At 70.8% G+C, this 56,424-nt stretch carries 50 protein-coding genes (1 of these 50 only partly in view); 28 read left to right on the plus strand and 22 right to left on the minus strand.

Annotated features, from left to right (window positions below):
• Positions 1–356: 356 nt before the first annotated feature.
• The 3 genes from FV234_RS06295 to FV234_RS06305 all read right to left on the minus strand — a co-directional run bounded on the left by FV234_RS06295 (position 357) and on the right by FV234_RS06305 (position 4,530).
• On the minus strand, positions 357–2,012 hold the full coding sequence (locus FV234_RS06295) for an ABC transporter substrate-binding protein (protein WP_147828424.1): 1,656 nt from the start codon (positions 2,010–2,012) through the stop codon (positions 357–359).
• A gap of 211 nt (positions 2,013–2,223) precedes the next feature.
• Positions 2,224–3,855, minus strand: a complete 1,632-nt coding sequence (locus tag FV234_RS06300) for an alpha-D-glucose phosphate-specific phosphoglucomutase (RefSeq protein ID WP_147828425.1) — start codon at positions 3,853–3,855, stop codon at positions 2,224–2,226.
• 60 nt (positions 3,856–3,915) lie between these two features.
• A complete protein-coding gene (locus FV234_RS06305) occupies positions 3,916–4,530 on the minus strand; it encodes a TetR-like C-terminal domain-containing protein (protein WP_147828426.1) in 615 nt (204 codons plus the stop codon).
• A gap of 223 nt (positions 4,531–4,753) precedes the next feature.
• Between FV234_RS06305 and FV234_RS06310 the strand changes: the two genes are divergently transcribed.
• Positions 4,754–8,173, plus strand: coding sequence for an acyl-[ACP]--phospholipid O-acyltransferase (locus FV234_RS06310; RefSeq protein ID WP_147828427.1), 3,420 nt, complete (start codon positions 4,754–4,756; stop codon positions 8,171–8,173).
• 160 nt (positions 8,174–8,333) lie between these two features.
• Positions 8,334–10,499, plus strand: a complete 2,166-nt coding sequence (gene scpA, locus FV234_RS06315) for a methylmalonyl-CoA mutase (protein ID WP_147828428.1) — start codon at positions 8,334–8,336, stop codon at positions 10,497–10,499.
• A 2-nt stretch (positions 10,500–10,501) separates the two neighbouring features.
• Here the strand turns inward: scpA and FV234_RS06320 are convergent, their stop codons facing one another.
• Together FV234_RS06320 and FV234_RS26105 are read right to left on the minus strand one after the other, a co-directional pair.
• Positions 10,502–10,720, minus strand: coding sequence for a hypothetical protein (locus tag FV234_RS06320; protein ID WP_210250856.1), 219 nt, complete (start codon positions 10,718–10,720; stop codon positions 10,502–10,504).
• An 80-nt stretch (positions 10,721–10,800) separates the two neighbouring features.
• Positions 10,801–10,938, minus strand: coding sequence for a hypothetical protein (locus FV234_RS26105; protein WP_187273601.1), 138 nt, complete (start codon positions 10,936–10,938; stop codon positions 10,801–10,803).
• Positions 10,939–11,242: 304 nt separating this feature from the next.
• Here FV234_RS26105 and FV234_RS06325 point away from each other — a divergent pair, with 304 nt between their 5' ends.
• The 4 genes from FV234_RS06325 to FV234_RS06340 all read left to right on the plus strand — a co-directional run bounded on the left by FV234_RS06325 (position 11,243) and on the right by FV234_RS06340 (position 13,619).
• Positions 11,243–11,857, plus strand: a complete 615-nt coding sequence (locus FV234_RS06325) for a hypothetical protein (protein WP_147762266.1) — start codon at positions 11,243–11,245, stop codon at positions 11,855–11,857.
• A complete protein-coding gene (locus FV234_RS06330; protein WP_147762265.1) occupies positions 11,844–12,218 on the plus strand; it encodes a transcriptional regulator in 375 nt (124 codons plus the stop codon). The genes FV234_RS06325 and FV234_RS06330 overlap by 14 nt, the downstream gene beginning before the upstream one ends.
• A gap of 63 nt (positions 12,219–12,281) precedes the next feature.
• Positions 12,282–13,007, plus strand: a complete 726-nt coding sequence (locus tag FV234_RS06335; RefSeq protein WP_147828429.1) for a di-trans,poly-cis-decaprenylcistransferase — start codon at positions 12,282–12,284, stop codon at positions 13,005–13,007.
• Positions 13,008–13,088: 81 nt separating this feature from the next.
• Positions 13,089–13,619, plus strand: coding sequence for an ankyrin repeat domain-containing protein (locus FV234_RS06340; protein ID WP_147828430.1), 531 nt, complete (start codon positions 13,089–13,091; stop codon positions 13,617–13,619).
• 4 nt (positions 13,620–13,623) lie between these two features.
• Here FV234_RS06340 and FV234_RS06345 read toward each other — a convergent pair whose 3' ends face one another.
• A complete protein-coding gene (locus FV234_RS06345) occupies positions 13,624–14,637 on the minus strand; it encodes a transglycosylase SLT domain-containing protein (protein WP_348643054.1) in 1,014 nt (337 codons plus the stop codon).
• A 466-nt stretch (positions 14,638–15,103) separates the two neighbouring features.
• Here FV234_RS06345 and FV234_RS06350 point away from each other — a divergent pair, with 466 nt between their 5' ends.
• The 11 genes from FV234_RS06350 to FV234_RS06400 all read left to right on the plus strand — a co-directional run bounded on the left by FV234_RS06350 (position 15,104) and on the right by FV234_RS06400 (position 27,138).
• On the plus strand, positions 15,104–16,297 hold the full coding sequence (locus tag FV234_RS06350; protein ID WP_147762261.1) for an inositol-3-phosphate synthase: 1,194 nt from the start codon (positions 15,104–15,106) through the stop codon (positions 16,295–16,297).
• Positions 16,297–17,229, plus strand: coding sequence for an HD domain-containing protein (locus FV234_RS06355; protein ID WP_147753964.1), 933 nt, complete (start codon positions 16,297–16,299; stop codon positions 17,227–17,229). Before FV234_RS06350 ends, FV234_RS06355 begins: the two co-directional genes overlap by 1 nt.
• An 84-nt stretch (positions 17,230–17,313) precedes the next feature.
• Positions 17,314–18,498, plus strand: coding sequence for a methyltransferase domain-containing protein (locus FV234_RS06360; protein WP_147828432.1), 1,185 nt, complete (start codon positions 17,314–17,316; stop codon positions 18,496–18,498).
• Positions 18,498–19,520 (plus strand): Gfo/Idh/MocA family oxidoreductase, encoded by a 1,023-nt coding sequence (locus tag FV234_RS06365; protein ID WP_147828433.1) that lies wholly within the window; start codon positions 18,498–18,500, stop codon positions 19,518–19,520. The genes FV234_RS06360 and FV234_RS06365 overlap by 1 nt, the downstream gene beginning before the upstream one ends.
• On the plus strand, positions 19,517–21,106 hold the full coding sequence (locus tag FV234_RS06370; RefSeq protein ID WP_147828434.1) for a YcaO-like family protein: 1,590 nt from the start codon (positions 19,517–19,519) through the stop codon (positions 21,104–21,106). Before FV234_RS06365 ends, FV234_RS06370 begins: the two co-directional genes overlap by 4 nt.
• On the plus strand, positions 21,103–21,969 hold the full coding sequence (locus FV234_RS06375) for a sugar phosphate isomerase/epimerase family protein (RefSeq protein WP_147828435.1): 867 nt from the start codon (positions 21,103–21,105) through the stop codon (positions 21,967–21,969). The genes FV234_RS06370 and FV234_RS06375 overlap by 4 nt, the downstream gene beginning before the upstream one ends.
• Positions 21,966–23,201, plus strand: coding sequence for a glycosyltransferase family 4 protein (locus FV234_RS06380; RefSeq protein WP_147828436.1), 1,236 nt, complete (start codon positions 21,966–21,968; stop codon positions 23,199–23,201). Before FV234_RS06375 ends, FV234_RS06380 begins: the two co-directional genes overlap by 4 nt.
• A gap of 4 nt (positions 23,202–23,205) precedes the next feature.
• Positions 23,206–23,964 (plus strand): PIG-L family deacetylase, encoded by a 759-nt coding sequence (locus FV234_RS06385; protein ID WP_147828437.1) that lies wholly within the window; start codon positions 23,206–23,208, stop codon positions 23,962–23,964.
• Positions 23,951–24,610: a uracil-DNA glycosylase gene (locus FV234_RS06390; protein ID WP_147828438.1), complete on the plus strand. Its 660-nt coding sequence runs from the start codon at positions 23,951–23,953 to the stop codon at positions 24,608–24,610. The genes FV234_RS06385 and FV234_RS06390 overlap by 14 nt, the downstream gene beginning before the upstream one ends.
• Before the next feature lie 248 nt (positions 24,611–24,858).
• Positions 24,859–25,845: a lysylphosphatidylglycerol synthase domain-containing protein gene (locus tag FV234_RS06395; protein ID WP_238272158.1), complete on the plus strand. Its 987-nt coding sequence runs from the start codon at positions 24,859–24,861 to the stop codon at positions 25,843–25,845.
• An 18-nt stretch (positions 25,846–25,863) separates the two neighbouring features.
• Positions 25,864–27,138, plus strand: a complete 1,275-nt coding sequence (locus FV234_RS06400; protein WP_147828439.1) for an ATP-binding protein — start codon at positions 25,864–25,866, stop codon at positions 27,136–27,138.
• Here FV234_RS06400 and FV234_RS06405 read toward each other — a convergent pair.
• From FV234_RS06405 to FV234_RS06440, 8 genes are all read right to left on the minus strand, one after another.
• Positions 27,129–28,493, minus strand: coding sequence for a sigma-54 dependent transcriptional regulator (locus tag FV234_RS06405; protein WP_147762252.1), 1,365 nt, complete (start codon positions 28,491–28,493; stop codon positions 27,129–27,131). The two genes, FV234_RS06400 and FV234_RS06405, sit on opposite strands and share 10 nt — an antisense overlap.
• Before the next feature lie 83 nt (positions 28,494–28,576).
• Positions 28,577–28,915: a flagellar motor switch protein FliN gene (gene fliN, locus FV234_RS06410; protein ID WP_147754029.1), complete on the minus strand. Its 339-nt coding sequence runs from the start codon at positions 28,913–28,915 to the stop codon at positions 28,577–28,579.
• 17 nt (positions 28,916–28,932) lie between these two features.
• Entirely contained in the window at positions 28,933–29,544 is a 612-nt protein-coding gene (locus tag FV234_RS06415) for a FliH/SctL family protein (RefSeq protein WP_147754028.1), read from the minus strand.
• A complete protein-coding gene (locus FV234_RS06420) occupies positions 29,541–30,593 on the minus strand; it encodes a flagellar motor switch protein FliG (RefSeq protein ID WP_147828440.1) in 1,053 nt (350 codons plus the stop codon). Before FV234_RS06420 ends, FV234_RS06415 begins: the two co-directional genes overlap by 4 nt.
• Positions 30,594–30,643: 50 nt before the next feature.
• Positions 30,644–32,254, minus strand: coding sequence for a flagellar basal-body MS-ring/collar protein FliF (gene fliF, locus FV234_RS06425; RefSeq protein WP_147828441.1), 1,611 nt, complete (start codon positions 32,252–32,254; stop codon positions 30,644–30,646).
• Between the two features lie 220 nt (positions 32,255–32,474).
• Positions 32,475–32,750: a DUF1153 domain-containing protein gene (locus tag FV234_RS06430; protein WP_147728884.1), complete on the minus strand. Its 276-nt coding sequence runs from the start codon at positions 32,748–32,750 to the stop codon at positions 32,475–32,477.
• Between the two features lie 92 nt (positions 32,751–32,842).
• Positions 32,843–33,523 carry a flagellar hook capping FlgD N-terminal domain-containing protein gene (locus tag FV234_RS06435; RefSeq protein WP_147828442.1) on the minus strand — a complete coding sequence of 227 codons (681 nt, stop codon included), beginning with the start codon at positions 33,521–33,523 and terminating at the stop codon, positions 32,843–32,845.
• A gap of 12 nt (positions 33,524–33,535) precedes the next feature.
• The gene (locus tag FV234_RS06440) at positions 33,536–34,873 is read right to left on the minus strand and encodes a flagellar hook-length control protein FliK (RefSeq protein WP_147828443.1); all 1,338 of its coding nucleotides are present in this window, start codon (positions 34,871–34,873) and stop codon (positions 33,536–33,538) included.
• Positions 34,874–35,137: 264 nt separating this feature from the next.
• Between FV234_RS06440 and mnmA the strand changes: the two genes are divergently transcribed.
• From mnmA to FV234_RS06460, 4 genes are all read left to right on the plus strand, one after another.
• Positions 35,138–36,295, plus strand: a complete 1,158-nt coding sequence (gene mnmA, locus FV234_RS06445; protein ID WP_147828444.1) for a tRNA 2-thiouridine(34) synthase MnmA — start codon at positions 35,138–35,140, stop codon at positions 36,293–36,295.
• Between the two features lie 81 nt (positions 36,296–36,376).
• Positions 36,377–37,027: a class I SAM-dependent methyltransferase gene (locus FV234_RS06450; RefSeq protein ID WP_147751834.1), complete on the plus strand. Its 651-nt coding sequence runs from the start codon at positions 36,377–36,379 to the stop codon at positions 37,025–37,027.
• Positions 37,024–37,821, plus strand: coding sequence for a VTT domain-containing protein (locus FV234_RS06455; protein WP_147828445.1), 798 nt, complete (start codon positions 37,024–37,026; stop codon positions 37,819–37,821). The genes FV234_RS06450 and FV234_RS06455 overlap by 4 nt, the downstream gene beginning before the upstream one ends.
• A 244-nt stretch (positions 37,822–38,065) precedes the next feature.
• Positions 38,066–39,508, plus strand: a complete 1,443-nt coding sequence (locus tag FV234_RS06460; RefSeq protein ID WP_147828477.1) for a HAMP domain-containing sensor histidine kinase — start codon at positions 38,066–38,068, stop codon at positions 39,506–39,508.
• 3 nt (positions 39,509–39,511) lie between these two features.
• On the opposite strand, the gene bioB is transcribed toward FV234_RS06460, so the two are convergent.
• The 3 genes from bioB to FV234_RS06475 form a co-directional block, all read right to left on the minus strand.
• A complete protein-coding gene (gene bioB / locus FV234_RS06465) occupies positions 39,512–40,513 on the minus strand; it encodes a biotin synthase BioB (protein WP_147751832.1) in 1,002 nt (333 codons plus the stop codon).
• Between the two features lie 38 nt (positions 40,514–40,551).
• A complete protein-coding gene (locus FV234_RS06470) occupies positions 40,552–41,550 on the minus strand; it encodes a DUF808 domain-containing protein (protein WP_147828446.1) in 999 nt (332 codons plus the stop codon).
• Positions 41,551–41,654: 104 nt separating this feature from the next.
• The gene (locus FV234_RS06475; RefSeq protein ID WP_147751830.1) at positions 41,655–42,539 is read right to left on the minus strand and encodes a fumarylacetoacetate hydrolase family protein; all 885 of its coding nucleotides are present in this window, start codon (positions 42,537–42,539) and stop codon (positions 41,655–41,657) included.
• A gap of 465 nt (positions 42,540–43,004) precedes the next feature.
• Between FV234_RS06475 and FV234_RS06480 the strand changes: the two genes are divergently transcribed.
• On the plus strand, positions 43,005–44,327 hold the full coding sequence (locus tag FV234_RS06480) for an outer membrane protein transport protein (RefSeq protein ID WP_147751829.1): 1,323 nt from the start codon (positions 43,005–43,007) through the stop codon (positions 44,325–44,327).
• A 76-nt stretch (positions 44,328–44,403) separates the two neighbouring features.
• Here FV234_RS06480 and phaC read toward each other — a convergent pair whose 3' ends face one another.
• The gene (phaC, locus tag FV234_RS06485; RefSeq protein WP_147828447.1) at positions 44,404–46,197 is read right to left on the minus strand and encodes a class I poly(R)-hydroxyalkanoic acid synthase; all 1,794 of its coding nucleotides are present in this window, start codon (positions 46,195–46,197) and stop codon (positions 44,404–44,406) included.
• Between the two features lie 151 nt (positions 46,198–46,348).
• Here phaC and FV234_RS06490 point away from each other — a divergent pair, with 151 nt between their 5' ends.
• From FV234_RS06490 to FV234_RS06505, 4 genes are all read left to right on the plus strand, one after another.
• The gene (locus FV234_RS06490) at positions 46,349–46,792 is read left to right on the plus strand and encodes a hypothetical protein (protein WP_238272160.1); all 444 of its coding nucleotides are present in this window, start codon (positions 46,349–46,351) and stop codon (positions 46,790–46,792) included.
• Positions 46,793–46,903: 111 nt separating this feature from the next.
• Positions 46,904–48,121, plus strand: a complete 1,218-nt coding sequence (locus tag FV234_RS06495) for an LL-diaminopimelate aminotransferase (RefSeq protein ID WP_147828448.1) — start codon at positions 46,904–46,906, stop codon at positions 48,119–48,121.
• A 153-nt stretch (positions 48,122–48,274) separates the two neighbouring features.
• A complete protein-coding gene (locus FV234_RS06500) occupies positions 48,275–48,487 on the plus strand; it encodes a hypothetical protein (protein ID WP_147751826.1) in 213 nt (70 codons plus the stop codon).
• A gap of 130 nt (positions 48,488–48,617) precedes the next feature.
• Positions 48,618–48,965 carry a hypothetical protein gene (locus FV234_RS06505; RefSeq protein ID WP_147828449.1) on the plus strand — a complete coding sequence of 116 codons (348 nt, stop codon included), beginning with the start codon at positions 48,618–48,620 and terminating at the stop codon, positions 48,963–48,965.
• A 48-nt stretch (positions 48,966–49,013) separates the two neighbouring features.
• Here FV234_RS06505 and FV234_RS06510 read toward each other — a convergent pair whose 3' ends face one another.
• On the minus strand, positions 49,014–49,412 hold the full coding sequence (locus FV234_RS06510) for a DUF3140 domain-containing protein (RefSeq protein ID WP_147828450.1): 399 nt from the start codon (positions 49,410–49,412) through the stop codon (positions 49,014–49,016).
• Between the two features lie 184 nt (positions 49,413–49,596).
• Between FV234_RS06510 and prfB the strand changes: the two genes are divergently transcribed.
• A protein-coding gene (gene prfB, locus FV234_RS06515; protein ID WP_147751823.1) for a peptide chain release factor 2 occupies positions 49,597–50,725 on the plus strand; the annotation gives its coding sequence in 2 pieces (ribosomal slippage) (positions 49,597–49,665 and positions 49,667–50,725; 1,128 coding nt in all).
• 42 nt (positions 50,726–50,767) lie between these two features.
• On the opposite strand, the gene FV234_RS06520 is transcribed toward prfB, so the two are convergent.
• Both FV234_RS06520 and FV234_RS06525 read right to left on the minus strand, forming a co-directional pair.
• Positions 50,768–51,904 (minus strand): peptidoglycan DD-metalloendopeptidase family protein, encoded by a 1,137-nt coding sequence (locus FV234_RS06520; RefSeq protein WP_147828451.1) that lies wholly within the window; start codon positions 51,902–51,904, stop codon positions 50,768–50,770.
• Positions 51,905–52,013: 109 nt separating this feature from the next.
• Complete coding sequence (locus FV234_RS06525; protein ID WP_147751821.1) at positions 52,014–52,481, minus strand: peroxiredoxin; 468 nt, start codon at positions 52,479–52,481, stop codon at positions 52,014–52,016.
• 170 nt (positions 52,482–52,651) lie between these two features.
• On the opposite strand from FV234_RS06525, the gene FV234_RS06530 reads away from it, so the two are divergent.
• Positions 52,652–56,119 carry a DUF3971 domain-containing protein gene (locus FV234_RS06530; protein WP_147828452.1) on the plus strand — a complete coding sequence of 1,156 codons (3,468 nt, stop codon included), beginning with the start codon at positions 52,652–52,654 and terminating at the stop codon, positions 56,117–56,119.
• A 51-nt stretch (positions 56,120–56,170) separates the two neighbouring features.
• On the opposite strand, the gene FV234_RS06535 is transcribed toward FV234_RS06530, so the two are convergent.
• Positions 56,171–56,424 carry the 3' portion of a helix-turn-helix domain-containing protein gene (locus FV234_RS06535; RefSeq protein ID WP_147828453.1) on the minus strand. 106 nt of this gene lie beyond the right edge of the window, so only the last 254 of its 360 coding nucleotides appear in the window; its start codon lies beyond the right edge, outside the window; the stop codon is at positions 56,171–56,173.

Raw genomic sequence — 56,424 nt, forward strand, 5'->3', positions numbered from 1 at the left:
GGCGGAGGCCGAGCGGCTTTGAGGGGGTGGAGGCGGGCCAGCGGCATTCGCATCGCGCGATCGTCGATCGACGCATATCCTGGGATATGCCGGGCCTCGCATTGAACCTCGGCAGAGAAAGCCGCGCATCCCCTCATCTCCGCACGCGGGGAAAGGGCTTTGCCGACCTCGTCGTCGGCAACACGAGGCGGCAGCCGAAGGCGGCAGCCGAAGGCGAGGGGGCGCGAACGGTCGAGACTTTTCCGGCCGCTCCCCCTCACCGCCGCTGCGGCTTCGCCTTCGCTACCCGGCTGCACGACGAGGTGCAGCCGGGCCTCTCCCCGCGTGCGGGGAGAGGGGAGACCCGCGCCGTCCGATCACGCCAACGTCGTCAGGTCCTGGAACCAGTGCTGGGCCTGGGTGTAGCCGTTCACCTTCTTCGAGAGCGCGTGCGGGTTGGTGTCGTGCACGACCCAGACCTGCACCGCCTCGTCGACCACGATCTCGTGGATGCGGGCCAGGAGCTTGTCCTGCTCGGCCGGGTCGAGGCTGGCCTTGACCTTGTCGCAGAGGGCGTCGACCTCGGCGTTCTTCCAGTGGCTCCAGTTCACCCCGTTCGGCGCGACCTGGCGCGAATCGTAGAAGCGCAGGATCGCGTAGAACGGGTCGGAGGTGACGTAGGCGATGTTTCCGGCCGAGATGCCCTTCTGGCTCGGGTCGGCCGCGCCCTGGCGCCAGCCGGTGTAGGCGACCTCCAGCTCGACGGTCTTGAACTCCACCTGGATGCCGATCTCGGCCCAGCTCTGCTGGATGAACTCGTTGATCGGCAAGGACAGCATCTGCCCGGTGCCGCCGGTGGGAATCAGGATCGTCGCCTTCATCGGGTTCTTCACCGAGAAGCCGGCCTCCTCGACGAGCTTCTTGGCCGCCGCGACGTCGGTCTTGATCTGGAAGGTCGGCTTGCCGAACCACGGGCTCGACGCCTGGACCTGCCCGACGGCCGGGGCGGCGAGGCCGCCCATCAGCTGGACCACGCCGTCGCGGTCGATGGCGAGGTTGGCGGCCTTGCGCAGGCGGATGTCGCGCCAGGGCGAGCCCTCGACCATCGACAGGTGGTAGTTCCACACGTGCGGCGTGTCGTTGCCGACGATCCGCATGCCGGCGGCCTTGAGGCGCGGCACGGCATCGGGCGCCGGCAGCTCGATCAGGTCCACGTTGCCCGAGAGCAGAGCGTTCACCCGGGCGAGGTCTTCCGGCACGCAGGCCAGCGTCAGCTTGGCGAGCTTCGGCGCGCGCTTGGGGTTCCAGTAGGCCTCGTTCGCCACCAGTTCGAGGCGGACGCGGGGCTGCAGCACGCCGATCTTGTAGGGGCCGGTGCCGGAGGGCTGGAACGCGAATTTCGACCAGTCGCGCCCGACCGCTTCGAACTGCGCCGGCGACGAGATCAGGAACCACAGCATCTGGTACGGGAACAGGCTGTCGGCCGTCTTGGTGGTGACCTGCACGGTCATCGCGTCGAGCTTCTTGTAGGACGCGACGCCGGGCAGGCGCGGGCGCACCTGGGCGGCCTGGCGCTGATCGAAGTGCGGCGCCTCCTTGTTGAGCACCTTGTCGAAGTTCCAGATCACCGCGTCGGCGTCGAAGGCCGAGCCGTCGTGGAACTTGACCCCGTCGCGCAGGCGGAACGTCCAGTTCCTGCGGTCGGCCGGGTCGCTCTCCCATGCGGTCGCGAGGCCGGGCACCATCTTGCCCGGACGGTCCGAGACGTCGAGCTCCCAGGCGATCAGCGGATCGTAGAGGGTCAGCCCGGTGAATTGGTAGCCGCCCGCGCCCTTGTCCGGCTGGCCGGTGGTGAGCGGCAGGTCCGACATCGAGATGCCGTAGGTCAGGCTGCCGGAGGGCGCACCTGCGGCCGGCGCCGGTGCGCCTTGCGCGAGGGCGCCGGCCGCCGCGAGCGGCCAGCCGGCGGCGAGCGCACCAAGGGCGGCGCTGCCGAGCATGAGGTGGCGGCGCGTGAGCGAAGTCTTGTCCATCGGGCACTTTTCGATCGCGGGGCGGGAACGGCCCGCGCATCGAAGGACCCGGCGACGCCGCCCGCCAAGCGGTCGGCCTACCGTGTCCGCGGCAAGGAGGAGCCTCCTTGCACCGTGCCGCGCAGGCATGCGCCGGGGAGAGGCACACAATATGCCAAGCGGCGGTTCCGCGCCTGACAACCAGTAGTTTGCGCCGTCGGGGGCGGTCCCCTCAGGTCACCACGCTCGGCTCGGCCCGGCCGGTGAGCGCCGCGATCTCGGCGAGTTCGCCGGCGACGGCGACCAGGGGGGCCAGCATCTCCGCCACCGGACGCTCGAGCCGGTCCGGCGCGGCCTCGTAGCGCTCGATGTAGACGCGCAGCGTCGCGCCCGCCGTGCCGGTGCCGGACAGGCGGTAGACGATGCGGGCATCCTCCGCGAAGGTCACGCGGACGCCCTGGCGCTCGCTCACCGAGCCGTCTACCGGGTCGACGTAGCGGAAGTCGTCCGCCGCCGAGACCGTGAAGTCGCCGATCCGCCGTCCCGGAAGGGCGGCGAGCTTTTCGCGCAGGCCGTCCATCAGACGGTTGGCGGCGTCGGAGGCGATCTCCTCGTAATCGTGGCGGGTGTAGTAGTCGCGCCCGAAGCGCGCCCAGTGCTCGCGCACGATGGCGTCGGCACGCTTACCCGTCACCGCCAGGATGTTGAGCCAGAGCAGCACCGCCCAGAGCCCGTCCTTCTCGCGGACGTGGTTCGAGCCCGTGCCGGCGCTCTCCTCGCCGCAGAGGGTGATCAGGCCGGCATCGAGCAGGGTGCCGAAGAACTTCCAGCCGGTGGGCGTCTCGTAGACGCCGATCCCCAGCGCCGCGGCGACCCGGTCGGCGGCGCGGCTGGTCGGCATCGAGCGGGCGATGCCGGCAAGCCCCCCGGCGTAGCCCGGTGCCGAGGTCGCGTGCGCGGAAAGGATCGCGAGGCTGTCGCTGGGCGTCACGAACAGGCCCGGCGCGACGATCATGTTGCGGTCGCCGTCGCCGTCCGAGGCGGCGCCGAAATCCGGCGCGTCGGCACCGAGCATCAGGTCGTAGAGGTCGTGGGCGTGGACCGGGTTCGGGTCCGGATGGTGCCCGCCGAAATCCTCCTTCGGCTCGCCGTTGACCACCGTGCCGGGGGCCGCGCCGAGCATGCCTTCGAGGATCGCGTGGGCGTAGGGGCCGGTCACCGCGCTCATCGCGTCGAAGCGCATGCGGAAGCCGGAGGCGAACAGGCGGCGGATCGCGTCGAAGTCGATCAGCGCGGCCATCAGCGCGGCGTAGTCGGCGACCGGGTCGATCACCTCCACGACCATGTCGCCGATCCGCGTCGTCCCGACCTGGTCGAGGTCGAGGTCGGGCACGTCGGCGATGCGGTATTCCGTCAGGGTCTTCGTGGCCTCGAAGATCGCCTCGGTGACGCCCTCGGGCGCCGGGCCGCCGTTGGCAGTGTTGAACTTGATGCCGAAATCGCCGTCCGGGCCGCCGGGATTGTGGCTCGCCGAGAGGATGATGCCGCCGATCGTCCCGTGCTTACGGATGACGCAGGAGGCGGCCGGCGTCGAGAGCAGGCCACCCCGGCCGACGAGCACCCGCCCGAACCCGTTGGCGGCGGCGATCTTCAGGGTGGTCTGCACCACAGCGCGGTTGAAGAAGCGGCCGTCGCCGCCGAGGACCAGGGTCGCGCCCTCGCGGCCGGGGACGGACTGGACGATCGCCTGGACGAAAGTCTCGACGTAATGGGCTTGCCGGAAGTGCGTGACCTTCTTGCGCAACCCCGACGTGCCGGGTTTCTGATCGGAGAACGGCGTCGTCGGCACGCGTTTCAGGACCATGGTTCGCTCGATCTCTCAGGGACTTTCCGCCCAACAACCCGGTTTCGCGGGAGCGGTCAATCAGGCGTCCGGCGCGAGGAAGCGGGCCACGAGCATCCGGGCGAGGTCGATGGGCGCCGCGTCCGTCAGCGCCCCGAGCTTGCCCGAGGTGGAGAGCGAGGCGAGCCCGTGGAGCGAGGCCCACAGGGCGGCGACCGCCCGGGCGCGCTCGTCGGCGGCGGGAAGCAGCGGCTTCAGCGTCGCGTCGACGAGATCGGTGGCGCCCGCCAGCGCCTCCCAGTACCAGTCCGGCACCGCGGCGCCGCGCGCGGGCGCATGGTCGGAGACGAGGCTCCAGACCGCCGGGTCCGCGGCGACGAAGCCGAGGTAGGCCTCGGCCAGGGCCGCCGCGTTCGCCCGCGGCGACGCCTCGGGATCGATGGCGGATTCGAGGGCGGCCTTCAGACGGCCGAAGGTGCGGGCGTTCACCCGAAGCAGCACCGCGTCGAGGTCGCCGACCGCGTTGTAGATCGAGTTCGGCGCGTAGCCGATGGCGGTCGCGAGCGGCCGCATCCCAAGGGCGCGCACGCCCTGGTCCCGGACGATGCCCTCGGCGGCCGCGCAGACCAGCGCGACGAAGCCGGCCCGGTCGAGGTCGCCGCGCGGCCCGGCGGCGCACTTCTTAACGGTCTTCACGCTATGGCCCCGGTAGTGTCTCGTGCGGTCGCGCACGGGATCGAGCGATAGATTGCACGGCGTGCAAGAACAAGCTTGCGCGCAGCCGCAGACTGCATAGTTTGCACGTTGTTCAAATTGCGGTGGTGGGGCGCGGCGGACTTGGGTCCCCAGCCCACGCAGGACCGGGATTTGACGCGACCGCACGGGTTGAGCCAGTCATGGCCCAGCCGGGGAGACCGCCATGTTCCGTTCGCTGATGACCGCCCGGCGTTTCGCGCCGCTGTTTTGGTGCCAGTTCTTTTCGGCGTTCAACGACAACTTCCTCAAGAACGCGCTCGCCTTCCTGATCCTATTCAAGGTCAACCAGGCAGGCGAGTCCGACGCCGGCATCCTGGTGACGTTGGCCAGCGCCGTGTTCATCGGCCCGTTCTTCATCCTGTCGGGCTTGGGCGGAGAGCTCGCCGACCGCTACGACAAGGCGGTCATCGCCAAGCGCCTGAAGTTCGCGGAGATCTTCGCCGCCGGCACCGCCGTGCTCGGCTTCTTCCTCGCCTCGGTGCCGATCCTGTTCATGGCGCTCGGGCTGTTCGGGACCATCGCGGCGCTGTTCGGGCCGATCAAGTACGGAATCCTCCCCGATCATCTGAAGCGTGAGGAGCTGCCGGCCGGCAACGCGCTCGTCGAGGCCGCGACCTTCCTCGCGATCCTGCTCGGCACGATCGCGGCGGGCTTCGCCAGCGCCATGGGCGGCTCGCACCTCGTCTTCGGTGGCCTGATCATGGCCTTCGCCGTGCTGTGCTGGCTCGCCGCCCGCGCCATCCCGGCGACCGGCGAGGGCGCCCCCGACCTGCACGTCGACCGCAACGTCGCCCGCTCGACCGCGGCGTTGCTGCGCGATCTGTGGGGCGACCGCCGCCTGTGGCGCGGCTCGGTGATCGTCAGCTGGTTCTGGCTCGTCGGCGTCGTCGTGCTGTCGCTGCTGCCGCTTCTGGTCCGCCACGACTTCAACGGCTCCGAGACGGTGGTGACGCTGCTGCTCGCCGTATTCTCGGTCGGCATCGCGCTCGGTTCCGGCGTCGCCTCGTGGCTGTGCAGCGGGCGGATCGTGCTGTTGCCGACCCCCGTCGGCGCGCTGCTGATGGGCCTGTTCGGCCTCGACCTCGCCTGGACGGTGGCCCACCACGCGCCGGAGACCGGCGCGATGGTCGGCGCCGCCGACTTCCTGCGCACCGGCTCGGGCCTGCGGGTCGCGGTCGACTTCCTCGGGCTGGCCATGGCCGGCGGCCTCTACATCGTGCCGTCGTTCGCCGCGGTGCAGGCCTGGACCGACAAGGACAAGCGCGCCCGCATCATCGGCGCCGTCAACGTGATGACGGCGGCCTTCATGGTCGGCGGCACGCTGGCGCTGGCAGCCCTCCAGGGCGCCGGGCTCTCCGGCGCGACGCTGCTGGCTCTCGTGGCCGTGCTCAACCTCGTCGTCGCAGTGATCGTCCTCGCCACCCTGGAGACGAGCCCGTTCCGCGACTTCCTCTCGATCCTGTTCCGGGCGTTCTACCGGCTCGAGGTCCGCGGCCTCGACAACGTCGAGAAGGCCGGGGCGAACTGCATCGTCGCCCTCAACCACGTCTCGTTCCTCGACGCGCCGCTCGCCCTGTCGCTGCTCGCCCAGGAGCCGGTCTTCGCCGTCGACCACGGCATCGCGCAGCGCTGGTGGGTGAAGCCGTTCCTGCGGGTCACCAAGGCGATGCCGCTCGACCCGACGCGCCCGCTCGCCACCCGCCAGCTGATCAACGCGGTGAAGGGCGGCGAGACGCTGATCATCTTCCCCGAGGGGCGTCTCACCGTCACCGGCAGCCTGATGAAGGTCTACGACGGCGCGGGGCTGATCGCCGACAAGTCCGGAGCGATGGTCGTCCCCGTCCGCATCGAGGGCTTGGAGCGGACCGTGTTCTCGCGGCTGTCACGCGACCAGGTTAGACGGCGCTGGTGGCCCAAGGTCGTCGTCACGGTGATGCCGCCGGTCAAGCTCGCCGTCGACGCAAGCCTCAAAGGCAAGGCCCGGCGACAGGCTGCGGGCGCGGGGCTCTACGGCATCATGTCCGAGTTGGTCTTCGACACCACCGACATCGACCGCAGCGTGATGACGGCACTGATCGCGGCCGGCGAGCGCTTCGGCTGGCGCCGGACGGCTTTGGAGGACCCGGTTTCGGGCAAGATGACCTATTCGCGCCTGGTGATGGGCGCCAACATCCTCGCCCGCAAGCTGATGCCGATGGTCTCGGAGGGCAAAGCCATCGGGCTGATGCTGCCGAACGCCAACGGCGCCGCGGTGACGTTCTTCGCGCTGGCCTCGGCCGGCCGGGTGCCGGCGATGATCAACTTCTCCGCCGGCGCCGCCAACATCCTGTCGGCGTGCAAGGCGGCGGAGGTGACGAAGATCCTCACCTCCCGTGCCTTCATCGAGAAGGGCCGCCTCGGCCCGCTCGTCGAGGCGATCAAGGACAAGGTCGAGCTGGTCTACCTGGAGGAGGTGCGCGCCACCGTTACGGCGGGCGACAAGATCCGCGGCCTTCTCGCGGCCCGAAAGCCGCTCGTCGCGCGCACCGGCGAGGATGCGGCCGCGATCCTGTTCACCTCGGGCTCGGAGGGAACGCCGAAGGGCGTGATGGTGGCCAACCGGGGCATGCTCGCGAACGTCGCCCAGGTCGCCGCCCGGATCGATTTCGGACCGTCCGACAAGGTGTTCAACGTGCTGCCGATCTTCCACGCCTTCGGGCTGACCTCGGCCCTGGTGCTGCCGCTGGTCTCGGGCGTGCCGGTCTACCTCTACCCGTCGCCGCTGCACTACCGGATCGTGCCGGAGCTGGTCTACGGCTCGAACGCGACGGTCCTGTTCGGCACCGACACCTTCCTCACTGGCTACGCCAAGGTGGCGCATGCCTACGACCTGCGTTCGCTGCGCTACGTCGTGGCCGGCGCCGAGCCGGTGAAGGATACGACCCGCCGCACCTACGCGGAGAAGTTCGGCCTGCGCATCCTCGAAGGCTACGGCGTCACCGAATGCGGCCCGGTGGTCGCGGTCAACACGCCGATGTTCAACCGCTTCGGCACCGTCGGCCGGCTGGTGCCGGGCATGGAGCACCGCCTCGACCCGGTCACCGGCATCGACGAGGGCGGCCGCCTCGTGGTGCGCGGTCGCAACATCATGCTCGGGTATCTCCGCGCCGAGAACCCCGGCGTGCTGGAGGCCCCAGTGGACGGCTGGCACGACACCGGCGACATCGTCGCGATCGACGCGCAGGGCTTCGTCGCGATCAAGGGCCGCGCCAAGCGCTTCGCGAAGATCGCCGGCGAGATGATCTCGCTCGCCGGCATCGAGGCCACCGCCGCCGACCTCTGGCCCGACAGCCCGAGCGCGGTGGCCGCGGTGCCCGACGCGCGCAAGGGTGAGCGGATGGTGTTGTTCACGCAAGCCAAGGACGCGACCCGGGCCGCCTACCAAGCCTTCGCCAAGGGCCGCGGCGCCCCCGACCTCGCGATCCCGGCGGAGGTGGTGGTGATCGACGCGATCCCGATGCTCGGCACCGGCAAGGTCGATCAGGTGGCGGTGACCAAGCTCGCGCGGGATCGCGCGGGCGGGCAGGAGGCGACCGCGGCTTGATCACCTGAGAGTTACCGCTTCTTTCCTTCCCCCTCTGTGGGGGAGGGAAGAAGCGCCCCAGACTCATATGGCTGAACCATAGCAACGAAGAGGGCTGTCGCCTCCGATCGCGTCTCGCCTATAATGGCGAAAAGCCCGGCCCCGATCGAGAAGACCGCCCATGACCTCCCGCATCCCGAACTTCGCCGAGATCGCCTGGGGCGCGGACGCCGTTGCCCTGCCGCCGCCGCCGTCGGGGGAGCCTTGGATGACCCCCGAGGGCATCCCGGTGAAGACCCATTACGGGCCGGAGGACCGGGCGGGGCTCGAGTTCGTCGACACCTATCCCGGCGTCGCGCCCTATCTGCGCGGGCCGTATCCGACGATGTACGTCACCCAGCCTTGGACGATCCGTCAGTATGCGGGGTTCTCTACGGCCGAGGATTCGAACGCGTTCTACCGGCGCAACCTCGCCGCCGGGCAGAAGGGCCTGTCGGTTGCCTTCGACCTCGCGACCCATCGCGGCTACGATTCCGACCACCCGCGGGTGTCTGGCGACGTCGGCATGGCGGGCGTCGCGATCGATTCGATCTACGACATGCGCACGCTGTTCTCCGGCATCCCGCTCGACGAGATGACCGTGTCGATGACGATGAACGGCGCGGTGCTGCCGATCCTCGCGCTCTACATCGTCGCCGCGGAAGAGCAGGGCGTGCCGCCGGAGAAGCTCGCCGGTACGATCCAGAACGACATCCTCAAGGAGTTCATGGTCCGCAACACCTACATCTATCCCCCGAAGGGATCGATGCGGATCATCTCGGACATCTTCGCCTACACCTCGAAGAACATGCCGAAATTCAACTCGATCTCGATCTCCGGCTACCACATGCAGGAAGCCGGCGCGACCAACGACCTCGAGCTCGCCTACACGCTGGCCGACGGCGTCGAGTACATCAAGGCGGGTCTGGCCGCCGGCCTGACGATCGACCAGTTCGCCCCGCGGCTGTCGTTCTTCTGGGCGATCTCGACGAACTACTTCATGGAGATCGCCAAGATGCGGGCCGCGCGCCTGATCTGGGCTAAGCTCGTCAAGGAGTTCGAGCCCAAGAGCGAGAAGTCGCTGCCGCTGCGCACCCACTCGCAGACCTCGGGCTGGTCGCTGACCGCGCAGGACGTGTTCAACAACGTCACCCGCACCTGCATCGAGGCGATGGCGGCGACGCAGGGCGGCACGCAATCGCTCCACACCAACGCGCTCGACGAGGCGCTGGCGCTGCCGACCGACTTCTCGGCCCGCATCGCCCGCAACACCCAGCTGTTCTTGCAGCAGGAGAGCGGCACCACGCGCATCGTCGATCCGTGGGGCGGCTCTTACTACGTCGAGAAGCTCACCGCCGACATCGTCGCGCGCGCCTGGGAGCACCTGCGCGAGGTCGAGGAGCTCGGCGGCATGGCCAAGGCGATCGAGGCCGGCATCCCGAAGCTCAGGATCGAGGAGGCGGCGGCGCGCGCCCAGGCGCGGATCGATTCGGGCCGCCAGACCATCGTCGGCATCAACAAGTTCAAGCCCGATGACGAGATGAAGATCGAGCTGATGCGCGTCGATAACGGCAACGTGCGCACGCTGCAGATCGACAAGCTCAAGCGCCTGCGCTCCGAGCGGAACCAGGCCGACGTCGACGCGCGGCTCGCGGCCCTCACCAAGGCGGCGGAAGGGGAGGGCAACCTGCTCGAGCTCGCCGTCGAGGCGGCGCGCGCCAAGGCGACGGTGGGCGAGATCTCCGATGCGCTGGAGAAAGCCTGGGGCCGGCACCGCGCCGAGATCCGGTCGATCTCGGGCGTATACAAGCGGGAGGTGGGTGGTATGTCGCCAGCGGTCGAGCAGGTGCGTGGGCTGGTCGAGGCCTTCGAGGAGAACGACGGGCGCCGCCCGCGCATCCTCGTCGCCAAAATGGGTCAGGACGGGCACGACCGCGGCCAGAAGGTGATCGCTTCGGCCTTCGCCGACCTCGGCTTCGACGTGGATATCGGGCCGCTCTTCGCCACGCCGGCCGAGGCCGCGCGGCAGGCGGTGGAGAACGACGTGCACATCGTCGGCGTGTCGTCGCTCGCCGCCGGCCACCTGACGCTGGTGCCGGAGCTGAAGGCGGCGCTCACCGAGCAGGGCCGCGGCGACGTGATGATCGTGATCGGCGGCGTGATCCCGCCCGGCGACTACGACGCGCTCTACGCGGCCGGCGCCTCGGCGATCTTCCCGCCGGGCACGGTGATCGCGGAAGCCGCGGTCAAGCTGATCGAGGAGCTGAACGGCCGGCTCGGCTACGTCGCGCAACAGGCCGCCGAGTAAGGCTACTCCGACGGCGTCCGCGTCGGCAGGGCCGGCGCGGCCGGGGTGATCGAGCCGGTGGCCTCGGGGCCGCCGGCGCGGAACAGGGCCTGGGCGGATTGCTCGGCCCGCTCACGGTCGAGCTTTTGCGCGGCCAGCAGCGCGCAGACCACGAGCAGGGCTACCCCGAATACCGCCTTGGCCGTCGTCCAGATGCGATCGAGCATGCCCCGTGGTGGCATGCCGTCGGTTAGCGGGATGACAACGCCGGCACCTTTTCCACCGGCGCTATCCCGGTGGCGGGTCTTGGGCCTGCGCCGCGCTACTTCGTCTTCTTGCCGGCGGTCTTGATCGCGGCGCTGACCATGTCCTTGGTCGAGGGCGCCGCAGCAATCGTCTTGGAAACCGCCTTCTTCGGCTTTTTCGTCTCGCGGTTTCCGCGCTTGTTCTCGGTCGCCATCACGTTCTCCCGTTTGCGTTCGCGGTGATGATGGCACGGTTTTGGGTGTGCGCGCCGACAAAAGACTTCTTGCGCGCTTTCGTGATGCACACGGATACATCGGGACGGTCGGAAATTCGCTGGCGAAGCACGTCGTTGGAGGGATGAAACGATCCGCAAAGTGATGCGCCCCGGCAATGCGTACCCGCGTCGGAGCACAGCCACCCGGCAGCGTATTAAACCGCAGGTTGCAACAAATCGCTTGCCGGATTCGCAGGCTCGGGTTACTTTGCATTGCAAAGCATGATCCGGTCCGGAGAGCCTCATGCACGACCTCGACAAGGCCCTGGCGGACATCGTCGCGATCCGCTCGCAGATCGCGCGGGACACCGCGTTTCGCGGCCTCGGCTCGGCGGCCCTGGCCGCCACCGGGGTGCTGGCGCTCGCCACCGCCTGCGGGCAGGCGCTCTGGCTCGGCGATCCGAGCGCGCGGCCGCTGCTGTTCTTCGGCCTGTGGATCGCCACTGCCTGCGCCGCGGGCGGGCTGATCGGCATCGAGACCGTGCGGCGCTCGCGCCGACTGCATTCGGGCCTGGCCGACGCCATGGTCTGGAACGCGATCGAAGGGTTCCTCCCGGCCGCGGGCGCGGGCGCCTGCCTCGCCGTGGTGATCGCGCGCTTCGCCCCCGACGAGATCTGGATGCTGCCCGGCCTGTGGCAGGTTCTGGTCGGGCTCGGCCTGTTCGCCTCGGCGCGGATCCTGCCCCGCGCCGTGCAGGGGGCCGGCGCGTGGTATCTCCTAGCCGGCCTGACGGTGCTGGCGATCGCCAGCGAAACACGGGCGCTCTCGCCCTGGCTGATGGGGCTGCCCTTCGCGGTCGGGCAGGGCTGGCTCGCCCTCGTCATGTCGAACGCGGGAGGCGGCGATGGCGACCTCTGACCGGGCCGACGGCCGCTTCTCCTACGAAGGGCTCGATCGGGTGATCCACGAGAAGGCGCGGCTGAGCGTGCTGACCTCGTTGGTCGGCCACCCGAAGGGCCTTCCGTTCCCCGACCTCAAGCGCCTGTGCGGGCTCACCGACGGCAACCTCAGCCGGCACCTCGCGGTGCTGCAGGAGGCCGACTTGGTCAGCCTGGAGAAGGGCCACGCCCACAACCGGCCGCAGACCCTGTGCCGGCTGACCCCGGCGGGGCGGACGCGCTTCCTCGATTATCTCGCGGTGCTGGAACAGGTGGTGCGCGACGCGGCCAAGGCCGCCCGCGCGCCGGATTCCGGCCGGCTCGATGCCAACCCGGCCTGACCGCCGAACGCCCCTTTTGCGCCTCCGCCTGCCACGCCGCTTCCCGTCCGGAGCCTTCACACGATGCAAAGCCCATCCGACCCCAGGCCGGGCCTCCACGCGGCGATCATCATGGACGGCAACGGCCGCTGGGCGACCCGTCGCGGGCTGCCGCGCGCCGCCGGCCACCGCACCGGCGTCGAGGCGATCCGGCGCACGGCCGAGGCCTGCCCAGGGCTCGGGATCGGCACGCTGACCCTCTACGCCTTCTCCAGCGATAACTGGCAGCGCCCGGCCGACGAGGTCGGCGGCTTGATGCGGCTGCTGCGCGTCTACCTGCGCAACGAGACGGCGCGGCTCGCCCGCACGGGCACCCGCCTCAGCGTCGTCGGCCGCCGCGACCGGCTGCCGGCCGGCCTGCCCGAGGCGATCGAGCGGGCCGAGGCCGCGACCGCCGAGGGTCGCAAGCTCCACCTGCGCATCGCCGTCGACTATTCCGCCCGCGACGCGATCCTCGCCGCCGCCGTGCGGCTCGCCGGAGAGCCGACGTCGCGCGCGGCGTTCGGGGCCGAGGTCGCCGGCGCGATGCACGGCTCGCCGGTCGACGTCGACCTGCTGATCCGCACCGGCGGCGAGAAGCGTCTGTCCGATTTCATGCTCTGGGAGGCGGCCTACGCCGAGCTCCACTTCACCGAGCGGATGTGGCCCGATTTCGGCGAGGACGACCTCGCCGCCGCGATGGCCGAGTTCACCCGCCGCGACCGCCGCTTCGGCGGCCTGACCAACCCGAAGGTCTCCGCCGCGGCCTGAGACCGGCCCGGATCGCACTGGACAGGCCGGGGGGTCGGCGCCAGATCGGCGGTGTCGCCACCCAGGCTCGAAGATCGTTGCATGTCCGCTGACGCACCCCCGCCCGCCCTCGACGACGAGACCGTCGCGTTCGCCGGCCGCCTGTTCCAGTACGCGCGGATGGGTCATGCCGCGGAGTTGGCGGAGCTGTTCGGGCAGGGCCTTCCGGCCAACATCCGCAACGACAAGGGCGACAGCCTGCTGATGCTGGCGGCCTATAACGGCCAGGCCGAGACCGCCCGCGTCATCCTGGAGGCGGGCGGCGACCCGGAACTCGCCAACGACCGCGGCCAGACGCCGCTCGCCGGCGCCGCCTTCAAGGGCGACATCGCGATCGCCACGCTGCTGCTGCTGCATGGCGCCGCCGTGGACGGCACCGGCGACGGCAGCCGCACGGCCCTGATGACCGCTGCGATGTTCGACCGTACCGAGATCGTCGCGCTTCTGCTCGCCCACGGCGCCGACCCAGGTCGGCGCGACGCCGCCGGCCAGTCGGCCGCCGACATGGCGCAGGCGATGGGCGCGCAGAACACCCCGGCGCAGCTCGCGAACGCGCGGCGGCCCGGCGTCTAAGGGATCATTCGCCGTCGGGCGGCAGCGCTTCGGTGACCTGGACGCGCTGGGCCGGCTTCTCCTGCACGGGCTCGGCCGTCTCGACCGTGGGCGCGATGGCGGTGACACCTTCGTAGCGAGACAGGCGCCGGTCGATCATGCCGTCGATCCGGTCGTAGACCTCGGCCACCGTGAGATGGCGGCGGGCCTTGCCGGCGGCCTTGTCGGCCTTCTGGGTGAACAGCGCCCGGTTGGCCCGGGCCGCGTTGCGGAACTCGCGCTCGGCGACCTCGTCCGGGCGATCGACGTTCATGGTGAGGAAGCGCCCGGCGCTCGACGTGCCGAGGAAATGCGCGAAGTACAGCTCCGAGGTGGTCAGCACCCGGCCGACGCGGGCCTCTATCCGCCCGCGGTCGCGCTTGATCAGCTCGGCCGCCATCAAGGCGGCGACATAGGGGTCCTTGCGGAGCGACAGCACCCGCTCGCGCATCGGCGCGGCCACGGTGATCGCGGAGCCGCGCCCCTTCACTGCGGCCGCCTCGGCGTCCAGCCCGTAGCGGGCGCCGAAGTCGCGGATCATTTCGAGCCAGGTGGCGGTGACGAACTGGAACAGGCCTTCGGCGGACGAGGTCTGCGCCTTCACGTCGGTCGAGAAGCTCGACTCCTTGTCGGCCAAAGCCATCAGGTAGACCGGGTCGACGCCGGAGGCCGAGGCGGCCTTCAGGATCGTGTCGACGATCCGGCGCGGCACGCCGACCTTGCCGAACCGGATCGTGTCGTCGGTCTCGGGCGAGGGCCGGGGCAGGGCAGCGAGATCGCCGGCGATCAGCGCGCTGGTGGCCGGCTCCTGCTCGACGACCGGAACGCCGCTCCACGCGGCAGGGTTGTCGGAGGGCTCGGCCCTCGCAAGTTCGGTCGCGGCACGCGGGCTCTGGTCGATCCGGTCGTGGGCCAAGGCGGCCGGGGCGAAGGCAGTCTGCGGCAGGGCGAAGCCGGCGAGCAGGGCGGCCAGCCCCATGGCCGCGGTGCGGCGGCGCAACGGCGAAGGGCGGCGGAATTTGGCGTCGTTCCGCTGCGTCCCGCAGGCGGACCGCGGCAGCCAAGCCACGGTATCATCTTCACAATTCGACCCGTTGGGCACGAGTCGGCTCACGTCGTCGGCGCAACGCGCCGGCTCCGGGAAAACCCCCATTGCTGGTCCTTTTCGTGCCGCGGCGTTCATGGGCCGGGCTTCGATCGAGCGGCGGCTCTATCGCCGGATGCCGTGACCAGAATGGGACGGCTCGGTGATCCAACCGTGGCGCGCTTAAGGAGCCGTTAACGCTGACGTTTCACGGTTTCTTAACCAGTCGTTCGGGTGCCATTCAGCCGTAGGTTGGCACCAAGATGTCGCATTCGGGCTTGGAACGTTGCCCCCGAGCGCCAGTTAGCTAGGGCCACGCAGGGCGGTCCGCCTCGGCCCGTTCGAAGCTCTGCGTCCGAAGCGTTTAAGGAATTTTCTCCCCATGAGCATGCAGACCGGTCGTCGCGTCGGCGTTGCGTTTGTCGGCATGGGTGGCGCAGTCGCCACCACCGCCATCGCCGGCATCGAGATGATCAAGTCCGGATCGAACCGCCTCGACGGGCTGCCTCTCGCCGGCGTCTCGGTGGCCGGGATGGCCGACTACAAGGATCTCGTCTTCGCTGGATGGGACCTCAACGGCGACGACCTCGCCTCCGCCGCGCAGGGGCACGGCGTGCTCACCAAGCAGGACATCGAGAACGGCGCCCAGGTTCTCAAAGGCATCCAGCCCTGGCCGGCGGTGGGCAGCGCGAAGTTCTGCAAGAACATCGACGGCGCCAACCGCATCGTCGCCGCCGACCACCGCGAGGCGGTGTCGATCATCGCCGCCGACCTGCGCCGCTTCAAGCAGGAGAGCAACCTCGACGAGGTGGTGGTCGTGAACCTCGCCTCCACCGAGCGCTGGCCCGACCTCACCGCCGCCGTGCTGAACTCGACCGAGGCGTTCGAGAAGGGCCTCGACGCCAGCGACGAGCACATCTCGCCGGCGATGCTCTACGCCTACGCGGCGATCAAGAGTGGCGTGCCCTACGCCAACTTCACCCCGAGCATCGCCGCCGACGTGCCGGCGCTGCTCTCGCTCGCCACCGAGATGAACGTGCCGGTGGCCGGCAAGGACGGCAAGACCGGCCAGACCATGATGAAGACGGTGCTGGCGCCGGCCTTCAAGGCCCGCGCCCTCCACGTCGACGGATGGTTCTCGACCAACATCCTCGGCAACCGCGACGGCCTCGCCCTCAATGACCCGGCCTCGCTCCAATCGAAGCTCAACACCAAGGGCACGGTGCTCGACTCCATCCTCGGCTACCCAGTCGAGGATCATCTGGTCCACATCCACTATTACCGCCCGCGCGGCGACGACAAGGAAGCCTGGGACAACATCGACATCACCGGCTTCATGGGCCAGCGCATGCAGGTGAAGGTCAACTTCCTGTGCAAGGACTCGATCCTGGCGGCGCCGCTCGTCATCGAGATCGCCCGCGTCCTCGACCTCGCCAAGAAGCGCGGCGATGGCGGCGTGCAGGAGCAGCTCTCGACCTTCTTCAAGGCGCCGATGGTCAAGAACGGGCACGGCCCGGAGCACGACTTCGGCAAGCAGGGCAAGATGCTGCTCGATTGGCTGGACGGCGACCGCTGATGTCGGACGGCGTTCCGGTGAACGGCGCGTCCGGGCCTGCCGCGCCGGCCGAGCTTCGCGACCTGTTCGTCGAAATGAACGATCTCAAGCGCGTCCGGTCCGCCGGGCGCGTCGGCTCCATCGCCGAGCGCTTGTTCGCGCAGGGCTGGAGTGCGCTGACCGGGGGTGCCTCCGCGGAAGACGTCGCCCTCGACATCACCGCCACGGCGCTCGCCGCCACCCGCCTGTGCGACCTCGACGCCGCATTCCTCGCCTCCGCCGGCCTGTCCGAAGAGGCGGTGTCCGGCGTGCTGGTGGACGGGTTCGACAGCGTCACGTCGAACCTAGATCCCGGCCTGCGCGAGACGCTGCGGGGCAGGCTCTCGCGCCGCGTCGCGCATCGGCCGGGCCCGGTGCCGGGCTTCGTCACGGCCCTGGCGCGGCAGCCGCGAGCGGGTGTCACCTGCCCTGGACGCGCCCGGATCCTGCTCGAGCCGCCGGAGAACCACGCCGAGCACTGCCTCCTCGTCGCGGTCTACGGCGTCGTGCTGAGCCCGTTCTACCGGGCGGACCCGGCGACCGTGTTCCTCGCGGCGATGGCGCATCACTTCCACAACGCCGCGATGCCCGACGCAGGCTTCACCGGCGAGATGCTGCTCGGCGACCATCTCGGGCCGATCATGGCGCGGACGACGCAGTGGGCGTTGGACGAGTTCGACGGCCCGCTTCGCGAGACGGTAGAGCGCGCCCGCGCCGTCTTGCCGGACGACGCGACGGCGGAAGGCCGCGCCTTCCACGCCGCCGACTGCGTCGATCGCGTCCTGCAGATCGCGCAGCACCTGCAGGCGGCCTCCCTCACCATGCAGACGGTGCTGGGCGACATGGAGCTTGTCCACGCCGGCCCGGTCAAAGGGTTCCACGACCGCGTGCTCGTGGATATGCGCATCCCGTAAGTCTCACGTCGTGTGGAAGTGCCCCGTCGTGAGGGCTCCGCATGACGTCCCCGCCATGACCGCGCAGGCGGCATCAGAGTTGCGATGATCCCCTTCGACCTGCGGTCGCCAACGACCGGCAACGCCTTGAAGCCCGACAGCGCGCATTCCCTGCGCGATGCCGAGGCGAACGAGCGCTGGCCGGTGATCGACGGCATCCCGTACCTTCGCATCGGCCGCGCCGACCTTGTCGCCCGCGCCCTCGTCCACCTCGACGCCAAGGAGGCAGACGCCGCGCTCGCGCTGCTGCTCGCCGACCAGGACGACTGGTGGACCGGCCCGCTGGCCGACCCGGCCGAGCTCGCCGAGCTGATCGCCGGCCGCGCGACGGCGACGTTGCGCGATGCCGTCCGCCTGCTCGGCTGGGGCCGCGTCGGCGACTACTTCCTGCATCGCTGGAGCGACCCGACCTATCTCGCCGGGCTCGCCCTGCTCGAAGCGCATTGGAACGATCCGATCTGCGTCTTCGAGTTCGCCTGCGGCATCGGTCACTACCTGCGGACCCTGAAGCAGCGCGGCTGCAAGGTGGCGGGGGCCGACGTGGTCTTCGCAAAACTCTGGGTCGCCCGGCATTGGGTGGTCGGGCCCGGTGCGCAGCTCGTCTGCTTCGACGCCGGCTCGGAGCATTGGCCGATCCCCGGCGCGCCGGTGGACCTCGTCGTCTGCAACGACGCGTTCTACTTCCTCGACGACAAGGCGACGCTGCTCGACAACCTGCGCCAGAACGCCGGCGACGACGGCTGGCTCGCGCTCAGCCATATCCACAACAGCGACAGGCCCGGCTTCTCGGCCGGCCGCGCGGTCTCGGCCGACGAGATCGCGGAGCTGTTCCCCGACGCCCTCGTCTACGACGACGACGAGCTGACCGCGGCGCTCGCCGCGGCGCGGGCGCCGAGCCCGCGGGCGCCGTCGGAGCTCCGCGGCTGCGAGGCCTTCTCCGTGGTCGCCGGCCCCGGCATGCGGCCGGCTCCGCGCTCGGTGATCGACGGGCTGACGCTGCCGAAGGCCGGCGCGGACCTCGTCCTCAACCCGCTCTATCGCCGCGACGCGGCGGGGGCATACCGCATCGTCTGGCCGTCGGAACGCTACGAGGCGGAATACGCCCGGTCCGTCACCTACCCGTTGCGGTCGGACGGTCCCGAAGGCCTGGTCTTCGCCGGCGGCGTCGCGGCGCCGGAGGTCGGACGGGTGCGCAGCCGCGAATTCGTCGATCTGCCGGAGCGCTGGTGATGGATGCGGTCCGCTGGGGCATCGTCGGCTACGGCTGGGTCGCCCGCGACTACATGGCGCCGGGCATCCGCGGGGCCGACCACCGGCTCGTCGCGGTGTGCGATCCGGGCGCAGCCTCGCGCGCCGCCGCCGAAGCGGAGGGCGCGCGCGCCTACGACAGCTTGGACCGCCTCATCGCCGACGCGGAGGTCGAAGCTGTGTACGTGGCGACGCCGAACCACCTCCACCGCCAGGCGGTCGAGGCGTTGTCGGCATCCGGCAAGGCGATCCTGTGCGAGAAGCCGATGGCGGCGACCTTGCGCGACGCCGAGGCGATGGCCGAGGCGGTCGGGCGTGGGGGCGCGTTCTACGGCACGGCGTTCGACCAGCGCCATCATCCCGGCCATCGCGCCATGCGCGACCGGATCGCGCGAGGCCAGCTCGGCACGGTGACGGCGATCCGCATCGTCTACGCCTGCTGGCTCGGGCGCGACTGGGCCGCCTGTCCCGGCCAGGACAACTGGCGGATCGACCCTGCCCAAGCCGGCGGCGGCGCGTTGATGGACCTGGCGCCGCACGGGATCGACCTCGTCGACTACCTCCTCGGCGAGTCCCTGGTGGACATCACGGCCCTCACGCAGATCCGTGCGCAGGATTACGCGGTCGACGACGGCGCGCTGCTGATCGGCCGGACGGCGGACGGCGTGCTGGCGAGCCTCAACGTCGCCTACAACTGCCCCGACGCGCTGCCGCGCCGCCGCCTGGAAGTGGTCGGCACCAAGGGCCTGCTCACCGCGATCGACACGATGGGGCAGACCGCCGGCGGCACCGTGTCCTTCACCGACGGGGCCACCGGCCGCTCGGAGCCCGTCGCCTTCGACGCCGAGGCGTCGCCCTTCACCGAGCAGGTGCGGGCCTTCGGCTCGGCGCTCAGGCGGCCCGCAGAACGGGACGCCTACTCGGCGGCGCGCGACCTCCACACCATGCGGCTGATCGCGCGGGCCTATGGCGCCGCGTCACAAGCAGACGGATCGAACACGTGACCGAGAACGACCAGGACACCCGGGCCCGCGATCCGCGCATCAAGGCGCCGCGTCCCTACGGCTTCGGCGGTCCGCGCAAGATCGAGGGCCTGCCCCAGAACCTGCCGGAGCCGGTGCGGGCCTATCTCGACATCCTGCCGCCCGGGCGGATCGTCGGCTTTCCTCTGGCGCCCCTCGACCGCACCGGCATCCCGGTGTGGTTCGTCTCGCTGTTCCTCGACGACCCGTTCTTCGTCGGTGCGATGCCCTCCGGCATCGGCTACGGCGCCACCGACGACGAAGCGCTGATCGGCGCGGTGGCCGAGATCGCCGAGAACCTGATGCCGTCGCTCGCGGTGATGCCGCGCAAGAAGGAGCGCGCGAGCTACGACGACCTCGTGCGGGTCTACGGCGCCGGTTCGGTCGCCGACCCGCTGACCCTTTGCCTTCCGGCCGGCTCGCCGGTCGGGCGCGGCACGGTGATGGAATGGACCGCCGCCACGCGGGCCAAGACCGGCGAGATCGTGCTGATGCCGCTCGACATCGCGGCCACCGACTATTTCGAGCTGTCGGAGGGCTACAAGCCCTTCACCAACCTGATCACCAACGGGCTCGGCGCCGGCCCGGACGTGCCGTTCGCCCTCGGCCACGGCGTATTGGAACTGCTTCAGCGCGACGGCAATGGCCTGCTGTTCCGGGCGCTCGACCAGGGCGTGATGCTCGACGTCTCGCAGGGCCTGGGTCCTGAGACGCAGGCGATGCTCGACCGCCTCGACGCCCTCGGCATCCGGGCGCTGCCGAAGTTCGCCACCGACCAGTTCGGGCTGACCAACCTCTACGTCGTCGGCTACGACAAGAACCCCGCCGACACGCCCGTACCGATCGCGTTGTCGGCCTGCGGCGAGGCCTGCGACCCGGACCGCGAGCGGGCGCTGCGCAAGGCGCTGCTGGAGTTCCAGGCCGCCCGCGTGCGCAAGGCCTTCGGCCACGGACCGCTGGCCTTCGCCGAGCGTGTGACGCCGCCGGGCTACGTCGGCGCCTTCATCGAGAAGGCGCTGCCGAGCCTCGACCTGGAGGAGAGCCGCGCCCTGAAGGCGATGCTGGAATGGATCGTGCTGCCGCCCGAGGGCCTGCGCGACGTCCTGAAGGACACGGTCTATTCCGAGCGCGCGACGAAGGCGTTCACCGACCTGCCGACGACCCCGGCCGCCGACGGCCACGCCCGCGGAGAGATCGCCTGCGAACGCCTGGAGCAGGCAGGGTTCGACATCCTCTACGTGGACTGCTCGCCCGCGGGCGGCGCCGTCGGCGTGGTCAAGGCGATCGTGCCGGGGCTCGAAGTCGAGACCATGAGCTACTACCGCATCGGCGAGCGCAACGCGCGCAAGCTGATCGAGCGCGACCACCCGTTGATCAAGTTCGGCACGCCGAGCGAGACCCTGCTGCCGGTTCGCCTGACGCCGGAGGCGCTGGACCGGTTCGGCGGCCAGCCGCTGTTCGACACCGCCTTGGCGGAATCGATCGTAGGCAGCCACTATCCGCTCTACCGCGAACCGGAATCGCACCACGCCCCGTTCCGCCTGGAGCAGCAGGGGAGGGCCGCATGAGCTTGCGCTTCGCCTACAACACCAACGGCGCGGCCAACCACCGCCTCGACGATGCGATCGACCTGATCAAGGGCGCCGGCTACGATGGCGTCGCGCTGACGCTCGACATCCACCACCTCGACCCGTTCGCCGAGGGGTGGGCAACGGAAGCCGGCCGGGTGGCGAGCCGCCTGGAAAAGCTGGAGCTCGGCTCGGTGATCGAGACCGGCGCCCGCTTCCTCCTCGACCCGCGCGCCAAGCACGAGCCGACGCTGGTTACCGCCGACGCCACGGCGCGCGCGCGCCGCATCGGCTTCCTCAAGCGCGCGATCGACATCGGCGCGATGCTGAACTCCGAGGCGGTCTCGTTCTGGGCCGGCGTGCCGAAACCCGGAATCGACCCAGCCGAAGCGCGGGGCTGGCTCGTCGACGGCTTGACCGAAGTGGTCGCCTACGCCGCCGTGAAGGGCGTCGTGCCCTGCCTCGAGCCCGAGCCGGGCATGCTGATCGAGACGCTGGACGACTTCGCTGCGCTCAAGGTCGAGGGCCTGCGGCTCGCGCTAGACACCGGCCACTGCCTCGTCACCGGCGAGCGGGACCCGGCGGCGGCCGTCCACGAGTTCGCCGGCCGCGTCGGCACGGTGGCGATCGAAGACATGAAGCGGGGCGAGCACATCCACCTGCCCTTCGGCGAGGGCGACATGGACGTGCCCGGCATCCTCGACGCCCTGGAGGCGATCTGCTTCGACCGGCTGATCTGCGTGGAGCTGTCGCGCGAGAGCCACCGCGCCGACGCGATGATCCCGGCCTCCCTCGACTACCTCCGCAGCTGCCGGCGCGACGGGCCGGCCCTCCCGGACGACCAGGAGACCCGGCGGCAATGAGGATCTGCTTCGTCAGCCGGCGCTACTTCCCGGCGATTTCCGGCATGAGCGTCTACGCGCAGAACCTGTTGCGGGAGCTGGTCCAGGCCGGCCACGACGTGACGATGATCTCGCAGTATCGCGGCGACGCCTTCGGCACCCGCGTCTACGGCGGCGGCCCGCCGCCACCGGTCCCGGGCGTGCGGGTGATCGGCCTCGAACAGGTCGGCGAGCAGACGGACGGAGACTTCGAGCGCGACATCGACATGATGGTCGCGACGATCCGCGCCGAGCACGCGGCCAAACCCTTCGACGTGCTGCACGCGCAGTACGGCTACCCGACCGGCTGGGCCGTGCTCCTGGCCTCCAAGGCGCTCGGCGTTCCGAACGTGGTCTCGATCCAGGGCGGCGACGGGCACTGGGTCGGGTCGTGCTGCGAGACCCACCGCGTCGCGATGTGCGAGGTGCTGGCCCACGCCAACGCCCTGCTGATCGGCGGCGCCTCGTTCGTGGACGAGGTTTGCGAGCGGCTGGGGTCCGATCCGGCGCGCTTCACCATCGTGCCCGGCGCGGTCGACACCGCTCGTTTCACTCGAGGCGGCGACGGCTTGCCTGCGCCGCATGACGGTCCGATCCGCCTGTTCTATCACGGCCGCGTCGACCGCCGGAAAGGCGTGCTCGACTTCATCCGGGCCCTGGCGATCCTGCGCGAGCAGGGTACACCGTTCGCCGCCACGATCTCCGGCATCGGCCCCGACGTGGATTCATCTCAGGCCCTGTCGGCCGAACTCGACTTCGGGGAACACGAGATCCGCTTCACCGGCTACGCCGACTACGACGCCGTGCCGGCCCTCTACGCACAGGCCGACGTGTTCGTATCGCCGACCTATGCGGAAGGCTTCTCCAACACGATCCTCGAGGCGATGGCAGCGGGCCTCGCCGTCGTCTCCTGCCACGCGGTCGGCGTCTCGGACTGCCTGCGTGACGGGGAGAACGGCCTGCTGACGATGCCGGGCGACGTGCCGGCGCTCGCCGAGTCGCTGACGCGGATCGTCACCGACGCCGCCTTGCGCCGCCGTCTCGCCGGGGCCGGTCTGGCGGAATGCCGCCGGGTCTATTCGTGGACGGCAGTCGGCCGGCAGATCATGGCGGTCTACGGCGACATCGTCCGCGATACGCCGGCGACGGGCTTCTCGAACACGCTCCCGCATGATCCAAGCTGCCGGTTCCGGGCCGAGCCGCACCTGCTTTAGACCGATGCCCACAGCGCTTGCCCTCTCGCCCCACCTCGACGACGCCGCATTCTCCTGCGGCGGGACGCTGGCGACGCTGGCCGCGTCCGGCTGGCGCGTGGTGATGGCGACGGTGTTCACCCAGAGCGTCGCGGAACCCGCCGGGTTCGCGCTCGCCTGCCAGCTCGACAAGGGGCTCGACGCGTCGGTGGACTACATGCGCCTGCGCCGCGCCGAGGACGCGGCGGCGGCGGCCCACCTCGGGGTCGAGGTGCGCCACCTGCCGTTCCGCGAGGCCCCCCACCGCGGCTACGGCTCGGCACCGGAGCTCTTCGCCGAGGTCCGGGCCGACGACGCGGTCGTCGAACACCTGGCCCCGGCCTTCGGGGCGCTGATCGCGGAGACCGCGCCGGATTTGATCCTCGCGCCGCAAGCGATCGGCGGCCACGTCGATCACCTGCAGGTGGTCGCGGCCTTGCGCAGGATCGCGCTGGATCGCCCGATGCTGTGGTGGCGCGACTTCCCCTACACCGTGCGCCAGGCGGTGCCGAAGGCCCCGCTCTCCAGCGCCTTCGCCGGGTTGCCGGTCCGCGAAATCGTCCTCGACGCGGGCGCGCAGGCGGCCAAGGCCGAGGCTTGCGCGGCCTACGCGTCGCAACTCGGCTTCCAGTTCGGCGGCCTGGCCGGGCTGGTGAAGCGCCTCGGCGCGGAGGCCGGGCGCGAGCGCTTCGCGGTCGAGGGCATCCTGCCCGACGACTGCCCCGGGTTCGATGCGGCCGCCTGAGCCGGCGACGCCCAAGAGCCTCGCCGACCCGGAGGCGCTGGCGGCGCGGCGCACGCTCCGCGACGGCGCCCACGTCGCGCCGCTGCGCGTGCTGGCGGCCCGGATCGCCGCGGAGTTCGGAGCGCCCGCGCCCGATCCGGACCCCCTCGACGGCGGCGTCCGCGCGCGCCTACTGCTCCTGCTGGAGACTCCGGGGCCGGCGATCGGGCGCACCGGATTCGTCTCGCGGGACAACCCGACCGGGACCGCGGCCAACCTGTTCCGCTTCCTGGCGGAGGCGGACATCGCCCGCGTCGACACGCTGATCTGGAACGCGATCCCCTTCGTGATCCATGCCGAGGGCGCGCTGAACCGGGCGCCGCGCCGCTCGGAGATCAAGGCGGCCGCGCCATGCCTCGCTCCGCTCATCGCGCTGCTGCCCGACCTCGCCGTCGTCGTGCTCGCGGGCCGCGTCGCCGGCATGGCCGGCGACACGATCGCTGCACTGCGGCCGGACCTCCCGGTGCTCATGATCCCGCATCCGAGCCCGACCTACGTCTGCACCGCGCCGGAGGTGGCCTCGCGCATCCGCGCCGGGCTCAGGCAGGCCGGCGTCATCCTGCGGACATGCGGCGCGGCGAGAAGCGGCGGGGCAGCGCCCGGATGAGACCATCGCGGTCGCCGGCCACAGGTGGCTGAACTTGGATCGCCGAACGCGCGTCGCTGGCCTTGGAGCGCCGATGGTCCTACATGCGGGGCAACGGGCAACGGCCCGAAACATCCGGCATCGAACCCGCGGCCCGCTCGCCGGCCGGGCGGGATATCCGGCGGAGGCGGACGCCGATCGGAATGAACGTCCACGACCAACATCGCGGAACGCGCGATCATGCCGAGCGGGATCCCACCGGGACGACCTTGCCCGACGCAACGACCGCGGCCGAGGGCGCCGCGAGCAAGCGCTCGCGCAGCCGCTACGCGTGGCTCGGCACCGCCGCCAGCATCATCCTGTTCGCCGTCTCGCTCGGCGTCCTGTGGAAGCTCGTCCAGACCGTCACCTGGGCGGACCTGCGCAAGGCCTTCGTCGACGCGAGTTCCGACCAGCTCGGCCTCGCCTTCCTGTTCGTCTTCGTGAGCTACCTCTTCCTCACCGGCTACGATGCCCTGGCGCTCCGGCAGCTGCGGGTGACGGTGCCCTACCGGATCACGGCGCTCGCCTCGTTCACGAGCTACGCGGTGAGCTTCACCCTCGGGTTCCCGCTGCTGACGGCGGGCACGATCCGCTACTGGATCTACTCGCGCCAGGGGCTCACGGCTGCGAAGATCGCGGCGCTGACGGTGATCGCGGGCTTCACCTTTTGGCTCGGCATGGGCGTCGTGCTGGGCTTAAGCCTGATCATCGAGGCGAGCCAGCTCGCCGGCCTCGCCTTCACCTCGATCCGGATCAACCAGGGCGTCGGGCTGTTCGCGCTGGCGCTGGTACTCGGCTATCTCGCCTGGGTCTCGGCCAAGCGCCGGCACGTCACCATCCGGCAATGGCGCCTGGAGCTGCCGGGCGCATCGGTCTCCCTCGGGCAGATGGTGGTCGGCATCGGCGACGTCTGCGCGGCGGCGGCCGTCCTCTACGTGCTGATGCCGGCCGGCCTCGCGATCGGCTTCACCACCTTCCTCGCGATCTACGTGCTTGCCGCGATGCTCGGCATCGCTTCGAACGCGCCCGGCGGCCTCGGCGTGTTCGAGGCGACGATCCTGCTCGCGTTGTCGAGCCTGCCGCGGGAGCAGGTGCTCGGCTCGCTGCTGCTGTTCCGGATCTGCTACTACGTCGTCCCCTTCGTCACCGCGCTGGCGATGCTCGGCGCCTACGAGATCGTGAAACGGGCGGGCCGTTCGCGCGGAGACCCGTGATCCGCGGCGGCCCCGGCGATGCCTGAGCGCGCGATCGGCCGGGCGGCCTGGACCGGCGCCGCGACGGCCGTGTCGCTCGTCGGCCTGTTCGCCTACCATCGCGACCTCCTCGACGGGCCGCTGATCGCCGCGGGCCTCGCGGCCGTCTGCGTCGGCGGCGTTCTTGCTGCCCGCGGGCGCGACGCCATCGCCGCCGCGCCGAGCCTGCGGCAGACCGAGCGCCACGCGGTAGCCGAGGCGCTGCTCGCCAACATCCCCGACCCGGTGATCCTGGTCGATCGCCGCGCGGTGGTGATCGAGGCGAATCCGGCGGCGCGCGCCCTGCTCCCGACGCTGCGCCTGCGCCACCCGCTCTCCTTCGCCCTGCGGGCGCCGGACGTACTCGACGCGGTCGAGGCGGTCCTGCGCACGGGTGCGCCCTCGAAGACCACCTACGCCGTCCGGGTGCCGACGGAGCGCGCCTTCGAGGTACAGATCGGCGCGTTGCCGATGCCGGACGGCGGCCAGCCCAACGTGGTCCTGTTCCTGCGCGACCTCACCGCCGCGCGGCGGCTGGAGGCGATGCGGGTCGACTTCGTCGCCAACGCCAGCCACGAGCTGCGCACCCCGCTGGCCTCGCTGCTGGGCTTCATCGAGACGCTTCAAGGGCCGGCGCGGGCCGACGCGCCGGCGCGCGAGCGCTTCCTCGGCATCATGCACAGCCAGGCGCAGCGCATGACCCGGCTGATCGACGACCTGCTCTCGCTCTCGCGGATCGAGCTGCGCGAGCACGTGGCGCCGACGCAGGTGGTCGACCTCGGCACGATCGCCCGCCAGATGGTCGACGCGCAGGGCGCGCTCGCTGCCGCCCGCGGCGTCGCCATCACCCTGGAAGCGGGCGAGGGGGCGTACCCGGTGCTCGGCGAGCCGGACGAGTTGCTCCGCGTCGTCGAGAACCTCATCGAGAACGCGGTGAAGTACGGCGGCCGCGGCGTCGTCGTCGCCCTGGATCGGACGCGGGACGCGCTGCACGGCAGCCGCATCGTGCTCAGCGTGCGCGACGACGGGCCGGGCATCGCCCCGGAGCACCTGCCGCGCCTCACCGAACGCTTCTACCGGATCGACGTGGCGTCGAGCCGGCAGAAGGGCGGCACCGGCCTCGGGCTCGCGATCGTCAAGCACAGCCTCAACCGCCACCGCGGCCGCCTCGCCTTCGAGAGCGAAGTCGGCGCCGGCACGGTGGTGCGGGTCACCTTGCCCGAGCACCGCGCGCGGGAAGCGTCCGAGCCAACGGACGCCGCAGATCAGCCGTAGGCGGCGATGGCCCGGGCGCAGCCGGGCTCGGCCACATCGAGCCCCGAGCCGACGTATTCGTTGAGCTTGTTGCGCAGCGTCCGGATCGAGATGCCGAGGATCTTGGCCGCATGGGTGCGGTTGCCGAGGCAGTGGTCGAGGGTGTCGAGGATCAGGTCGCACTCGACCTGCGCCACCGTGCGGCCGACGAGGCCGCGGGTGGCGGCCTCCGCCACCTGCGCCGCCCGGGTCGCGGCGCCGACCGGCGCGGCGATGGAATCGCCCTCCGGCGTCAGGATCGCGTCGGCGCCGATCTCCGGGCCGGAGGCGAGTAGCACCGCCCGGTGCAGGGTGTTCTCGAGCTCGCGCACGTTGCCGCGCCACGGGTTCTTGACCACCATCTCCTGGGCGGCGCGGCCGAGCGGCCGCACCGGCACGCCGTTCACCTCGGCGTACTTCTTGGCGAAGTGCGCGGCGAGTTCGAGGATGTCGGCCGGGCGCTCGCGCAAGGGCGGCAGCCGCAGGTGGACCACGTTGAGGCGGTAGAACAGGTCCTCGCGGAACGTGCCCTTGCGGACCTCCTCGGCGAGGTTGCGGTTCGAGGTGGCGAGCACGCGGATGTCGACCTTGACCGGGGCCGAGCCGCCGACGCGGTCGATCACCCGCTCCTGCAGCGCCCGCAGCAGCTTGGATTGCAGGCGGACGTCCATCTCCGAGATTTCGTCCAGCAGCAGCGTGCCGCCGTTGGCCTCCTCGAACCGGCCAATGCGCCGGGCGACGGCGCCGGTGAAGGCGCCCTTCTCGTGGCCGAACAGCTCGGATTCGAGCAGGGCCTCGGGGATCGCGGCGCAGTTGACCGAGACGAACGGGCGGTTTCCACGCGCCGACTTCTGGTGGACGTGGCGCGCCAGCACCTCCTTGCCGGTGCCGCTCTCGCCGGTGATCAGCACCGAGGCCTCCGAGCGGGCGATCTGCTCGGCCAGGCGCACCACCTTCTCCATCGACGCGTCGCGCCAGACGAAGGCGCGCCCGTCCGCCGAGACCGCCTCGAGCACGGCGGCGATCAGGTCCGGGTCCGGGGGGAGGGGGATGTACTCCTTGGCGCCGGCCTGGATCGCGGCCACGGCGGCCTTCGCGTCCGTGGTGACGCCGCAGGCGACGACGGGGGTGCGGATGCGCTCCTCGGCGAGCGCCGCGACGAGGTCGCGGATCGAGAGCCCGACGTCGATCATGACGAGGTCGGCGCCCTTGGCGCGCAGGACGTTCATCCCCTGCGCCACGCCGTCGGCTTGCGTCACCGCCGCGCCGCGGTTCATCGCGATCTTCGAGGCGGTGATCAGCTCGCCGTTGAGCCGTCCGATGATCAAGAGCCGCATCGCGGTGTCTCCGTTCCAGGTGTCGTGGCGCCGCGGGCCGCCCCGCCGTCGAGGGCGGAGCGCTAGGCGCGAATTTCAGGGGGTCAGCGGTCGCCCTTGACGATCTCGGTCATCGTCACGCCGAGGCGATCCTCGACCAGGACGACCTCGCCGCGGGCGACGAGGCGGTTGTTGACGAAGATGTCGACCGCCTCGCCGACCTTGCGGTCGAGCTCGAGCACCGCCCCGGGGGCGAGGCGCAGCAGGTCGCCGATCGGCATCCGCACGGCGCCGAGCACCGCCGAGACCATCACCGGCACGTCGAAGAGCTGTTCGAGGTCGGAGGCGCTCTTCGGGGTGGTCGGCGTGTCGCGGATGGATTCCTCGCCCGCCAAGGACGGGTCCTGGTCGCCGAGCTGCGGCAGGCTGAAATCGTCGGACATCGGGTTCTTTCGATCGCTCAGGGTTCGACGGACGTGCCGAGGGCATCGAGCACAGCGGCCTCGATGCGGGCGCGCTCGCGCACGATCCCGCCGTCGGCCCACTCGATGCGGGCGTCGCCCGACGGCATGTCGGGATCGCCCAGCACCACCAGGCGGCCCTCGTAGCCGCGCTCGCGCGCCAAGCGCTTCATCAGGCTCTCGGCCTCCTCGACCAGCCCGTCGTGGACGCGCACCACGAGGTGGGGCACGCCGCGCAGGTGCTGCAGGGCGGCGCGCGCCGCCTCGCCGATCGCGGCCAGCGGCCGGGCGTCGAGGGCGTCGCCCGCGATCTTGCGGGCGAGCAGCACCGCCACCTCGACCGCCTGGTCCTCGCGCTCGGCGTCGCGGGCGTCGGCCTGGGCGATGAGCCCGGCGGCGGCGAGCGACAGGCGGGTCATCGCGTCCGACAGGCGCGCCTGCGCCTGCGCCTCGGCCTGGGCGCGGCCCTCCTGCACGCCGCGGGCGTGGGCCTGGGAAGCGGCCTCGTCGGCGGCCTCGGCCGCGCGCATGCTCTCGCGGCTCGGCTGCGGCCGCCGGAAGTCGGTCTCGAACAGGAACGGCGTCGTGGTCGCGCTGGATCGGGCGTTCAATAGACCAGCTCCTCTTCGGCACTGTTCTTGGCGATCATGATCTCACCCTTGTCGGCGAGGTCCTTGGCCAGCTCGGTCATCTTGGCCTGGGCCTCGTCCACCTCCTTGAGGCGGATCGGGCCGATCGAGCCCATCTCGTCGGTGAGGTTCTTGGCGGCGCGCGTCGACATCTGCGCCAGGAAGAAGCCGCGCACGCGCTCGTCGGCGCCCTTCAGCGCCCGGCACAGGGTCTCGTTGTCGACCGAACGCATCAGCGTCTGGACGCTGCCGGGATCGAGCTTGAGCAGGTCCTCGAAGGTGAACATCAACTCGCGGATGCGCTTGGCCGAGCCGCGGTTGCCCTGGTCGAGGGCGGCAAGGAAGCGGCTTTCCGTCTGCCGGTCGAAGGCGTTGAACACGTCGGCCATCATCTCGTGCGCGTCGCGGCGGGCGGATTGCGCGATGGTGGCGACGAACTCGACCCGCAGCGTCTCCTCGATGTGGCGCAGCGCCTCCTTCTGCACCGTCTCCATCCGCAGCATCCGGTTGAGCACGTCGATGGCGAACTCCTCCGGCAGCAGGGTGAGCACCTTGGCCGCGTAGTCGGAGCGCACCTTGGACAGCACGACGGCCACGGTCTGCGGGTACTCGTTGCGCAGGAACGCGGCGAGGATCTCGGGGTCGACCTGGGCGATCGAGGCCCAGACGCGTTTGCCCGAGGCGCCCTTGATCTCGGCCATGATCAACGAGACCTGCTCGGTGGGAAAGATCTTCAGCAGCAGCGATTCGGTGCGCTCGAAGTTCGAGGTGATGCCGCCGCCGCTCGAGAGCCGCGAGACGAAGTCGATGATCAGCTTCTCGACGGTCTCGGCCTCGAGCGATCCGAGCTGGACCATGGCGTGCGAGACCGTCTTGATCTCGTCCTCTTCCAGGCGCTGCCAGATCGGCGCGCCCTCGGCCTCGCCGAGGAGCAGCAGCAAGGCGGCGGCACGCTGGGGCCCGGGCATCGACGCGAACGTCGTCCCGCCGAGATCCTGCAAGCTCTGACCCAGTCCCGTACCCCCCGCCATCGTCCCGTTCTCTCCTCAAGCCACCGAAATCTTCGCTCGAACCACACCGCCTACGGCGTCTCCTGGATCCAGTTGCGCAGGACCTCCACAGTCTCGGACGGGCTGGCGCGGACCATGTCGACCACACGCTGCACCGTGTCGGCTTGGATCTGCCCGTTGATCTTGGCGAACTCCATGAGCTTGGCGGTCTTGCTCTCGGGCACCAGGATGGTGCCGTCGGCGGCGGCCTCGATCCCTGCGCCGGCCACCACCGTGATCATCGGCGTCGCCGACGGGTCGGAGGCGAGCACGCGGCGCAGGAGCGGGCGCACCACCGCCATCAACACGATCAGGGTGAGCAGCGCGAGCACGCCCAGTTCCACAATCCGCAGCAGGTCTTCCTTGCTCGGGCTGAGCAGCGACTGGACCAGCGTCGGCTCGACGAAGTCGGCTGGCGCCGGCGCCTCGGCGAAACGCAGGTTCACCACCTCGATCTGGTCGCCGCGCGCCTTGTCGAACCCGACGGTGCTGCGCACCAGGGCGGCGATCCGCTCGATCTCGGCGGCGGGGCGGGGCTGGTAGGCGACCTTGCCGTCGGCGCCCGGCACGTAGGCGCCGTCGACCAGCACCGCGACCGAGAGGCGCTTCACCCGGCCGCCCTCGACCACTTCGGTCCGGGTGACCTTGGAGATCTCGTAGTTTGTGGTCTCCTCGTTCTTGTTCGAGGAATCCTTGGGCGCCGGCGCCTTGTCCTGGTTCGCGCCCGGCAGCTCGTTGCCGACGCTGACCGAGCCCTCGGAGTTGGCGGTCTGCGAGGCCTCGGTGCGGGTCTGGCTGGAGCGCACGACCCGGCTCTCGGGGTCGAAGGTCTCAGACCGGCTCTCGACGCGGTTCAGGTCGAGCTCGGCCGAGACCTGCACGCGGGCCCGGCCCGGCCCGACGATGCCGGCGACGATCTCCTCGATCTGCGAGCGCAGGCGGCGCTCGAGGCCGGTCTGCTTCTCCTCGAAGGCGCCGGCCTCGCCCTGCTCGCCCCGGGCGCCGTCGGCCAGCAGCCGGCCGCGCTCGTCGACGATCGAAACGCGCTCGGGCTTCAGTCCCTCGACCGCGGAGGCCGCCAGGTGCCGGATCGCGCGGACCTGGCCCGCGTCGAGGTCGCCCATCAGCTTCAGGACGATGGCGGCGCTCGGCTGCTCGCGGTCGCGCTCGAACAGGCGCCGCTCGGGCATGACGAGGTGGACGCGGGCGGCCTGGACCCGGCCGATCGCCCGGATCGAGCGCGACAGCTCGCCTTCGAGGGCGCGCAGGTGATTCACGTTCTGGACGAAGTTGGTCGAGGAGAAGGCGTCGCCCTTGTCGAAGATCTCGTAGCCGACGCCGGCCTGGCTCGGCAGGCCCTTGCCGGCGAGGTCCATGCGCAGGCGCGGGAGGTCGGCGCGCGGCGCCAGAACGGTCTGGCCGGTGTCGCCCTTGGTCTCGTAGCGGATGCCGCGGGCGTCGAGGTCGCGCACGACCGCGGCCGCATCCGAGGCCGAAAGGTCGGCGAACAGCACGCCCATGTCGGGGCGCGAGACCCGCAGGATGACGAAGGCGAAGAAGCCGATCAGCGTCAGCGTCACCGCGGCCATCGCCGCGAGGCGCGCCGGTCCGAGCTTGGTGACGAGATCGAGAACCGGCTTCACGGCTGTTACGCACCCACCCCTGGGGGGCGCCGACGACGGCGCCACCCGGCAGAATTTGCCCAGGCCGTGGTTAGCGTGTGGTTAACGAAGTGGAGGGCTTGGTCCCACGCGAAGCCCGGAACGCAGCGAAGCCGCATCCGCGGGGTGGCGGATACGGCTTCGCGTGAAACCGGCGTCGACCGCGCGGACTGGACCGCGTCGGACGGGGCACGGGGTCGAGTCAGTGGCGGTAATGCTGGATGCGCGTGGTGCGCAGGCCGGCAAGACCGTGCTGGTCGATCGAGAACTGCCAGCTGAGGAACTCCTCGGTGGTGAGGGTGTAGCGCTGGCAGGCCTCTTCCAGGCTCAGGAGGCCGCCGCGGACGGCGGCAACCACTTCGGCCTTCCGGCGGATCACCCATCGACGGGTGCTCGTAGGCGGCAGGTCGGCGATCGTCAGTGGACTTCCATCTGGCCCGATCACGTATTTCACTCTCGGGCGGTGCGGTTCGGTCATGGTACGCTCTACAACTCGACTGACCTGTCGAGACACCAACCTACTTGCGCGAGCTTAAAACATGTTGAAGCGGATCACTCGGAAGTGATTCGTCAGCTCGAGGTTGTGGACAACCCGATCCCGGTGACCCTGGACAGGGGCACGCGCGAGGTGCCGATGATCAGAACCGGGCTCGCGCCGCTGAGGTCGACCTTGTCGACGCTGCCGCTCATCGCCGTGGCGACCTGCACCGTGGCGCCGGTGGCGTCCGAGGCCGAGACCTTGATCGTGTAGGTTCCCTCCGGCGCCGCGAGGCCCGACGAGTTCTTGCCGTTCCACGAGAAGGTCTGGCTGCCGGCGGCGAGCGACGTCGTCTGCGTGCCGACGACGTTTCCCTTGGAGTCGGAGATGGTCACCACCGCCTTGGTCGCGTCGCGCGCCGGCGTCAGGTTCCAGGTCGCCGAGCCGTCCTTGAGGTCGGCGGTGGTGCCGTCGGTGGTGACGTTCTTGCCGATGTAGCTCGTGGCGGAGGCCGAGCTCGCCGCCTTGCTGTTGGCCAGGATGCTGTCGAGGCGGTCGTTGCCCTTCAGCTGCTGCTCCACCTGGGCGAACTGCACCAGCTGTTGCGTGAACTGGTTGGTGTCCATCGGGTCGAGCGGGTTTTGGTTCTTGAGCTGCGTCGTCAGCAGGGTCAGGAACTGGGTGAAGTTGCTCGCCAGCGTCGCGCTGTCGGCGGTCTTGCCCGCGGCGCTGGAGGCGGCCGCGCTCGTCAGGCTGGAAATGCCGCTGGTCATCGGTGGGCCTCCTCAGATCCGGATGTCGAGGCCGCTCAGGCCGCGGAGCGTGCGCAGGGGCGCGACCTCCGAGACGGCGGCGTCGGAAGGGGTGGTGGGCAGGGCGTTGCCGCGGCCGGGCCGGCCGTCGCGTTGCGCGGCCTCGCCGCCCGAGCCGCCGTCGCTTCGCAGCGACATGGTGATGCCGCCCTGCGACGGGTCGAGCCCGGCCTGGGCCAGCGCCTGCTGCAGGCTGCCGGCGTCGCGTTGGAGCATCGCCAGGGTCTCGACGCGCTCGACCACGAGATGCGTGGTCACGGTGCCCTTGTCCTTGTCGATGTCGAGGGTGACGTCGACGCGGCCGAGCTCAAGCGGATCGAGCCGGATCTGGAACTCGCTCGAACCGGCGAGCGAGCGCAGTCCGATCGTCATCGGGACTTGTCCGAGCGGCACGGGCGGCGCGGCCGCCGCGACCGGAGCCTTGTCCGCGGCGGCCGACGCCTGACCAGAAGACGCGGCCTGGGTCCTGGCGACCGGATCCGGGGTGCCGGGCCCGGCCGAGGCCACATCGGTCAGCGCGGCGAACAGGTCGGCCTTGGTCGCAGGCGCGGCACCCGCATCCGTTCCCGCGACCGCGTCGTCGCCCTTCGCGCTCGCCGCAGCGCCCGGCCGGCCCGCGGCCTCGGCCGGAGCGGCGCCCGCTGCCGTCCCGGCGATGCCGACGGCGGAGGCCGCTTCTGCGGCGGCGGCAGCAGGTGGCGTCGCGGAGCGGCCGGTCAGGGCTGGTGGTGGAGCATCGAGGATGAGCGCGACCGTCGGGGCCGCGAGTAGAGTCTCGGGCGCCTTCGGATCGGCAGCCTTCGCGTCGGACGAGGGCGCCTCGGCCTTCGTCTTGGCGTTTTCCGGGGCCGCGGTAACTGGGTCCGCCTTGCCGTCGTCCGATGTCGAATTGGTCTTGGATGGCGCGTCGGCCGTGGGCCGCGCCGTGTCGGCGCCGCGGGTCACGGTTCCTGTCGAAGCCGTCGCGGGACGCGGCGTCCCAAAACCCGTCCGATGTGGGCTGGCCTTTGCCGGCGCGGCGGGCGCGTCGCGGGTCGCAGCAGCGGATTGGCTTGCCGCCCGGGCGGCCTTGGCGTCGGCTGAGGCGAGGTCGGCAGCTTTAGCGCGGTCGGCGCGTCCGAGCGCGGCGGCGTCGGCGCTGCGCCCGCGCTCGGCGGCGTTGCGGGCCTGGGCGTCGTCCTTGGCGGTCGCCGCGTCGAGGTCGCGGCCGAAGCGGGCGCGGGCCGCCGCCGCATCCGTCGTGTCGCGCGTCGCCGTGCGGGCGGAGGCCCACGCGGTCGCATCCACGAAATCCATCGTCCCAACTGCCATGCCCGGCCTCCTGCACCGATAGGAGCAAACGGCAGGCCAGCGCCGGAAATTGTTCAAGGCACTGATAAGTTTGATTTTTCTCAGACCGATCGAGCAGTTCGCGCGGTGGGCGAGGGCGGTTGCTGCCGTGTGCCCGGCAGGACTTGCCGGCTCAAGGCGCCCGCGGAGCGGGCCGCGCCCTGGAAACGCCGGGCGACACACACTATAGACAGCCCTGGGCGGCGGGACCTTAAGAAGGCCCGCGCCGCCGTCAGACCCGGCGCCATGAATTCCCTCGACCTTGCCAAGCCTCCGCACGAGACGCGCGTCGTCGTCGCCATGTCCGGCGGCGTCGATTCCTCCGTCGTGGCCGGGCTGCTGAAGCGCCAGGGCTACGACGTCGTCGGCATCACCCTGCAGCTCTACGATCACGGCGCGGCGACGCACCGCAAGGGGGCCTGCTGCGCCGGCCAGGACATCCACGACGCCCGGCGCGTCGCCGAGCGCATCGGCATCCCGCACTACGTCCTCGACTACGAGGACCGCTTCCGCGACGCGGTGATCGACCGGTTCGCCGAGAGCTACCTCGCCGGCGAGACGCCGATCCCCTGCGTCGAGTGCAACCGCTCGATCAAGTTCCGCGACCTGCTCGCCACCGCGCGCGACCTCGACGCCGACTGCCTCGCCACCGGCCATTACGTCGCGAGCCGGGCGCTGCCGGGGGAGGGCGGTCGTCGCGCGCTCTATCGCGCCCTCGATCCGGCGCGCGACCAGAGCTACTTCCTCTACGCCACCACGCAGAGTCAGCTCGACTTCCTGCGCTTCCCCCTCGGCGAGCTGCCGAAGGACGAGACCCGGCGGCTGGCGCGCGAGCTCGAGCTCGTCGTCTCCGAGAAGCCCGACAGCCAGGACATCTGCTTCGTGCCGCAGGGCCGCTACGCCGACGTGATCGCGCGGCTCCGCCCCGATGCCGCGCGCCCCGGCGAGATCGTCGACCTCGACGGCCACGCCCTCGGGCGTCACGAGGGCATCATCCACTACACCGTCGGGCAGCGGCGGGGCCTGCGCCTGGCCTCGCCCGAGCCGCTCTACGTGGTCCGGCTGGAGCCCGACACCGCCCGCGTTGTGGTGGGCCCGCGGGCGGCGCTGGCGACGCACCGCATCCGGCTGACGGACGTGAACTGGCTCGGGGCTCCAGGCCCGGTCTCCGACATGGCCGTCGCTGTGCGGGTGCGCTCGACCCGCGAGCCCCGCCCCGCGCGGCTCGACTACGACCCCGCGACCGACACCGCCGAGGTCGTCCTGGCCGTCCCCGAGGATGGGGTCTCGCCGGGGCAGGCCTGCGCGATCTACGCGGACGAGGCCCCGCGCGCGCAGGTCCTTGGCGGCGGTACGATCCGGCGGGTGGCCGCCGCCTCGGCGGACGCCGCGAAAGCCGCCTGATACAAGAGCTGCCTGATAAGAGCCGCCCGATCCGCCGCGGCCCGAACCGATCATCCCCTCGAAAATCACGAGAGAACCTGAATGCTGAGCGAGCCGGAGGCCGGGCCGAGCACCGCCCTGATGCGCAAGGCCTATGCCCGCTGGGCGCCGGTCTACGACGTGGTCTACGACAAGCTCACCGAGCCGGCGGCCCGCGCCGCGGTGGCCGCCGCCGCCGAGAGCGGCCCGCGGATCCTCGAGGCCGGCGTCGGCACCGGCTTGTCGCTCGGCTACTACCCGCGCACCAGCTTCGTCTGCGGCGTCGACCTCTCCGAGGACATGCTGAAGCGGGCACGCCGTAAGGTACAGCGCCGCGGCCTCGCCCACGTGAAGGGCCTGCAGGTGATGGATGTTTGCCGCCTCGGCTACGCCGACGCCTCCTTCGACGCGGTGGTGGCGCAGTTCCTGATCACCCTCGTGCCCGACCCGGAAGCGGCTTTGTCCGAGTTCCTGCGGGTGGTCCGGCCCGGTGGCGGCATCGTGCTCGCCAACCATTTCGGGCAGACCGAGGGGCCGGTGGCCAAGGTCGAGGAGATCGTCGCGCCGCTCTGCACCAAGATCGGCTGGTCTTCGGACTTCAAGTCGACGCGGATCGAGGCCTGGGCCCGGCGCAACGGCGTCGAGTTCATCGGCGTCGCGCCGACCTTCCCAGGCGGGTTCTTCAAGATCCTGCGGATGCGAAAGCCGGCGTGATCGCGGACGGCGCGACGCCGCCCGGTCCTCCGCCCTCAGCCCGGCGCCGGCTGTGGCGCTGGCTGCCGCTCGCCCTGCTAATCGCGCTCTCGATCGCGGTGCTGGTCTCGGGCGCGTCGCAGCTCCTGAGCCTAGACCGGCTGCTGGAGTCGCGGCAATGGCTGCGCGCCTTCGTCGAGGCCGACCGTCCGCGCGCATTGGTGCTCGCCTACCTGGTCTACGTCGCCGCCGTCGTCGTCTCGGTGCCGGCGACGCTGATCCTGACGATGGTTTGCGGCTTCCTGTTCGGCATCGTCGCCGGCGCCCTCGTCGCGGTCTGCGCCGCCACCACCGGCGCCGCGATCGTGTTCTCGATCGGCCGCGGGCCGGCCTCGGACCTGCTGCGGCGGGTGGCCGGGCCGCGGCTCGGTGCGCTGGCCGAGGGCTTCCGCGACGACGCCTTCGGCTACGTCGTGTTCCTTCGGCTGCTGCCGCTGTTCCCGTTCTGGATGACCAACCTCGCCCCGGCCGCCTTCGGCGTCGCGCTGCGCACCTTCGTGCTGGCGACCGCCTGCGGCCTGCTGCCGGGAGCCTTCGTCTACGCCGCCACCGGCGCCGGCATCGAGGACGTGGTCGCCGCGCATGCGGACGCGAAGGTGGCATGCCTCTCGGCCGGCGGCACCGATTGCGAGAACGCCTTGAGCTTCCGCGCCCTGGTCACGCCGCGCATGGTGGTCGGCCTCGGCGGCCTCGGATTGTTCGCGCTGCTCTCGATCGTCCTGCGCCGGCGCTTCGTCCGGCGCGGCGCGCAATGACCGGGAGACCCGCGCCGACCCTCGCGTTTGCGTACTGAAAACGCGCGCCGGCGCCGGTCCCGCTGGCGATGCCCCCTCGACGCTTCGCAGGCGCGCGCGCTACGAGGCTTGTCGATGCCGCCGTCCCGGCGGGGATGCGGGCGGCGTCGGGACGTTCGCGAAGGGGCACGGGGTCGCCGCGCTTTCCGGGGCCGGGACAGCAGTGGTCGCACGCTCTGACACGCAACCGACCGAGTCGCCGGCGATCGAGCCCGCGGCGCCAACAGCGGCACGGCCGCGATCGGCGCGCTGGCTCCGGCACCTCGGCCTGTCCGGCCGGCTCTTCCTCGTCACCGTCGCCTTCGTCGCCACGATCGAGGTCCTGATCTTCGTGCCGGCGGTGGCGAACTACCGCCTGTCCTGGCTGTCCGACCGGATCAGCGCGGCGCAGGTCGCCGCCCTCGTCCTCGACGCCAGCGAGGGGCACCCGGTGCCCGACGAACTCGCCCGGCGCCTGCTCGCTGGCGTCGGCGCCCGCGCGATCGCGGTCCGCGACGGCGACACCCGCCAGCTCCTGTCGATCGACCCGGTGCCGGAGCGGGTCTCGGACACGGTCGACCTGCGCAAGCAGACGATCCTGTGCGCCATCCGCGGCGCCTGGCGGACGCTCACCGAACCGGTCGACGACCCGATCCGCGTCGTCGGCCAAGGCTGGGAGGGCTTCGACCTCGTGGAGATCCTCCTCGACGACGCGCCGCTGAAGCAGGCGGTGGTCGACTTCGCGATCCGGCTGGCGGTGTCCTCGCTCATCATCGCGACGGCGGCCGCCGGCCTCGTCTTCTTCGTGCTGCAGACCCTGATCGTGCGGCCGGTGCGGCGGCTGGCGCGCAACATCACCGCCTTCGCCGACGACCCGGAGGGCGCCGACCGGGTCATCGCGCCCACGAGCCGCAGCGACGAGATCGGGCTCGCCGAAACCGCGCTGGCGCGGATGCAGCGGACGCTGGCCGACCAGCTCCGCCAGAAGCGGCGGCTCGCCGAGCTCGGGCTCTCGGTCGCCAAGATCAACCACGAGCTGCGCAACCTGCTCACCGGGGCGCAGCTCCTCGGCGACCGCCTGGAGGACATCTCCGACCCGACGGTGCAGCGGGTCGCGCCGCGCCTCGTGGCGACCCTGGGCCGGGCGATCCGCTTCTGCGAGGCGACGCTCGCCTACGGGCGGGCCGCCGAGCGCACGCCGCGGAGCCGCGAATTCGCGCTGGCTCCGGTGATGGCCGAACTCGCCGACCTTGCGGCGCTCTCCGCCCACGGCCGGGTGCGGGTCGTCACCGAGGTCGCCCCCGATCTGACCGTGTTCGCCGATTCGGAGCAGATCGCGCGGGCGGTGGGAAACCTGGTGCGCAACGCCGTCCAGGCCCACGACTTCACAGAGGCCGACATGGCCGCGCCCGAGGTGCGCATCGCGGCCGGACGCGAAAGCGCGGACGCGGTGACGATCCTGGTGAGCGACAACGGGCCGGGCCTGCCGGCGCGGGCCAAGGAGCACCTGTTCGAGGCGTTCCAGGGCTCGATGCGCTCGGGCGGGACCGGGCTCGGCCTCGCCATCGCCTCCGAGCTGGTGCGCCTGAACGGCGGGACGCTGTCGCTCGATCCCGGAACGGAAGGCACCCGGTTCCGGATCGTCCTGCCCGACGCCGCCGCGGCCTAAGCCCTACTCGGCGGCTTCCATCATCGGCGCGGCGACCGTGATGCCGATGTCGCGCAGGAGCGCGGCGTCGGAATCGGTCTCGTTGTTGGCGGTGGTCAGCAGGCGCTCGCCGTAGAAGATCGAGTTGGCGCCGGCGAGGAAGCACAGGATCTGCGCCTCGCGGGTCAGCCCCTTGCGGCCGGCGCTGAGGCGGACCCGCGCCTTCGGCATCACGATCCGCGCCGTCGCGCACATGCGCACGAGGTCGAGCGGGTCGACCGGCGGGCGGTCCTCCAGCGGCGTCCCCTCGACGGCGACCAGCGCGTTGATCGGCACGCTCTCGGGATGCGGCGCGTGGTTGGCCAGCACCTGAAGCATCGCGGCCCGGTCGGTCACGCCCTCGCCCATCCCGACGATGCCGCCGCAGCACAGGCCGATGCCGGCCTCGCGGACGTTCTCCAAGGTCTGGAGGCGGTCGGCGTAGGTCCGGGTCGAGATGATGTCCTCGTAGAAGTCCGGGCCGGTGTCGAGGTTGTGGTTGTAGGAGGTGAGCCCCGCCTCGGCGAGGCGCCCGGCCTGCGACGGCGTCAGCATGCCCAGGGTCACGCAGGCCTCCATGCCCATGCCCCGCACGCCGCGGACCATAGCGAGCACCGCGTCGAATTCCGGCCCGTCCTTCGGCTGGCGCCACGCCGCGCCCATGCAGAACCGGTGCGCACCGGCGGCCTTCGCCTCGGCGGCCTCGCGCAGCACCGCGTCCACCGGCATCAGGCGCTCCTTGGCCATGCCGGTGCCCTTGTGGTGGGCCGATTGCGGGCAGTAGGCGCAATCCTCCGGGCAGCCCCCGGTCTTGATCGAGAGGAGCGAGGCCCGCTGGATGTCGGCCGGATCATTGTGGGCGCGATGCACGGAAGCCGCCCGGAACACGAGGTCGAGCAGCGGCAGGTCGTGGATCGCGCGGATCTCCTCGACCGTCCAATCGTGGCGGATGGCAGGGGCGGCGGGGGCGGAGGTCGTCAGCATCATGCGCCCATGAGGCGAATCCGCGGACGAAAATCAAGCCGTCAGGCTCGGGCGGAAGCCCCACGCAGGCGCGACAGGCCGTGCCAGGCCGGCGCGATCACGAAACTCGTCAGCGGAATGAGCAGGCTGCCGACGACGAGGCCGACGACGCCGGAGCCGGCGGCCGTGACGAGCCATTCGACGAAGCCCGACAGGGCGGGCGGCAGCGCGCTGGCGACGGCGCTGGAGGCCGCGTGCAGGGCGTGGGCGACCTGCGGCAGGCCGTAGGTCTCGAGCCCGTGGACCAGGATGCCGCCGCCGACCCAGATCATCGCCGCGGTGCCGACGATCGCCAGCAGCGCGAGGAAGGGCGGCATTCCCTTGACGATGCCCCGCCCGAGGGCGCGGACGAAACTTCCGAACGCGGATCTCGACGTGCTCGCGGCCATCGCCATGCCGGCGTCGTCCGCCTTCACGATCAGCGCCACCGCGCCGTAGACGAAGGCGGTGATGCCGACGGCCACCAGCGCCAGCACGGCAGCCTTGGTGACGACGCCGCCCTCGGGGAGCGCGGCCAGCGTGATCGCCATGATCTCGGCCGACAGGATGAAGTCGGTCTTGATCGCGCTCGAGACCTTGCGGTCCTCCATCGCCCGGCCGTCGCCGCCGGCGTCGGGCTGGGCGTCGTGCGCGTGGCCGGCATGGGGGACCAGCGCCTCGTAGACCTTCTCGGTCCCCTCGTAGCAGAGGTAGGCGCCGCCGAGCATGAGCAGCGGGGTGATCGCCCAGGGCGCGAAGGCGCCGAGCGCCAGGGCGGCCGGCGTCAGGAACAGCAGCTTGTTGCGCAGCGAGCCGACCGCGATCTTGGCGACGATCGGCAACTCGCGCTCGGCGGCGAAGCCGACGACGTAGCGCGGCGTCACCGCCGCGTCGTCGATCACCACGCCGGCGGCCTTCACCCCGGCCTTGGCCGCCTGGCCGGCGACGTCGTCGAGGGAGGCCGCGGCCACCTTGGCGATCCCGGCGACGTCGTCGAGGAGGGCGATCAGACCGATGCTCACGTGAAGGCGTCCTCCGAAAGGTCGAGCCTTCTGTGCAGAGGACGTTCACGAAGTCGATAGCGGATCGTCACCGACCGCGGCGTCAGCACCGGAAGAGAAGAGCGTCAGTTCGTCGGCTCGCCGGCCGAGACCTTCGCGGTCCAGTCGTCGAAGGCGATCACCGGCTGGCGCTGCTCGCCGAGGCGATCGATGCGCACCACCATCTCGTCCCCGGCCTTGAGGTAGCGCGGCGGCTTCATGCCGAGTCCGACGCCCGGCGGGGTGCCGGTCGTGATCACGTCGCCGGGCTCCAGCATCATGAAGTGCGAGACGTAGGCGACGAGCTGCGGCACATCGAAGATCATCGTCGCGGTGGAGCCGGTCTGCATGCGCTGCCCGCTCACGTCGAGGCTCATCGCGAGATTGCCGAGGTCGGGCACCTCGTCGAGCGTCACCAGCCACGGCCCGAGCGGCCCGAAGGTCGGGCAGCCCTTGCCCTTCGTCCAGGTCGGGCCGCGCTCCATCTGCCATTCGCGTTCGGAGACGTCGTTGCAGATGCAGACGCCGGCCACGTAGTTCAGCGCCTCGTTGGCGTGGACGTAGGAGGCGCGGGAGCCGATCACGACGGCGAGCTCGACCTCCCAATCGGTCTTGGCCGAGCCCTTGGGGATGATCACCGTGTCGCTGGCGCCGACGATGCAGGACGGCGCCTTGTTGAACACGATCGGCTCGGACGGGATCGGCGAGCCGGTCTCGGCGGCGTGGTCGGCGAAGTTGAGGCCGATCGCCACGAAGTTGCGGGTGCCGCCGACGCAGGGGCCGAGCCGGGTGGATTCCGGCAGCAGGGGCAGCGTCTCAGGGTCGATCAGGCGGAGCCGGTCGAGGGATTCGGGCGAGAGGCCCGGCCCGGCGATGTCGCGCAGGACGCCGGACAGGTCGCGCAGTCCGCCGCCGCCGTCGATCAGACCCGGCTTCTCGTCGCCGGTCGCACCGTGCCGAACCAGTTTCATCGTCCGTCCACTCCCAGCGTTCCGCAACCTCGTGCGCAGGAAGGTGGGTGTCGGGGCAGCCGGGTCAAGCGTGACGAGGCCGGCGCCCCCGTCGTCGGCGATGGCGCCCTGGAATATCCGGCGGGAGCCATCCGGGACAAAGGGTGCACCGGAAGCAGGTGCCGGCATGTGGCAGAAAGCGCACATGGATCGCCCAAAGACGCCCGGCGGCGCAAAGGGTAAATAGTCCTGTACGCTACCGCAGATCGTTTACATATGAACGAAGATTGGTGGAAACCTTCGTTTCAACCGATCTACAAATCTAAAAATATTGAAACTAGTATTTCTATCAATTTATACTGATAAAATTTAGCGACCGTCGGGCGTTGTGTCTCCTGCCGAATATTGGCACAGATTTAACCGAGGCGACGGCCCGAATGGGCGGCACCGAACGAGTGCACCGCCGGATCGTATGGGGAGACGACCATGGCAAAGACATTGCGCGCATTCGCGACGGCCGGCGTTTCGGCGGCCGCGTTGATGATCGGCACGGCGGGCGCCCAGGCCGGCGCCTTCGGATTGCGCGAGCAGAGCGCCATCGCGGTCGGCATGGCCGATGCCGGCGCGGCCTCCGGCGGCGGCGGCGTGTCCTCGATGTTCTGGAACCCCGCCGTGGTGACGATGCGTCCCGGCTGGGTCACCGAGCAGAACCTCACGTATGTCGGCCTGTCCGGCAAGATTACGCCGACGACCCCGACCAATCCGGGCTTCATCGGCCTCGGCGGATCGGGCGAGATCGGGCAGGGCGCCGTGCTGCCCTCGAGCGCCACCGCCTACCAGCTCAACGACCGCCTCTGGATCGGCATCCAGACCGGCGCGCCGTTCGGCCTCGTGACGAAGCCGCAGCAGACCTGGGCCGGCGAGGTCTACGGCCGCTCCAACCGGATCTTCTCGCTCGCCTTCAACCCGGTCGTCGGCTTCAAGGTCAACGATTGGCTGTCGGTCGCCGCCGGCCCGAACATCGAGTATTTCCGCCTGACCCTGCGGCAGGCGCTGCCGATCCCGGGCCTGTCCCCGACGGCGTATCCGAGCAGCTTCCTCAAGGGCGATTCCTGGGGCGTGGGCTTCACCGCCGGCGTGCTGGTGACGCCCTGGGCCGGCACCGCCATCGGCGTGGGCTATCGCTCCTCGGTGCATCACGACATCGAAGGGTCCATCGGCGTGCCGCTGGTGGCGCTGGCGCCGCTCGCCGGCCAGGTCCGCTCGAACCTCAACACCCCCGAAAAACTCAGCGTCGGCCTGACGCAGTCGCTGGCTCCGAACTTCCGGATGAACCTCGGCTTCGAGTGGGACAACTGGTCGAGGCTCGGCACCGTCGGCATCGTGTCCGAGGCCCGCAACGTGCCGGTCAGCTTCCTGCCGCTCAACTACAAGGACGGCTACACCTATTCGATCGGCGGCGAATACGACTGGTCGCCGGCCCTGACCGTGCGCGCGGGTGTGTCCTACGAGCAGTCGCCGATCGACTTCTCGAACCGTTCGGTGCGGCTGCCCGACGGGGACCGCGTCAACCTCGCCGTCGGCGGCAGCTACCGCTGGAGCGACAAGCTCCTGCTGACGCTGGCCTACTCGCACCTGTTCGTGGAGCGCAGCCGAATCCTCGCCGGACCGGGCCGCGACTACAACACCGGCAACATCGTCTTCGCCGGTCTCGTAGACGGCAGCGCGGACATCGTCTCAGTGGGCTTCCGCTACACCTTCGACGCCCCGGCGGCCCCCGCGCCCGTCCCGCTCGTCCGCAAGTACTGAGGCCCGAACGACCGGTCCGGGGCGGAGCCGTCCCGGACCTACGCAGGAACCGGCCAAGGCGGCGATTAGGCCGTCGTCAGGCTTTCATGCGCACGTAGGTGCCGGGCGCCGGCGCCAGCGAGGGCAGGGCGTCGCCGCCCGGCTTGCGCGCGGGCACCCGCTCGGGGGCCTGGGCCTCCAGCCACTGGAACCAGTACGGCCACCACGAGCCCTTGGTCTCGGTGGCCGCGGAGATCCAGTCCTCCAGGCGCCCTTCCGCCTTGCCGCCGGTCCAGTAGCCGTATTTCAGCTTGGCTGGCGGGTTGACCACGCCGGCGATGTGGCCGGAACCGGCCAGCACGTAGTCGACCGGGCCGCCGAACTTCGACGAGCCCTCGAACACCGAGATCGCCGGCGCGATGTGGTCCTCGCGGGTGGCGAGGTTGAACACCGGCACCGTGACCTTCTTCAGGTCGAGGCGGATATTGCCTAGCACCATCTTCCCCTGCGCGAGGTTGTTTTCGAGGTAGCAGTTGCGCAGGTAGAAGGCGTGGTTCGCCGCCGGCATCCGGGTGGCGTCGGCGTTCCAGTACAGCAGGTCGAAGGCGCTCGGCGCCTTGCCCTTCACGTAGTTGTTGACGACGTAGGACCAGATCAGGTCGTTCGGGCGCAGCATGTTGAAGGCGTTGGCCATCTTGGCGCCGTCGAGGTAGCCGCGCTCGGCCATCTGTGTCTCGATCTGCCGGATCTGGTCCTCGTCGGCGAAGACCTTCAGGTCGCCGGCATGGGTGAAGTCGACCTGCGTCGTGAGGAAGGTGGCGCTCTTGATCCGCGTGTTGCCGGTGGCCGCCTGCATGGCGAGCGTCACCGCGAGCAGGGTGCCGCCGACGCAGTAGCCGGCCGCCGCCACCTCGGTCTCGCCGGTGGAAACGCCGATCGCGTCGATCGCCGCCTCGATGCCCTCGCGCATGTATGACTCGAAGTCCTTGTCGCGGTGACGCTCGTCCGGGTTCACCCAGGAGATCACGAAGACGGTCAGCCCCTGGTCGACCATCCAGCCGATCAGGCTTTTGGCCGGGTTGAGGTCGAGGATGTAGAACTTGTTGATCCACGGCGGCACGATCAGGAACGGGCGCTTCAGCACCGTCTCCGTGCGCGGCGCGTACTGGATCAGCTCCATCAGGTCGTTGCGGAACACCACCTCGCCCGGCGTCACCGCCACGTCGACGCCGAACTTGAAGGCGTCGCGGTCGGTCTGGCGAACCCGTAACTCGCCCGACCCGGCCTGGATGTCCTCCTGCAGCATCTTCATGCCGCGCACCAAGTTGGCGCCGTTCTCCTGCAGAGTGTGCCGGATCAGCTCCGGATTGGTCATCACGAAGTTCGAGGGCGAGAGCGCGCCGGCGAGCTGGCGCAGGTAGAACTGCGCCTTGTGCCGGGTGTGGTCGTCGATGCCCTCGGCCTCGTTCACCAGGCCCTCGGCCCAGCGCGTGGTGATCAGGTAGCCCTGCTTGATGAAGTCGAAATACGGGTTCGACGACCATTCCGCGTCCGAGAACCGTGCATCCTTCGGCTCGGGCTGCGCCACCGGCGGCGCCTCGCGGCCCTGGAGTCGGAACCAAGTCGAGCCCCACAGGGCGACGAAGGCCTCGCTGAGCTTGGTCTGCGCCTCCAGCGTCCGCTTCGGGTCGGAGAGCCAGGTCTCGGCGACGGTGCCCAGCGTCCGCACGAGGTCGCTGGCTTCCTGGGGCGGCTTGGGCTGGACCGGCAACCCGTCCTCGGGGGCGACGTAGCGCGCGGCGGCGCGGCCGAGCTCCTCCATGAACTGGCCCGCGTTGCGCGACAGGGCCTCGAAATCGGGCATCGCGGGCGTCGTCGGCTGCGTCGTCACGCGTGATCCACTCCCAGCTTCCCTCCGCGCCGTCGGCGCGGCGGACCCGAGCGCCCGCCCTGGGGCGGTTCGAGCCTCGTTTCCGACAAATTAACGCGCCAACCCCTGATTTGCCCAGCGCGGCAGGCGCGAACGGCGATATATCTGCGGTATGAACTCAACGTCCGACAAGGTTCCGAACCCGGTTACGACGTCCCCGGGCAGGCCGTCGCATCCGGCCGGCTCTGCGGGGCGCGCTGGTGCAGTCCGCCGGCTGCTCGGCGCGCTCGCGCTGTGTGCTGCGGCGGCGACCGGCGCCTGCTCCTCCGATCTCTCGCCGATCAAGACGCTCGCGGTCGAGGCCGGCTACGGCCCGAAGCCGGTCGCGGCACCGGACTTCGTCGCGAACTCGCGCTCGAAGGCAGACCCCGAATTCATGCCGGTGGGCGTGTCGGCCCCGGTCCGTCCCGTGCGGGCGAAGTCGGCCGAGAGCCAGAAGGCGCTGGAGGCCGAGCTCGAGGGCGCCCGCGGCCGCAACGAATCGAAGGGCCGGGCGGCCGAGAGCGCCGGCAAGGCGACGAAGCCCGCGAGCGCGCCGGCGCAGCCGGCACAATAAGTCAGCGATTCGGGGTCGGCGGCGGCCCGCTTCGATGGTAGAGAGGCCGACCGCCACCCGTCGGGGCCGCCCGTGCCGCCCCGCGGGATCCGCGCCGATGGACAGATGGCCATGACCGATTTTCACCGCATCAAGCGCCTGCCGCCTTACGTGTTCGAGCAGGTCAATCGGATCAAGGCCGCCGCCCGCGCCAACGGCGCCGACATCATCGACCTCGGGATGGGCAACCCCGACCTCGACGCCCCCAAGCACGTCATCGCCAAGCTGTGCGAGACGGCCGGGCGTCCGCGCACGGACCGGTACTCGGCCTCGAAGGGCATCGCGGGCCTCCGCCGCGCCCAGGCCGGCTACTACCAGCGCCGCTTCGGCGTGAGCCTGAACCCGGACACCCAGGTCGTCGCGACGCTGGGCTCGAAGGAGGGCTTCGCCAACATGGCGCAGGCGATCACCGCGCCCGGCGACGTGGTGCTGGTGCCCAACCCGAGCTACCCGATCCACGCCTTCGGCTTCCTGATGGCGGGCGGCGTGATCCGCTCCGTCCCGGCCGAGCCGACGCCCGCGTTCTTCCCGGCCCTGGAGCGCGCCATGGCGCACTCGATCCCGAAGCCCGTGGCGCTGGTGGTCTGCTATCCGTCGAACCCCACGGCCTACGTCGCGACGCTGGATTTCTACCGCGACCTCGTCGCCTTCGCGAAGCGCCACGAGATCATCCTGCTGTCGGACCTCGCCTACGCCGAGGTCTACTTCGACGGCGAGCCGCCGCCCTCGGTGCTGCAGGTGCCGGGCGCGATCGACGTGACGGTGGAGTTCACCTCCCTGTCCAAGACCTATTCCATGGCCGGCTGGCGCATGGGCTTCGCGGTCGGCAACGAGCGCCTGCTGGCGGCGCTCAGCCGCGTGAAGTCCTACCTCGACTACGGCGCCTTCACGCCGATCCAGGTGGCCGCCACCGCCGCCCTCAACGGCCCGGACGACTGCATCCACGAGATGCGGGCGATCTACAGGAAGCGCCGCGACGCGCTGGTCGAGTCCTTCGGCAAGGCCGGCTGGAAGATCCCGGCGCCCGCCGCCTCGATGTTCGCCTGGGTGCCGATCCCGGAGAAGTTCAAGGAGATGGGCAGCCTGGAGTTCTCGAAGCTGCTGCTGGAGAAGTCCGACGTGGCGGTGGCGCCGGGCATCGGCTTCGGCGAGTTCGGCGACGACTACGTCCGCATCGCGCTGGTCGAGAACGAGCAGCGCATCCGGCAGGCCGCGCGCAACGTCCGCCGCTTCCTCGAGACCGCGGACAAGACGCTACACAACGTCGTGCCCCTGGCCAAGAGCGCCTGATCGCCCGAAGCGTCCGTTCGCCCGAGGGCGGTTGTTGCGGCGGGGCGACACGCCCGGCCAAAGCACGGCGCGCGGGCCCGAGACGGTTGTCAGCCGCAGCCCGGGTGCGCAGGGTCTCCGGCAATGATCCGTTCCCGCGTCACCGAGGCCCGCATGCGTCGCCTGTCCCTGCCCGCCGCCCTACTGCTGGCGGCAGCCGCCTCGGCCTGCGCGCCGAACCCGATCGTCGCCCGCGATCCGATCCCGGCGCCCGGGCCCGACGCGGCCTTCGCCTGCGACTCGCGCCCGCTGGTGCTCAACGCCTTCGAGACCACCTGCAAGCCGATCGCTCGGCAACCCGTGGTCGTGCTGCGCTCGAAGGGCTGACCGGCGACGGTCCCGGCCGGATTTCCCGGGACGAAGGCGCGGCCCACGCGTCGCGCCGACGGACATGTCGGTCCGCATCGGGCATGGTGCCCCGACGATTGAAGCCGGCCCCCAGCGACGGAGTACGCGAATGAACCCCTTCCTTCGACACGGCCTCGCTGCCGGCCTCGTCACCAGTCTCTTCGCGATCGTCGGCACAGGCGCCGCGCAGGCCCAGTCCGGGGCCTACGTGTTCCAGGGGCCGGACGGCCCGACGGTGTTGCAGGTCGACGTGGCCAACCGTCCGATCGTCCCGCCCCAGCGCCCGGACCTCGCGGTCCCGGCGATCGCCGTGCCGCAGGTGATGAACGGCGGCGGCTTCGGCATCACCGGCTTCAACTACTACGACAGCGGCCTGATGGAGGGCCGCGCCGACTCCCGCGCCAAGCGCCGCTACGTCCTGGCGCCGGCCTGGATCCCGGGCTACGGCGGACACTGACGGCGGGCGCCGGCGGCGCGTCGATCGCTTGCGCGCCGCAGGGCCGGATCAGTCCTTCGACGGGTCGTGGCCCCAGTTCATCAGCGACAGCGACCAGGCGGATTCGGGATCGTTGCGCGACTTGCCCCCTTGCGCGAGGTGGCGTCGGACGTAGCCCACGACCTTCTGCATGTGGGCGTAGTCGTCGTCGGTGAGCTCGGCCTTCTTCTTGGCCTTGATCTCGAGGATGCGGCGGCCCTCCTTGTGCCCGGTCGCCTCGCCGCCTCCGTCCTTCTGCCCGACCGATTGGCTCGCCTCGGAGTCGAGGTGCTTCCTCAGGGCGGCAGGCGTCATGTTCACCGCCGCGTCGAAATCCTTCCCCGTCTGCTCGTGGTCGTGCTTCGCCTCGTCCTTCTTCGTGTCGTGCTTGGTGTCATCCTTCTTCGCGTGATCTTGGGCCTTCGTCATCGTTCGGCGCTCCGGTCGGGCTGGAAAATCCCCGACCAACGCGCGAGCCGCCCGCGGTTTCACGCCCTCCGGCGCGCCCGGGCGTCGCAAGGCGGGGCGAGAGGCCGTTTACAGGGCCGGCCTGCCCCGGTATCACCCGACACGACCCCTTCAGAGCCCACAACACAAGCGACACACCCTCGAAATGCGCGCCGAGATCGAGCAAGCCTCGGATGCCGCCAAGCAGTCGATCGGACTGCTGAGGAGGCATCTTTGACTGGGATACCGTCGATAAACGCCTCGCGGAGCTGAACGCAGCCTCCGAGAACCCGGAGCTGTGGAACGACGCCGACGCCGCCCAGAAGGTGATGCGCGAGCGCCAGCAGCTCGACGAAGCCGTGGCCGCGATCCGCAAGCTCGAGCAGGACCTCGACGACGGGGCGATGCTGATCGAGCTCGGCGAAGCCGAGGGCGACGACGCCTCCATCCGCGAGGGCGAGGCCACGATCCTCGGCGTCGAGAAGCAGGCGGCCGGCCGGCAGGTCGAGACGCTGCTGTCCGGCGAGGCCGACGGCTTCGACACCTATCTCGAGGTCCATGCCGGCGCCGGCGGCACCGAGAGCCAGGACTGGGCCAACATGCTCCAGCGCATGTACGGCCGCTGGGCCGAGCGCAGGAAGTACAAGGTCGACATCGTCGAGTGGTCGGACGGCGAAGAGGCCGGGATCAAGGGTGCCACGCTCCTGATCAAGGGCCACAACGCCTACGGCTGGCTCAAGACCGAATCCGGCGTGCATCGCCTGGTCCGGATCTCGCCCTACGATTCGAGCGCGCGGCGGCACACCAGCTTCGCCTCGGTCTGGGTCTATCCGGTCATCGACGACCGGATCGAGATCGAGATCAAGGAATCCGACTGCCGGATCGACACCTACCGTTCTTCGGGCGCGGGCGGCCAGCACGTCAACACCACCGATTCGGCGGTGCGCATCACCCACAACCCGACCGGGATCGTGGTGGCGTGCCAGCAGGAGCGGTCGCAGCACAAGAACCGGGCCACCGCCTGGAACATGCTGCGCGCCCGCATGTACGAGGCCGAGCTGAAGAAGCGCGAGGAGAAGGCCAACGCCGAGGCCGCCTCCAAGACCGACATCGGCTGGGGCCACCAGATCCGCTCCTACGTGCTGCAGCCCTACCAGCTCGTGAAGGACCTGCGCACCGGCACGCAGTCGACCGACCCGGACGAAGTGCTCGACGGCGACATCGACCCGTTCATCGAAGCCTCGCTGGCGCAGCGGCTGTACGGCGCGACCGAGAAGGTCGAGGACATCGACTGAGGCGTAGGCGCCTTCCCTCCTCCTCTCCGGGGAGGAGGCGTACTACGGCTCGCCCTCCGCCAGTTCCCGCCCCGCTTCCAGGAACCCCTGCGGGTCCACCGGCTCGCCGTCGATCCGCGTCTCGTAATGCAGGTGCGCGCCGGTGGAGCGGCCGGTCGAGCCGACGCGGCCGACGAGGTCGCCGGCGCGGAGCCATTGCCCGGGGCGCACGTCGAAGCGCGCTAGGTGCGCGAAGCGCGTGACGACGCCGTGGCCGTGATCGATCTCCACCATGTTGCCGTAGCCGCCGGCCGGCTCCGCCGAGACAACGCGGCCTCGGGCGGTTGCGAAGGCCGGCTCGCCCAGCTCGGCCTTGAGGTCGAGGCCGGTATGCAGCGCGAGGCCGCGGGTAAACGGGTCGAGCCGCGGCCCGAAGCTGCTGGCGAGGCCGCGGTCGCGACGGAGCGGGCGGTCGAGGGGCAACCGGGCGGCGAGGCGCCGCAGGGCCTGCGCGTCACCGAGCGTGCGGGCGGTGACCGCGACGGCCGCGGCGAAGGGGCTCGGATCGATCGGAACCAGCGGTCCGCCGAGCCCGGACTCCAACGGACGCTGCAGGTCGAGCCCGGTGCGCCCGAGGACGCGGCGCAGGCGCCAGAGCTCGCCCGCCGCCCGTTCGGTGATCCGATCGAGCCCGATCACCTGCGCCGCCGCGAGGCCGTCGAGCCGCCCGGCAAGCGCCGCCAGGCGCAAGTCCACGTCGCGCGCGCTGCGGCGTTCCGGCCGGGCCGTATCGAGCCCGCGCAATCCCAGGTCTGGCTCGGGCGCGGGAGCTCGGCCGGGGAGGGCGCCGGTCGTCGTCGGATCGATCGCGCCGGGCGCGGTCGTCCGCACCAGACCGGTGAGCACGGCCTGGCGGCGCTCCAGGTCGGCCTGCCGCGCGGCGACTTCGTCGAGGCGCGCGGCGACGGCGTCTTGCGCCTCCGCGCGGGCCGAGCCGCCACGGTCGAGCTCGGCTTGGAGCGCGGCGAGGCGGGCCTCGTAGGCCACCTGCATCGCGCCCTGCCGGGCGACGAACCCGGCCAGCAGGTCGTCGTGGAACAACAGCAGCCCGCTCGCCGCCGCGGCCCAGAGGGTGGCGACGACGAGGGAGGCGGCGAGAAGCCGGTTCCTGCGAGGAGGAACGATGGCGCGGAGATTCATCGAGGCGGGCCGGGTTCCAAGACCGCCATCGAGCGCCGACAGGGTTAAGAAACCGGAAAATCCCTCATGACTTCCGCAAGATGCGGCCTCCCGGAGATGCGGTGCGCGATCAGCTCAGTGCGCGCGCGGCTTCCAGCACCTCCGCGGCATGGCCCGGCACCTTCACCTTGGGCCAGATCCGCGCGATGCGGCCCTCGCGGTCGAGCAGCATCGTCGTGCGCTCGACGCCCATGTACTTGCGGCCGTACATGCTCTTCTCGACCCAGACGCCATAGGCCTCCAGCATCGCCTTGCTCTCGTCGGAGACGAGCGGGAAGGCGAGGTCGTACTTGGCCGCGAACTTGTCGTGGCTCTTCACCGGGTCGGGCGAGACGCCGATCACGACCGTGTCGGCGGCGGTGAAGTCGGCCAGCGATGCGTTGAACGCTTGCGCTTCCAAGGTGCAGCCGCTCGTGTCGTCCTTCGGATAGAAGTAGAGCACGATCTTGTGACCGGCCTGTTCGGCCAACGCGAGCGTCTTCCCGCCGGAGCCGGGAAGGGTGAAGTCGGGAGCGTGCTCGCCTTGCGCGAGGGGCATCGTGCCATCCTTTCGGCCGATTGATGGTTGCTTGGTGCGGAGCCGGCAAGCCCGACGCCCGCACTTCGGGCGCGAGCGTCCGGTCCCCTTTCGGAAACGCTTCGCTTAAGGGTCGCGTCCTAGAATGAGCGCATGGTCCGACCCCGCGAACGCGCCGATGCAAGGTCTTCATGCCTGAGGAAGCGGCCCGGCTCGAGGATACGCCCGGCGCAGGGCGCCCGCGCAAGGCGGTTCGTCGCTGGACGCGGCGCTGCCTGTGGACGGCCGCCGCCCTGGTCGTCGTGCTCGGCCTCGGTCTCGGCGGGGGCGTCATGCGCCTCGCCTACGGACCGCTGCAGATCGACGGCCTGTCGGCGCGGGTCTCGGCTGCGCTGGCCGACCGGATCGGGCCGGGCTGGCGCATCGACCTGCGCGACAGCACCCTCGAGATCGATGCCGAGAACGCGCTGGCGTTGCGCGTCAGCGGGCTCGACATCCGCAACCCGCAAGGGGCGCTGGTCGTGCGCGCGCCGCTCGCCCTCGTCAGCATCGACCCCTGGAGCCTGCTGAGGCTCTCGCCGTCGCCGCGCTCGATCGAGTTCCGCGACGTGCAGATGACCGCGCTCGTCCACCGCGACGGCTCGATCGCGTTCGCGGCCTCCGAGCCGTCCCATCCCGGCGACGCCTCGCCGCACACGCCGCCGAGCGTGGACGCGGCCCGCGGCGTGGTCTCGCCGCTCTCGGCCGCCACCGCCTCGATCTTCGGCGTCGTGCTCGATTCCGCCGGCGTCGTCGGCGCCCTCGATCGCGCGCGCATCACCAACGCCCGCCTGACGCTGATCGACGACGACGCCCGCGAGCGCGCGGTATTCGAGCACGTCAACGGCCTGTTCGGCCGCGACCCGAAGCAGGACGCGCGGCTGTTCGAGCTGCGCATCGACGGACCGCACGGGCAATGGCGCTTCGGCGGCACGCTGCGCGAGGCCGGCGGCACCCGGCGCACCGGAATCATCACCCTCGACGACCTGCCGGCCACCGACCTGCTGCTGCTGTCGGGCCAATCCAAGCTGCCGTTCACCACCGACCTGAAGCTCTCGGCCCGGGCCGACATCGCCCTCGACGGCGGCCGCATCGAGGCGATGAAGGCGACGCTGCGCACCAGCGACGGGACCTTCCTCGTCGAGGAGAAGGACTTCAACCCGGTCACCATCGAGAGCCTGAACGCCGCCTTCAGCTGGGACGAGGCCGCCCGGGTGATGACGCTCGACGGGCTCGACTACCTCGGCGCCGGCAACGCCGTGAACCTCACCGGCACCTGGGCCGAGGCCAAGGCTGGCGAGGACTTCGCCTGGACCGCCACCCTGTCGAGCCGGAATGCGACCCTGCGCGGCGCTGCGGCCAAGGACAAGCCGGTGACGATCTCGGCGATGGACGGGCATCTCACCGGCCGGGCCGGCGGCATCGCCATCGACAGCTTCGCCATGACCGGCGCCGGCATCCACGGCAACATGAGCGGCACGCTCGGCACCACCGCCGACGACGACGGCCTCACCCTCCACGTCACCGCCAGCGACAGCGAGGCCCGCACGGCGCTCCGGCTCTGGCCGGAGAACATCGCGCCGGGCGCGCGCAACTACCTCGTCGACGAGCTGCGCGCCGGCCGCATCGACGCCGTCGACATCACCGTCGACATGTCGGGCGCCGAGCTCGCCGCGGCGACGCGCGGCGACCCGATGCCGGACAACGCGGTGCACATCGACTTCCGCGTCTCGGACGCGACGCTCGAGGTCTCGGCCGACGCGCCACCGCTGACCCGGGGCACCGTCGCCGGCACGATCACCGGGCGCACCACCCGGATCCGGAACGTCACCGCCGACATCCGCATGGCCGACGGGCGCGCCCTGAACATTTCCGAGGGCGCCTTCGTCATCCCGGAGATCGCGCCCGACAAGGTCGTGGCCGACATCGGCCTGCGCCTGTCGGGAGGCGCCGACGCGCTGGCCGCCCTGCTCCAGACCAAGATGTTCAAGGCGCTCTCGGGCGTCGAGCTCGACCCGGCGACGGTGAAGGGCCAGGCCGACCTGCGGATCGGCTTCCCGCTCGACCTCAAGCACATCCCCGACCTGCCGGACCTCCCGGTCGCCGTCACCGGCACGCTCAGCGACCTGACCGTCGACAAGGTCGTCGGCAAGGACAAGCTCGAATCCGGCCGCTTCGCCGTGAGCTACGATCCGCGCGGCTTCACCCTGAAGGGCGACGCGAAGCTGTCGGGGGCGCCGGTCTCGATCGACATGCACCAGGCCAAAACCGGCGGCGCCGGCGAGGTGCTGGTCAACCTGACCGCCGACGACGCCCTGCGGGCGCGCAAGGGCCTGCCGACGGCGCCGCAACTCTCCGGGCCGATCGCGGTCAAGGCCACGATCCCCCTGGTCAAGGCCGGGGCGACGAGGCCGCCAATCCGCGTCGAGGCGGATCTCGCCCGCGCCGGCATCGACGGGCTGGTGCCGGGCCTGACCAAGGCGGCGGGCAAGGCCGGGCGCCTGACCTTCGCGCTCGTCGACACCGGCCCAGGGATGGACCTGCGCGACATCGTGCTCGATGCCGGCGTGGCCTCGGCACGCGGCAGCGCCTCGCTCGGCAGCGAGGGCGGCCTGGAGCGGGCGGACCTGACCAACCTGAAGCTTTCGCCCGGCGACGACATGCGGGTCTCGCTGGAGCGCAGCGGCAACGGCTACCGGGTCGCGGTGAAGGGCGCGGTGGCCGACGCGCGGCCGTTCCTGAAGATGATGACCGCGCCCGAGGGCAAGGGCCAGCGCGACGCCAGCCCGAAGGACATCGAGGCGGAGATCCAGCTCGGCATCCTCACCGGCTTCAACGACGAGGCGCTGACCAACGCCAACGTCAGGCTGACCCTGCGCGGCAAGGACGTACGCTCGGCCGCGATGAGCGGCAAGTTCCGCTCGGCCCCGTTCGTGGCCAGCGTGACCAAGGGCGAACGCGGCGCGCCGACGCTGGCGATCGAATCCGGCGACGCCGGCGCGACGCTGCGCTTCGTCGATGTCTACCGGCGGATGTACGGCGGCCGGCTCAACCTCGGCATCGTGCTCAGCGACGGCCCGCAGGCCGGCGTCGTGCAGATCCGCGAGTTCTCCCTGCGCAACGAGCCGGCCCTGTCGAGCATCATGGCCCAGGGGCCGGAGACGGTGGAGACCGTGGACGCCCGCGGGCGCAAGCGCACGGTGGCGGGGCAGGGCAGCGCGGTGGCCTTCGACCGGATGCGGGCGAACTTCGTCCGCACCGGCTCGCGCGTCGACTTCTCCGACGCGGCGATCTCGAACGCAGCGATGGGCTTCACCCTGTCGGGCTTCCTCGACACCGCCCGCGAACGCACCGACATCAACGGCACCTTCGTGCCGCTCTACGGCCTGAACAACATCGTCTCGCAGGTTCCGGTGATCGGCCCATTGCTCGGCGGTGGCCACAACGAGGGCCTGTTCGCGGTCAACTTCCGGGTCTCGGGCAAGCTCAACGCGCCGGACGTGAGCGTGAACCCGCTCTCGGCCGTGGCACCGGGCTTCTTGCGAAAGCTGTTCAGCGCGGGCGGCGGCTCGAACTTCGCCGACGGCGTGCCCCCGGCGGTGCAGGGCGGCGACCGCTGAGGGGCCGGATCGCGCGCGGCAAATCGCCGGTAGGTCGATCGGCCGGGCGGACTACTCCGCGGCCGGCACCCGCATCGCGTCGCAGCCGGCATCCGACGCGTAGGCGTTGACGATCGCGTCGAGGAGGCCCGGAAAGCGCGCCTCGACCTCGGCGAACCGGGCTTCGTTCCGCATCTCGACGCCATGCCGCGCGCTGCGGATCAGGCCGGCCTCGCGCAGCACCTTGAAGTGGGTCGAGAGCGACGACTTCGGGATCACCCGGTCGCCGAGGGTGGCCAAAGCCGAGCAGGCGTCGACGCAGCCCG

This window comes from Methylobacterium sp. WL8, assembly GCF_008040045.1.
Taxonomy (GTDB): Bacteria; Pseudomonadota; Alphaproteobacteria; order Rhizobiales; family Beijerinckiaceae; genus Methylobacterium; species Methylobacterium cerastii.

Excerpts from the sequence above, each read along its gene's own strand:
- FV234_RS06295 (WP_147828424.1), bottom strand. The coding sequence starts at position 2,012 with ATGGACAAGACTTCGCTCACGCGCCGCCACCTCATGCTCGGCAGCGCC.
- FV234_RS06300 (WP_147828425.1), bottom strand. The coding sequence starts at position 3,855 with ATGGTCCTGAAACGCGTGCCGACGACGCCGTTCTCCGATCAGAAACCC.
- FV234_RS06310 (WP_147828427.1), top strand. The coding sequence starts at position 4,754 with ATGTTCCGTTCGCTGATGACCGCCCGGCGTTTCGCGCCGCTGTTTTGG.
- scpA (WP_147828428.1), top strand. The coding sequence starts at position 8,334 with ATGACCTCCCGCATCCCGAACTTCGCCGAGATCGCCTGGGGCGCGGAC.
- FV234_RS06320 (WP_210250856.1), bottom strand. The coding sequence starts at position 10,720 with ATGCCACCACGGGGCATGCTCGATCGCATCTGGACGACGGCCAAGGCG.
- FV234_RS26105 (WP_187273601.1), bottom strand. The coding sequence starts at position 10,938 with ATGGCGACCGAGAACAAGCGCGGAAACCGCGAGACGAAAAAGCCGAAG.
- FV234_RS06325 (WP_147762266.1), top strand. The coding sequence starts at position 11,243 with ATGCACGACCTCGACAAGGCCCTGGCGGACATCGTCGCGATCCGCTCG.
- FV234_RS06330 (WP_147762265.1), top strand. The coding sequence starts at position 11,844 with ATGGCGACCTCTGACCGGGCCGACGGCCGCTTCTCCTACGAAGGGCTC.
- FV234_RS06335 (WP_147828429.1), top strand. The coding sequence starts at position 12,282 with ATGCAAAGCCCATCCGACCCCAGGCCGGGCCTCCACGCGGCGATCATC.
- FV234_RS06340 (WP_147828430.1), top strand. The coding sequence starts at position 13,089 with ATGTCCGCTGACGCACCCCCGCCCGCCCTCGACGACGAGACCGTCGCG.
- FV234_RS06350 (WP_147762261.1), top strand. The coding sequence starts at position 15,104 with ATGAGCATGCAGACCGGTCGTCGCGTCGGCGTTGCGTTTGTCGGCATG.
- FV234_RS06355 (WP_147753964.1), top strand. The coding sequence starts at position 16,297 with ATGTCGGACGGCGTTCCGGTGAACGGCGCGTCCGGGCCTGCCGCGCCG.
- FV234_RS06360 (WP_147828432.1), top strand. The coding sequence starts at position 17,314 with ATGATCCCCTTCGACCTGCGGTCGCCAACGACCGGCAACGCCTTGAAG.
- FV234_RS06365 (WP_147828433.1), top strand. The coding sequence starts at position 18,498 with ATGGATGCGGTCCGCTGGGGCATCGTCGGCTACGGCTGGGTCGCCCGC.
- FV234_RS06375 (WP_147828435.1), top strand. The coding sequence starts at position 21,103 with ATGAGCTTGCGCTTCGCCTACAACACCAACGGCGCGGCCAACCACCGC.
- FV234_RS06380 (WP_147828436.1), top strand. The coding sequence starts at position 21,966 with ATGAGGATCTGCTTCGTCAGCCGGCGCTACTTCCCGGCGATTTCCGGC.
- FV234_RS06385 (WP_147828437.1), top strand. The coding sequence starts at position 23,206 with ATGCCCACAGCGCTTGCCCTCTCGCCCCACCTCGACGACGCCGCATTC.
- FV234_RS06390 (WP_147828438.1), top strand. The coding sequence starts at position 23,951 with ATGCGGCCGCCTGAGCCGGCGACGCCCAAGAGCCTCGCCGACCCGGAG.
- FV234_RS06400 (WP_147828439.1), top strand. The coding sequence starts at position 25,864 with ATGCCTGAGCGCGCGATCGGCCGGGCGGCCTGGACCGGCGCCGCGACG.
- FV234_RS06405 (WP_147762252.1), bottom strand. The coding sequence starts at position 28,493 with ATGCGGCTCTTGATCATCGGACGGCTCAACGGCGAGCTGATCACCGCC.
- fliN (WP_147754029.1), bottom strand. The coding sequence starts at position 28,915 with ATGTCCGACGATTTCAGCCTGCCGCAGCTCGGCGACCAGGACCCGTCC.
- FV234_RS06420 (WP_147828440.1), bottom strand. The coding sequence starts at position 30,593 with ATGGCGGGGGGTACGGGACTGGGTCAGAGCTTGCAGGATCTCGGCGGG.
- FV234_RS06430 (WP_147728884.1), bottom strand. The coding sequence starts at position 32,750 with ATGACCGAACCGCACCGCCCGAGAGTGAAATACGTGATCGGGCCAGAT.
- FV234_RS06435 (WP_147828442.1), bottom strand. The coding sequence starts at position 33,523 with ATGACCAGCGGCATTTCCAGCCTGACGAGCGCGGCCGCCTCCAGCGCC.
- FV234_RS06440 (WP_147828443.1), bottom strand. The coding sequence starts at position 34,873 with ATGGCAGTTGGGACGATGGATTTCGTGGATGCGACCGCGTGGGCCTCC.
- mnmA (WP_147828444.1), top strand. The coding sequence starts at position 35,138 with ATGAATTCCCTCGACCTTGCCAAGCCTCCGCACGAGACGCGCGTCGTC.
- FV234_RS06450 (WP_147751834.1), top strand. The coding sequence starts at position 36,377 with ATGCTGAGCGAGCCGGAGGCCGGGCCGAGCACCGCCCTGATGCGCAAG.
- bioB (WP_147751832.1), bottom strand. The coding sequence starts at position 40,513 with ATGATGCTGACGACCTCCGCCCCCGCCGCCCCTGCCATCCGCCACGAT.
- FV234_RS06475 (WP_147751830.1), bottom strand. The coding sequence starts at position 42,539 with ATGAAACTGGTTCGGCACGGTGCGACCGGCGACGAGAAGCCGGGTCTG.
- FV234_RS06480 (WP_147751829.1), top strand. The coding sequence starts at position 43,005 with ATGGCAAAGACATTGCGCGCATTCGCGACGGCCGGCGTTTCGGCGGCC.
- FV234_RS06490 (WP_238272160.1), top strand. The coding sequence starts at position 46,349 with ATGAACTCAACGTCCGACAAGGTTCCGAACCCGGTTACGACGTCCCCG.
- FV234_RS06495 (WP_147828448.1), top strand. The coding sequence starts at position 46,904 with ATGACCGATTTTCACCGCATCAAGCGCCTGCCGCCTTACGTGTTCGAG.
- FV234_RS06500 (WP_147751826.1), top strand. The coding sequence starts at position 48,275 with ATGCGTCGCCTGTCCCTGCCCGCCGCCCTACTGCTGGCGGCAGCCGCC.
- FV234_RS06505 (WP_147828449.1), top strand. The coding sequence starts at position 48,618 with ATGAACCCCTTCCTTCGACACGGCCTCGCTGCCGGCCTCGTCACCAGT.
- FV234_RS06510 (WP_147828450.1), bottom strand. The coding sequence starts at position 49,412 with ATGACGAAGGCCCAAGATCACGCGAAGAAGGATGACACCAAGCACGAC.
- FV234_RS06520 (WP_147828451.1), bottom strand. The coding sequence starts at position 51,904 with ATGAATCTCCGCGCCATCGTTCCTCCTCGCAGGAACCGGCTTCTCGCC.
- FV234_RS06525 (WP_147751821.1), bottom strand. The coding sequence starts at position 52,481 with ATGCCCCTCGCGCAAGGCGAGCACGCTCCCGACTTCACCCTTCCCGGC.
- FV234_RS06530 (WP_147828452.1), top strand. The coding sequence starts at position 52,652 with ATGCCTGAGGAAGCGGCCCGGCTCGAGGATACGCCCGGCGCAGGGCGC.